The following is a 56,690-nucleotide window of genomic DNA, read 5'->3' as shown; positions in this document are numbered from 1 at the left end:
CCACGACGACCATTATCGAACAATGCATCAACAGATTCCTGCAGCATGCGCTTTTCGTTCCGGATAATGATATCCGGCGCACGCAGCTCAATCAGACGCTTCAAACGGTTGTTACGGTTGATCACGCGGCGGTACAGATCGTTCAGATCCGACGTCGCGAAACGGCCACCGTCCAACGGTACGAGAGGACGAAGATCAGGCGGGATCACCGGAACGACCGTCATGATCATCCACTCAGGCTTGTTGCCTGAATCCATGAAGGCTTCAATGACCTTCAGGCGCTTTGCCAGTTTCTTAGGTTTCAGTTCTGTGGTCGCTTCAGCGATCTCAACGCGCAGCTGTTCGCTGATGCGTTCAAGGTCGAGGCTCATCAGAATTTCGCGAATAGCCTCAGCACCGATCATGCCGGTGAAGGAATCTTCGCCATATTCGTCCTGAGCAGCAACATAGTCTTCTTCAGACAAAAGCTGATGTAGCTTGAGCGGCGTCAGGCCAGGCTCAAGAACAACGTAGTTCTCAAAATACAGAACCCGCTCAAGATCCTTGAGCGTCATGTCAAGCAGAAGGCCAATACGCGATGGCAGGGACTTCAGGAACCAGATATGCGCAACAGGCGCAGCCAGTTCGATGTGGCCCATACGTTCGCGGCGAACCCGTGACAAGGTGACTTCAACGCCACACTTTTCGCAGATAACGCCTTTGTACTTCATGCGCTTGTACTTGCCGCAAAGACATTCATAGTCCTTGATCGGGCCAAAAATACGTGCGCAGAACAAACCGTCACGCTCAGGCTTGAACGTACGATAATTGATCGTTTCCGGCTTTTTGATTTCGCCGAAAGACCAAGACATGATCTTCTCCGGGCTCGCAAGCGAGATCCGGATGTTGTCGAAGGTCTGTGTCGGAGCCTGTTGATTAAACAGGTTCATGACCTCATGATTCATGGTCTAACTCCTTCGATGCACGGAGGGGGAGCGGGCCCGTCGGCCCCCTCCCCGTATCCTGCATATCAATCCCAAATTCGGTCTTTTTCATGCCCTTGAGGTTATTCGGCAGCATCGGCTACCACTTCGCCTTCAATTTGGGGCTGGTCGTTGCGTTGAAGTTCAACGTTCAGACCGAGGGACCGCATTTCTTTAACAAGCACGTTGAAGCTTTCCGGAATGCCGGCTTCGAATGTGTCATCACCGCGAACGATGGCCTCATAGACCTTTGTACGACCGGCAACATCATCCGATTTCACCGTCAGCATTTCCTGCAGCGTATAAGCTGCACCATATGCTTCCAGTGCCCAGACCTCCATCTCTCCAAAGCGCTGACCACCAAACTGCGCTTTACCACCCAGCGGCTGCTGCGTAACAAGTGAGTACGGGCCAATCGAACGAGCGTGGATCTTGTCATCAACCAAGTGATGCAGTTTGAGCATATAGATATAGCCCACTGTCACCTGACGATCGAATTCCTCACCCGTTCTGCCATCGTAGAGTGTCGACTGTCCGCTTGGCTTCAAGCCGCCAACTTTCAAGGCATCAACAACATCAGGCTCACGTGCACCATCGAAGACCGGAGTCGCGATGGAAACACCCTTGCGCAGCTGTTCCGCAAGGCGGACGACACCTTCGTCGTCGTAATCCTTGACGTTGTCGCCCTTCATGTTGTCACCGTAGATCTCGATGACCTTGCCACGAAGCTGATCGATCTCGCCGGACTTGCGATACTGGTCGTAGAGCTCCCCGATCCGCTTACCCATACCGGAACAAGCCCAGCCAAGGTGCGTTTCAAGGATCTGACCAACGTTCATGCGTGACGGCACCCCAAGTGGGTTCAGCACGATGTCGACATGTGTTCCATCTTCAAGGAACGGCATATCTTCACAAGGATTGATCTTGGAAACCACACCCTTGTTACCATGACGTCCGGCCATTTTGTCGCCCGGCTGAAGCTTACGCTTCACAGCAACAAAGACCTTGACCATTTTCATGACGCCCGGTGGAAGTTCATCGCCACGCTGCAACTTCTCGACCTTGTCGATAAACCGCTGCTCAAGAAGCTTCCGGCTGTCATCATACTGACCGCGCAGAGCTTCGATTTCGCTCATGAACTTCTCATCGTCGACGGCAAACTGCCACCACTGCGAGCGTGGGTATTCATTCAGGACATCGCCGTCGAGCGGGCTGTCCTTCTTGTAACCCTTGGGACCACCAACCGCTATTCTGCCCAGCAGCATCTCGGCCAGACGGCCATAGACGTTACGATCCAGAATAGCCTGTTCATCGTCGCGATCCTTCGCGAGGCGTTCGATTTCCTCACGCTCAATCGCCATGGCGCGTTCGTCTTTTTCAACGCCGTGGCGGTTGAAGACACGAACTTCCACAACAGTTCCGCCAACACCTGGCGGCAAGCGCAAGGATGTATCGCGAACGTCAGAGGCTTTTTCACCAAAAATTGCACGGAGGAGCTTTTCCTCAGGCGTCATTGGGCTTTCACCCTTTGGCGTGATTTTGCCGACGAGGATGTCACCTGGTGTCAGTTCAGCACCAATGTAGACAATACCCGCTTCATCAAGGTTCTTAAGAGCCTCTTCCGATACGTTCGGAATATCACGGGTGATTTCTTCTGGCCCAAGCTTCGTATCACGCGCCATCACTTCGAATTCCTCGAGGTGAATGGAGGTGAAGACATCGTCAGAAACGATTCGCTCGGACAAGAGGATCGAATCCTCAAAATTATAGCCATTCCAGGGCATGAACGCGACAAGCACGTTCCGTCCAAGAGCCAGATCCCCCAGATCGGTCGAAGGACCATCGGCGATGATGTCGCCCTTCTGGATGATGTCGCCAATACGAACCAACGGACGCTGGTTGATACAGGTGTTCTGGTTCGAACGCTGGAACTTCATCAGACGATAGATGTCGACGCCGGACTTGCCCGGATCAAGATCTTCCGTTGCACGGATAACGATACGTGTCGCATCAACCTGATCGACCACACCGGTCCGGCGGGCACCAATGGCAGCACCGGAATCACGAGCCACTATGGCTTCCATGCCAGTTCCAACGAATGGTGCTTCAGCACGTACCAGAGGCACGGCCTGACGCATCATGTTGGAACCCATCAATGCGCGGTTCGCATCATCGTTTTCAAGGAACGGGATCAGGGAAGCAGCAACAGAAACCAGTTGCTTCGGCGACACGTCCATCAAGTCAACGCGTTCAGACGGGACCATCATGTTTTCGCCAGCGTGGCGACATGTGATTAGTTCAGTCGTGAACTTGCCGTCTGCATTATACTCCGCATTGGACTGAGCCACATAGTGCTTGGCTTCTTCCATAGCGGACAGATAGACGACTTCGTCCGTAACTGTCGCGTCTTTGACCTTACGATATGGGCTTTCAATGAAGCCGTATTTGTTCACACGGGCGAATGTCGCCAGCGAGTTGATCAGGCCAATGTTCGGGCCTTCCGGAGTTTCAATCGGACAGATACGTCCGTAATGCGTTGGATGAACGTCACGGACTTCAAAGCCTGCACGTTCACGGGTCAGACCACCTGGGCCCAACGCGGAAAGACGACGCTTATGAGTGACTTCAGACAGCGGGTTCGTCTGATCCATAAACTGTGACAGCTGCGATGATCCGAAGAACTCGCGAACAGCAGCAGCTGCCGGCTTGGCATTGATCAGATCCTGCGGCATCACCGTATCGATCTCAACAGAGCTCATACGCTCCTTGATCGCACGTTCCATGCGCAAAAGACCGACACGATACTGGTTTTCCATCAGCTCACCAACGGAACGAACGCGGCGGTTACCAAGGTTATCAATATCATCGATCTCACCCTTGCCATCACGCAGTTCCAGAAGAACCTTGATCACGGACAAGATGTCGTCTTTGCGCATGACACGAACAGTGTCTTCGCACTCGAGGTCGAGACGCATGTTCATCTTAACGCGGCCAACCGCAGACAGATCATAGCGCTCTTCATCGAAGAACAGCGAATTGAACATCGCTTCGGCAGTATCGATGGTGGGCGGCTCACCTGGGCGCATGACACGGTAGATGTCGAACAATGCGTCTTCACGCGACTCGTTCTTGTCCACGGCCAGAGTGTTCCGGATATAAGGCCCCGTGTTGACATAATCGATGTCAAGGATGGGCAGATCGCCATGCCCAGCTTCGATCAGGTCTTCAAGAACCTTGCCGGTGATTTCACTGCCGGCTTCTGCGTAGATCTCACCAGAAGTGAGATCAACAATGTCTTCAGCCAGATAATGGCCGTGTAGATCTTCGTCGCTGACGCGCAGGGCAACAACACCCTTTTCGGCCAACTGCTTGATCGTACGAGCTGTCACTTTCTGACCGGTTTCAACAACAACGTCACCGCTGTCAGCATCCACGAGATCATAAGCCGCTTTTGTGCCCTTCAAGCGAGCACCGTCAAACGGCATACGCCATGTACCATCCTTCGCACGCGTATATTCAATGCGATTGTAGAACGTGTTCAAAATGGTTTCGCCGTCGAGACCAAGGGCCATCAGTAGAGACGTTACCGGAATTTTACGGCGTCTATCGATACGTGCGTGGACAATGTCCTTGGCATCGAATTCAATGTCGAGCCATGACCCACGGTAAGGGATCACACGCGCTGCGAACAGAAGCTTGCCCGAAGAATGGGTCTTGCCTTTGTCGTGATCGAAGAACACGCCCGGAGAACGGTGCATCTGCGAGACGATAACGCGCTCGGTGCCATTGACAACAAAGGTGCCATTCAACGTCATGAACGGCATATCGCCCATGTAGACGTCCTGCTCCTTGATGTCCTTTACGGACTTCGCGCCGGTGTCTTCATCGACATCGAACACGATCAGGCGCAGTGTTACCTTCAAGGGTGATGAGAATGTCATGCCGCGTTGACGGCACTCATCTACATCATACTTGGGTTGCTCGAATTCATAGGAAACGAACTCAAGAAGAGACGTTCCTGCAAAATCGGAAATCGGAAAAACGGATTGGAAGACAGCTTCAAGGCCATCTACCTTGCGGCCACCGCCTGGCATCTCATCAACTTGCAAAAACTGGTCATAAGACGCTTTCTGCACTTCGATCAGATTAGGCATAGCCGCGACATCGCGGATCGATCCGTAATATTTCCGGACCTTCTTGCGACCGTTGAACGTTTGGGTCATTGTCGCTCCTCGTATCGGCCGGGTAACGGCTGGCCGAAACGCCCCTTATCAATCGGGCCAAGGCCCAGGCGCTTCGGAAAACCGTCCCCCTAGTGGGACAGGTGCCCCGGAAACGGGAAAACCCGCCGGGGCAAGAATGCGGCCCCGGAAACCCGGGACCGCAAGGGTTTTAAAACCCGATTACTTAAGCTCTACAGAAGCACCAGCTTCTTCAAGCTTCTTCTTCAGTTCTTCAGCTTCGTCCTTGGCAGCACCTTCCTTGACAGCCTTAGGAGCGGACTCAACGAGTTCCTTTGCTTCCTTGAGGCCAAGACCAGTGATGGCACGGACTTCCTTGATGACGTTGATTTTCTTGTCGCCAGCAGACGTCAGAACAACATCAAATTCAGTCTTTTCTTCAGCAGCAGCTTCGCCAGCGCCGCCAGCAGCAGCAACAGCTACAGGTGCAGCAGCAGAAACGCCCCACTTTTCTTCAAGAAGCTTGCTGAGTTCAGCAGCTTCCATAACAGTCAATGCGGACAGGTCTTCTACGATCTTATCGAGATCAGCCATTTTCTATATACCTTAAGTGTTCGAACCAGTGATTGGTTACAGACAGTGTGTATGGGCGCCTTATGCGGCCTCGTCCTTCTTGGCGTACGCGCCGAAGACGCGGGCAAGCTGCCCGGCCGGTGCGTTTACAACCTGTGCGATACGGCTCGCTGGAGTTTGGATCATGCCAACCAGCTTTCCGCGTAGCTCATCGAGCGACGGCAGTGCAGCCAGTGCTTTGACCCCATCCGGGTTCAGGTTGGTGGAACCAAGAGCACCACCAAGGATAACGAGCTTGTCGTTTGCCTTGGCAAAGTCTGCGACTGCTTTCGGGGCTGCGACTGGATCATCCGAATAGGCGATCAAAGTCGGACCCGTGAACAAATCGCTGACGTGCTCTAGTTCCGTGCCTTGAAGGGCAAGTTTCACAAGGCGGTTCTTTGCCACTTTGACAGAGCCACCGGCTTCACGAACTGACGAACGAAGTGCCGTCATTTCTGCAACCGAAAGACCTGCATAGTGCGCGACAACGACGACGCCGGTGTCACCCAGCTCGCTGTTGAGAGCTGTCACGAAATCGTGCTTTTCCGCTCTTTCCACTTGCCATCTCCATTAGGTGGCGTTTCCGCCACCGGTTTGCCTTTGCCGTTGCTGTCGGTTCCCGAACCCGGGAACGTCCACAAACGACGCTCAGGGGTCCTGTCCCCTCGCTCACGCGGGCAGCGCGGCAAGGCTCGGTTCGAACCATTCCTCCCTATTCAGGGACAATCGGTTCTCACCCATCTATGCAGGCCCATTTGGCTTAAACCGGTTTCCCGGCACCTGCAGTCTGAGACAGGGTGGTCCGGCGGAAAACCGTCGGACCAATCCAGATGGTTACCCAACTGGAAACTTGTAGAAATCCGCGAGGCGGATTATTCGCCAGCGATAGTCGCCAGATCAACCTTGACGCCCGGACCCATCGTAGAAGACAGGGAAACGCGCTTCAGGTAAGATCCTTTGGATCCTGTTGGCTTGGCCTTCTGGATTGAATCCACAAGAGCCTTGATGTTTTCGCTTAACGCATCTGCAGTGAAGGACACTTTGCCAACGCCTGCGTGAACGATACCGGCTTTTTCAACGCGGAACTGAACAGCGCCGCCCTTGGCGTCATTCACAGCGGAGGTAACGTCAGGCGTTACTGTGCCGATCTTAGGGTTTGGCATCAGGCCACGTGGACCCAAAACCTTACCAAGACGACCGACAAGCGGCATCATGTCAGGTGTTGCGATGCAGCGATCGAATTCGATCTTGCCGGACTGAACTTCAGCAACCAGCTCTTCTGCACCAACAATGTCGGCACCAGCAGCGCGGGCTTCGTCAGCCTTGTCACCACGTGCAAAGACGGCAACCTTGACGGACTTGCCTGTGCCATTTGGCAGGATGCAAACGCCGCGAACCATCTGATCCGCATGACGGGGATCAACACCAAGGTTGATCGCAAGCTCAACGGTTTCGTCAAACTTTGCAGTGCCACGTTCCTTGATCAGGCCAAGAGCCTCACCAAGAGCATAGGCCTTATCGCGATCGATGCCCTCACGGGCGGCGCGCGTGCGCTTTCCAAGCTTAGCCATGACCTTACTCCGTAACCTCGAGGCCCATGGAACGGGCAGAGCCTTCGATCATCAGCATTGCAGCATCGATGTCGTTAGCGTTCAAATCCTTCATCTTAGCTTCGGCGATTTCGCGAACCTGAGACCGGTTGACGGATCCAACGGTAGCTTTACCTGCAGTCGGCGCTCCCTTTTTCAGGCCAGCGGCCTTCTTAAGGAAGAAGCTGACAGGAGCCGTTTTCACTTCAAACGTGAAGGACTTATCAGAGTAATACGTGATCACGGTTGGGCATGGAGCGCCCTTTTCGACATCCTGCGTCTTGGCGTTGAACGCCTTACAGAATTCCATGATATTCAAACCGCGCTGACCAAGCGCCGGCCCGATTGGGGGCGACGGGGTCGCAGATGCGGCAGGTACCTGCAGTTTCAGGTAACCAGCAATTTTCTTCGCCATTTGTCTCTCCAATAGCGTCTGTTTCGATTTCCCACCGAAACATCGAAGGAGTTGGTGGTCTGGCCATATTGGCATCCGGCGAGAACACCAGGACCTACCACCCACTTACCGCCCGCACCGACATTCCGGTCCGGACATACGAAAGCGCCGCACAATGGCGACGCCCAAACACTCAGATCAAGTCTTGTCGACCTGAGCGAATTCCAATTCGACCGGTGTAGCGCGGCCAAAGATAGACACAGCGACCTTCAAACGGGCCCGCTCATCATCAACCTCTTCCACCAGACCGGAGAAGGATGCAAACGGTCCATCTGAAACCCGAACCTGCTCACCAACTTCAAAAGTTACAGAAGATTTCGGACGATCAACACCTTCTTGAACCTGATTGATGATGCGAAGCGCTTCCTTTTCAGGAATCGGCATCGGCTTCTGATCAGATCCAAGGAACCCGGTCACTTTCGGAGTGTCCTTGATCAGGTGAAACGCCTCATTGGTCATGTCCATCTTAACAAGCACATAGCCTGGAAAGAACTTGCGCTCAGCGTCAATCTTGCGACCGCGGCGAACTTCAACGACCTTTTCCATCGGAACCAGGATTTCCTCGAACAGATCGGTCAACCCTTTCTGTTCGGCCTTCTCGCGAATGGAATCGGCGACCTTCTTCTCAAAATTCGAATAGGCGTGCACAATGTACCAGCGCTTGGCCATAGTCCTCAGATCCGCTTCTATTTTTTCTTTTATATTTCTCGAAACCGCAAAACGGAGATTAACCGCCAACCCCGAGAAGCAAACCAATTCCCCAGCCCATCAACTGATCGGCAACCAGGAAGAATATCGAAGCGACCAGCACCATGACGAATACCATGACTGTCGTGATCGCAGTTTCGCGGCGTGTCGGCCAAGTGACCTTCGACACCTCGGAGCGCACCTGCTGTACAAAAGTAAAAGGATTGCTTTTGGCCATTTCGATTCGGGTCCGTTAAATACGAGTGGGCGCGCAGAAAATTCCGCGCGCCTCACCGAGACAACTCTTTAAGCTCTCGGGAGCCAATGATCAAGAGCAAAATGGCAGGGGCAGCAGGGTTCGAACCCGCGACCTACGGTTTTGGAGACCGTCGCTCTACCAGCTGAGCTATACCCCTTCAAAAGGACCGCACGTGCGACCCTCGCTCCTGATAGCCCGTCCACTCACCTCAAGCAAGCTTCCGGACCAAAAGAATACCGGACAAATTCATTGTCCGGTATTCAAATTTTCAATTACTCGACGATGGAAGCGACGACACCGGCGCCGACGGTACGACCGCCTTCGCGAATAGCGAAGCGCAGGCCTTCTTCCATGGCGATTGGTACGATCAATTCAACGACGACCGACACATTGTCGCCCGGCATTACCATCTCGGTACCTTCCGGCAGATGAACAACACCCGTCACGTCGGTCGTGCGGAAGTAGAACTGCGGACGGTAGTTGGTGAAGAACGGCGTATGACGACCACCCTCTTCCTTGGTGAGGATATAAGCCTCAGCCGTAAACTTCGTGTGCGGGTTAACTGAACCCGGCTTACAAAGAACCTGGCCACGCTCAACATCTTCACGGGCAACACCACGGATAAGAGCACCGATGTTGTCACCTGCCTGGCCGCTGTCGAGCAGCTTGCGGAACATTTCAACACCGGTAACCGTTGTCTTGGTGGTGTCTTTCACGCCGACGATTTCGACTTCTTCACCGACCTTGACGATCCCGCGCTCAACACGGCCAGTCACAACCGTACCACGACCTGAGATCGAGAAAACATCCTCGATTGGCATCAGGAATGGCTGGTCAACCGGACGCTCTGGCGTCGGGATGTATTCATCAACCGCAGCCATAAGCTCACGGATCGCTTCACGGCCAATGGCCGGATCACGGTTTTCAACAGCTGCCAGCGCAGAACCCTTGACGATTGGAATGTCGTCGCCTGGGAACTCATAGGAAGACAGAAGTTCGCGGATTTCCATTTCGACGAGCTCAAGAAGCTCTTCATCGTCGACCTGGTCAACCTTGTTCATGAACACGACGAGCGCCGGAACACCAACCTGACGGGCAAGCAGGATATGCTCACGTGTCTGTGGCATTGGACCATCTGCAGCTGAACAGACGAGAATGCCGCCATCCATCTGCGCCGCACCAGTGATCATGTTCTTCACATAATCGGCGTGACCTGGGCAATCAACGTGAGCGTAGTGACGGTTTTCCGTCTCATACTCAACGTGAGCCGTTGAAATGGTGATGCCGCGTGCACGCTCTTCTGGTGCACCATCGATGTCAGCATATGCCTGCGCCACTGCGCCGCCGACTTCAGCAAGCGTCATTGTGATTGCAGCTGTTAGCGTGGTCTTGCCGTGATCAACATGGCCAATCGTGCCAATGTTCACATGCGGCTTATTACGCTCAAACTTTTCCTTGGCCATCGCGTTGCTCTCTGTCCATTACGCGTTCAATCGATAAAGGCTCGAGGCGAGATGAATGTCGCCGCTCCGGTCTCATGCCGCAGTCAGAGATAAACGTCTCGTATAACTGTTCGAGATTTTCCAGACGAAGGGATCTCCGCTCCGGACACTCCGATCAGCACCCAATTTGGAGCGGGTGAAGGGAATCGAACCCTCGTCGTCAGCTTGGAAGGCTGCTGCTCTACCATTGAGCTACACCCGCGAACGGCCATAAGGCGAGACATTGGTGGAGGAGGTTGGATTCGAACCAACGTAGGCTTAGCCAGCGGATTTACAGTCCGCCCCCTTTAGCCACTCGGGCACTCCTCCATCATGTCCTGCTTCACGCCGAAACGGCCAGGATGGCTTACCGAAGAGCCCGTCCGAAGGGGACGAGCAATCCCGTGGCGCGGTTTATGACGATGAGTTCGCCGAGTGTCAACGCCGTTTTCACTGTGAAAATCAGAAAACCACAATCTTTAGACAGATTAGGCAGTTAGCCGATGAACAACAGGGCTTATGAACCGCAAGAATCCGCGCTTATTACAGTTTATACCCAACCTTCAAAAAACTCGTCATAAGTTGCCTGCACTGGCTGTGGATCATTTCAGGGAGTAACATTACCCAACTTACGTACACTCAGCTACAAATCTTCAGGCCAAACCGGCTCCGCGGTATTTTCAAGAGCAACCATTCGAATGTAGCATTCAAGCTTGCCGGTTTCCCTGCTTTGGCAGTATGTGGAACCATGACCGAGAACAGCAAACGCCCCCCATTCACTGGCAAGCGCGCTCCTGCAGGACGTGGCAAGCCCCCGACCGGACGCCGCCCTGGCCTGCAACCGGATGGCCCGACCCTACTGTACGGCCTGCACACCGTTGAGGCGGCCTTCGCCAATCCGGACCGTAAGCGTATCACGCTCTATGCTACCGAGAATGCAGTAAACCGCCTCAAAGAGCGCAACGTTACCATTGATGTTCCCATTGAAGAGATGGCACCAAAAGCCCTCGACCGGATGGTCACGAAAGATTCGGTCCATCAAGGCATGATCTTGAAAGTGGATCCCCTGCCCGCTTATGGCGTTGAGGCTTTGGCCGGTGCGCGGCTGGTGCTAGCCCTTGACCAGGTCACAGACCCCCATAATGTCGGTGCGATCTTGCGTTCAGCCGTTGCTTTGGCTGCGGATGCCGTAGTGACGACAGAACGCCACGCACCCGAGGAAGGCTCCGTCTTGGCAAAATCAGCCTCCGGCGCACTCGACATGATCAAGCACGTCCGCGTGAAAAACATGGCAAGATTTATTTCGGAAATGGGCGACGAAGGATTTTTCCGGGTCGCACTCGACAGCGACGGCGAGGCCTCACTGGAAGACACTGAATTTGGCGATAAAACAGTTCTGGTGCTCGGCTCCGAAGGCAAAGGGGTGCGCCAGGGCGTCCGTAACGCGTGCGACACACTCGCCCGTCTGGACATGCCAGGGCAATTGCGGTCGCTGAATGTCTCCAATGCCGCCGTCTTGTCTCTCTATGTGGCAAGGCATAAAATGGGTCTTTAGACCGAAATATGCCCGGGACTCAAAACACTCAGATGCTCCCGGGCACTCTATTTCAAATTTTCCTAAGCAGCTTCAACCTCGGGAATACGCCCGAAGGCCAGAAGGTTTCCATGCGGATCATGGATGTAAAACTCCTTCATGTTCCAGGGTCGGACCTCAAAGGCACTGAGCCCTGCGACCTTGGCCTGACTGAACGCATCATAAAGCACATCAATCCCGCCACCACGAATATAGCAGCTTGACGCTTCGCAGAGCTCCTTACGATCCGTCGGCCAGAAATGGAGTTCTATCGTCCCTCTGCGTACGATCAGACGGGTCGGATCCTCATGAACAACCACAAAGCCCAGCTGACCTTCATAAAACGCTTTGCTCTCCGCCAGATTCAAAGATGGCAGAACCGGTATACAATCGACTTCGTCAGACAATTACGTCTCCTTTGATGCGACAAGGCTGGCCGATCTCAAGGGCGCTATGACGATCGCCCCCCCCCCCCCGAAACTAACCAACTCAAGAAACAGTTACCTTTAAAGAACCATCTCAAAGCCTTCGAACTTCGGCGGCCCCGCATAAAGGTGCTTGTTGCTGCCAGCATTCTTGTGAGCGGTTCTGAAGTGATCCGACTTGGTCCAGGCAGTAAAATCTTCCTTGCTGGCCCAAATTGTATGGGAGGCATACAGCACGATTGCAGCATCCTCATCTTCCGCGCCCTTCATCAGGTTGAAGCTTTTGAAGCCCGGCACCTTTTCAAGCTGGGAATCACGCTCTCTCCAAACTGTCTCAAAAGCCTCTTCCTGACCGACATTGACCTTGAACCTGTTCATCGCGAGAAACATCACTGGAGATCCTTTTTGTGGCGTGGATCAAATCCCACACCGAATTACTTGAAGTCTGCATTCATATTTTATCACACTTGAGAGATCAATAACGCTCAGTGCCGCATCCATCTTGTGAATAGCCAAGCCCTTGTATTTCCCGCAGCATTTCAGCCACTCTGAAGCTCGTACAAAAGACACTTGAGAGACGTTTTCCACATCCGCGATCATAAAAATCGCGTAACAAGTTGATGAAGTGAATATTTCCTCTTGCCTCTCCGGGCAAAATCGGGAAAAAGGGCTCCAGTTCGCACGTCAGACGATCCGACGAGGCGTTAGCCGGTATAGCTCAGCTGGTAGAGCACCTGATTTGTAATCAGGGGGTCACGGGTTCGAATCCTGTTGCCGGCACCACTTCACCTGGATTTATATATCAGGATGCCTGACGTTACCGTCAGAAGATTTAGTCAGAAGCTATCCCCTATATCCCACACCGTTTGATTTGATGCAAAATCAAACACGATCGACCAGATTTTCGAATCTAGACGACAGCTCGTGTTCAGCACATAAAAGCTCGGCTCAGAAACGCATCAAGATATAACTTGAGTGACACAGATAGTCAGATCGGCGTTTCTGTTTTAGCAGGCCTTATAGATTTAAGACGTTTTCTGCCGCCGATGGCTCTTTGCAATCCATATAATAGTCCCAGCAACGATCCCCCAGAGAGCACCGCTGACACCAAAAAGAGTCATGCCGCTTGCTGCAATGAGAAACGTCAGAGCGGGCGCCTCCAGCTGGTCAGTTTCCTTGAAAGCCGACGAGATCGAGCCGACCAGAGCTGGTATTAGCGCAAGACCAGCTACAGCTGTAATCAAAGCCACAGGTGCTAGGCTTGCGAGCGATGTGATGCTCGCAGCCGCAAAGGCCAGTAAAATAAAAGCCATGCCAGAAATGATCGCCGCCCAGTATCGGCCTGCCGGATCGGCCCCCGCGTCCTTGCCTGCCATCATCGCCGCCGTTATCGCGGACATGTTGACCGGGATTGCTCCGAAAGGTGCAATCAGGAGACTGACAAGTCCGGTTTTAAAGAGCAGCGGCTGGCGGTCGACAGCATAGCCATTGAGCTCAAGCACAGCAAAACCGGGAATATTCTGTCCGGCCATCGTCACAAGATAAAGCGGCAGAGCCACAGAGATGAAGGCACTCAGCGTGAAAACCGGTGATACAGGCGCAAAGTTTGGCAAAAATGCTGCCGTGGTTTGAACCTCGGTCACCGGCACATCAACAACAAAGTACAACACAACCATGAAAGCCACCACGGCAAATGGCATCGCGGCCAACCTGTTCCAGGTCAATCCAATTAGCCATGCGCTCAGAACCGGCAACACGAGAAGAGGGATAGTCCCGAGTGCAACAGCAGGCGCAAGGCACAACTTCAGAAGGACGCCTGCCAGAAGCGCGCTAGCGATCGGTTTTGGAAGAGAGGCAACGATCCGTCCAAGGGACGGAATAAATCCGGTCAGGACAATCAATCCTGCACAACAGACAAGCGCCCCGACCGCTTCACCAAAGCCCCCCGGAAGGGCTGCCGTTGAAGCAAGGAAGGCAGCGCCCGGAGTGGACCACGCGACGGCGGCAGGTGTGCGTGTAACAGCGGGGAGCCAGATGCTACAAACGCCCATTCCAATCGTTGCGAAGAACAAGCCTGTTGCCGCCTGCGCGCCAGATGCGCCCATGGCAGTCATCCCGGCCAGAACAATAGCGAAGGAAGCTGAATAGCCAACAAAGGCAGCGAGCAACCCCATATACATGGCAGAGGCAGAAATTTTGCGGAACATTGCGTAAGACACTTATGATTTCAATGTGATGATCTTTGCAGACCATCTTGAGTTTTACCATAGCGGTTATTCACCAAATCACGGCTTGTTATTAGGGTCTGAGCCCAAATAGACGGTCGCAGTATACCTGACGGCTCACTTCATCTACCCATGCCTTCTCAGCAATAGCCCCAACCTGAAAAGGCAATTGCCTAACAGCCTCTAAGCATCTCTTCTGAAATGCTCAGGAACGACCTGGCTCTTGCTGCGTCACAAGGGCGTTTGCTTCAATCTCCATGGAACATTGAAATTAAAATTTGACAAGCCGGTTCAAATGGCATTGATTGCGCAGCATCGATATTTTCTTGCTGAGTCTTTGGTTATTGCGTGATTGGCAACGCGCCTGAACGAACCTCCCTTTAAAGCATCGTTATCATCATTCGTGGCGCTTTGACGCTGCGGTCAATTGTATTGCTAAGAAAGGGTTCATCATGACCATTGGCACAGTTAAATGGTTCAACTCAACCAAAGGCTTCGGCTTCATTCAGCCTGATAATGGCGGCGATGATGCTTTCGTCCATATCTCCGCAGTAGAACGTGCAGGCATGAGCGAAATTACCGAAGGTCAAAAGATCTCCTACGAGCTTGAGCGCGATAACAAGTCTGGCAAGATGTCAGCCTGTAATCTCCAAGCCGTTTAAATTACTGGCGGCTTTCCTGTTGTCACGATTATAATCGCATTGCCGAAAGCATGAAACCAAACGGGGTCAGACAAATTGTCTGGCCTTTTTCTTACTACTTTCTTGGCCAATAGCCTGATAGATTGCTATATGCCTGAGAACGACAGTCAACGGCCTCAACAGGCCTGAATTGCCTCTGGCAAGACACTTCAACTGGAATGGACATTTGAGAAACCTCAAGAACAGCAAACACTCTGATCGTCGCAACGCCGCAGCCGAAGCAAAAGCGGATCTTCTAGCAGCCTATAAAGCAGCAAAAGAAGCTTCTGAACCTGCGCGCGCAGCCAAGCAGGCAGAGCGCCTTGCCATTGCTGAAGCCCGGGAAGCACGCCGCGCTGAACGAGCACAAGCAAAGTTAGATGAAAAAAATCGCATTGAAGCCGAAGCCGCAGCACGTAAAGCTGAGATTGAAGCCGCCGCCAGAGCCGAAATTGAAGAGCGTGAGCTGGCAAGCAAGAAACGTGTTTCACGTGTCTTGGAAGACGAAGCAGCGCGCAAGGCTGAACGTGATCGTCGTTACGCCAACCGCAAAGCCCGCCGAGCCTGAAACGGGCGGGAAACGAGTATTCAAGTCAGACTATTTTAGGCCGACTGAGCCCGTTGCATGATCAAAAGCAACGGGTAAAACATTATGATGACCGCATTGAAAAGGCCGACCAAGGGCGCCTTCTTCATCCCGCCAGCGGTAGTTACATGAACGGAAGAACCCGTTCATCACAAGAACAGTTACTTCCACTAAAATGAGCCAGCAAACAAACCCAGGCACACTGACTCTCTAAATGAGCACTGACCTGATATGGCCTGTTTAAAAGAAACTGTTCCCTGACATTCCTTCGCAATCACCAACGCTAAAAATGCACAGTTGCCAGAGAGCGCTAGTGCAAGATGGCGCTTGCCAATTGCCAGTCCATCAGACGGCTCGGAAACATCAGGTAGAGGATACCGGCAGACCGGAGAGATAATTTCTCCAATTTTCTGGGCCGCCTGCAAAGAATAAAGATGGCCCAGATGACGAGCGCTATTAATATTTTTCGATTAGCGCATTGAAAATCAACATCAAAAAGACCAACGGCTTGCCAATTTCTAGCAACTGAGCAAAAACAAAATTACATATTCTAAAAATGACTTAGCCATACAGATAATACAACTTACAATAGGGAATTTCCAGAATATAAATTCATCGAATTCAGTAAGCGGACGTTAAGGAATAAAAAATAGAACAATTACATTAACTGACGTGATCTTACATTAGGCCATTCATGAAATTCGATCGATTTAATGTGAAACTCAAAGTAAGATTTCCAATTTGGATATTTGGAATATTTACAATAGCCGTTTCAGTTTACAGCTTTAATTCGCTTCAAACTTCAATGAAAGAAGGGCACATAGAAAAGGTCCGCGCCCTCGTAGAATCCGGCAAGTCAATTGCAGAGGATAATTATGGCCTCTACAAGTCAGGAAAATTGTCGGAAAAAGCCGCACATGACAAAGCACGAGATGCCATCCGCTCCATGAAGTTCAATGGCGGCGCAAGGGTTTTTGCCTTTGATGAGAATGGCATCCGTGTGGTCAGCAATAGACTATATTTTGAAGGTACAAGTGCCTGGGAAGCGCCCCAAACCCAATCCATGATCAGGAAAGCCATAAACGGCGGCGGGGTGACGTATTACGTTGGTGCTCGGGAGTTTGAGGGAAATGTAACAAGCAACGTCCCGAAAGCTGCCTGGTCCGAGCATTTTGCGCCCTGGGGATGGATTATTGCTTCTGCTGTATATCTAGATGATGTCACGATAGCATCGTGGGATTACCTGATCGAACTCACGATGTTTCTAGGCTTGGGCGGCATGTTGGTTCTCATGATTGCCAATTCAATTACACGCAACATTACGGACCCGCTCGATGCCTTGACCGACAATATGAAGGAATTGGCCTCAGGAAACACCCAGTTGACAATTACGGGTGCTGGACGAGGCGACGAAATCGGTGAAATGGCCACCGCGATGCAGACGTTCGTTGCCAATGAAACTCAACGACTGGCTATGCACGCCCAACTGAAAAGTATGGTTTACAAGGACAGCCTGACTGGTCTTTCAAATCGTGCGTCCTTTTACCAGGCACTGCATGAAGACCTTCAAAACGATCAACCGACAAACCGAATCTATGCCTTGATGATCCTCGATCTGGATCGGTTCAAATCGATCAACGATACCCTTGGGCATTTGGCAGGGGATCACATTTTGAGAGAATTTTCAAAGCGCTTGAAAAAGGTCATCGGCAAGCATGGCAAAATAGGTAGGCTCAGTGGCGATGAGTTTTTCGTCATCCTGCCAAACATACGGAACACAGACCAAGCTGATGAAATTGCCAGTGAAATCCATGCTGAGGCTCGAAGAGCAATCTCTGTTGAAGGCACGCAAGTCAATATTACCACAAGCATCGGGCTGGCGTTTTGGCAAGACAATACCGTGTCCGATTCAAAACTATACGGAAATGCTGACATGGCGCTATACGCGGCAAAAGAAGCGGGCGGTGGCTGTTCGGCCCACTATTTGCCGGAAATGGGCGCAAAAGCCGAAAAAGTCTTTGAATTAGAAACAATGATCAAAGAGGGTTTGCTTGCAAAGCAGTTCACTGCCTATTTTCAGGCGAAAGTGGAATTGTCGACCGGCAAAATCACTGGCGCAGAAGCCTTGTGCCGCTGGATCCATCCTGAAAAAGGCATAATCAGTCCGGCAGAGTTCATACCCATCGCCGAAAAGACAGGCCATATCCTTGAAATCGGCGATATGATGATGAAGCAGGCCTGCCAGTTTGCTGTCGAGTGCAACAAAGTCTCCAAGGAGCCATTTGTTGTTGCGGTCAATGTGTCGGCAAAACAACTGGTATACGGACGTATGCTAACGACCTTGGGCAAATGTCTACAGGAAACAGGATGCCGCGCTTCGTGGCTCGAACTTGAAATCACAGAAAGCTTGCTGCTGAGTGAAACAGACGACATGGTCGAGCTGCTCGAGAGAATTGCAAATCTCGGCATTTTAATCACAATCGATGATTTCGGTACCGGCTATTCCGCGATGAGCTATCTGTCTCGCTTTCCGATCAAATGCCTCAAGATCGATCAATCTTTCATTCGGGACATGTGCTCCGATGGTCAAAAGAGGGTCTTGGTCACAGCCATTTTGGCTATGGCAAATGGCCTCGGACTTAAAACAGTCGCCGAAGGAGTGGAGGATGAGCAAGTTTCTGCAGAACTGGCTAATCTGAAATGTGATTTTGGCCAAGGCTACTTGTGGCACCGCCCTTCATGCCCTGAAGAGCTTCTTTCGCAAATCAAATTGACAGAAGCGGCCTGAAGTCGCCTTGCCATCATTCAGAATGTACACCACAACACTGTGAAGCAGTTCTACATTCTGGTTTGGGTCTCACATAGAATGCCGCCTTTTCGCATAGCCTGCCCCCGATCGCCCAGATTTCCCTTAGAGCACAGCACACCATGCCCGGAACAACCAGTCTGATGGCAGCCGGCTATCATAGAGATCGCCGTTACCTCCCCAGCCTGGACCCAGCATGCCACATCATCCGAGAAGTTTCAGACAGCTGGGTTACAGATTGCATCGTCAAGCAAGGCGGCTCCGGTGGGCCGGTTTTCATCCAGGAAAACAACGAGCTGAAAATTGCTGCCGTGGTGTCAGCAACCAATGGAACTGATAAATCCATTGCCGTGCCACGAAAGCAGTGGCAATCGCTCCTAGATAATCCGAGCTGCGGCAACTGAACCAGTTTCATCAACGAACCGGCGAATGTAATCAGAACCCGACCTCATGTTCATCCGCCGGCCTTTGATGAGACTCAAGTGTATAAAATAATTCGCCCCCTCCACGACGTAAATCAGTCTTGGCGTTAGGCCAATGACTGCTATTAACTGGTGGCGAGACAATCCAGCTGGCGGGAGATCCCTGCCGCAATGAAGAGCAGCAAGCACGATGAGCCAGCCTGAGGCAGCACTCACACGAAAAGCCATCAAAACAGACAGGCTTGCCTTTGTCGCCAGCGACACCGATGAAGCACAAGAGGCCTGCAGCCGTCTTTCAGCTCTATATGGCAACGTTGCGCCAAAGAAAGCCGATGTGATTGTTGCACTCGGTGGCGACGGCCTCATGTTGCAGACGCTCCATTCCTATATGGGCACGGGCACACCAATTTATGGCATGAACCGGGGCTCGGTCGGCTTCCTGATGAATGAATACCGGGAAGAGGACTTGCCTGCCCGACTGCTCGGGGCAGACATCACGCCGATCCACCCGTTGAATATGGAGGTGATTGATCGTGACGGCTACAGCCATGCAGCAAGGGCGATCAACGAGGTCTCTATTTGGCGGCAGACATCTCAGGCAGCCCGTTTGAGAATTTCAGTCGACAACCGCACGCGCCTTGAAGAACTGATCTGCGACGGTTGTCTGGTGGCAACACCAGCAGGCAGCACGGCTTACAATCTGTCCGCTCATGGCCCGATCCTGCCAATTTCTGCCCCCCTTCTTGCTTTGACTCCTATCAGCCCCTTTCGCCCCCGCCGCTGGCGTGGAGCTCTGTTGCCAAATAAAGCCCGTGTCGATATCGACGTTCTGGACGATAACAAGCGCCCAGTTAGCGCCTCAGCTGATCACACGGAAATACGCAATGTCGTCAAAGTCTCCATTCACGAAGACAGCAACGTTGAAGGCCTGATGATGTTTGATTCAGATCACGGATGGGATGAGCGTATTCTGGCTGAAATGTTCCGATATTGAGCTTTTCCGCTTAGCGGACATTAAAACGCAAGGGACTATTAAGTTCCTGCATCAATAGTGAATGTCGTATCCAGGGAATTATTAGATTGCTTAGACAGCCGATTTACTTACCTGCTATCCGCGCAACACGCCAAACCGGAGCACGAAACGCCAATGTCTGCCGAAACAATTGAAGACGGCGAGCAGGAGCGCATCACGCCACCGAATGATTTGCGCAAGAAAGTGCGAATCATGGGCCCGCGTGAAGCTGCGAAATTCGATCCGATAAAAGCGGCCGAAGTGGCACTGGAACGCCTGTCCAAAAACTTCGGCGGTTGGATGACCGGTGAAACGGACGATTTATCTTCCGCGTTGGGAACCATCCAAAATGAAGGCCTGTCAGCTGAAACGCTCTCCCCACTCTACCAATGTGCTCACAATATCAAAGGGCAGGCGCTAACGCTCGGATATCCGCTTGTTGGCTCTGTGTCCGCAAGCCTCTGCAACTTGATCGAAACAGTCCCAACGCCCGAAGGTCTGCCGTTGCCGCTGTTGGAGCAATATGTCGTCGCCATTCGTGCGATGGTTGCCGAGGGTGCAAAAGACGAGAACAACCAGACAGGGTTGGCTCTGCTTCAGAGCCTGAATGAAGTGACAGACGAATTTCTCAATCACTTGAAGACATAAAGCGCTTCGCGCACCACGTTCATTCTGAAATTTTAAGCTTCCAGGCACTGCGGTATGGAATCAGGCTGCACTCAGAGCTTTTTGGCAAGAGTTGCTGATGTAGGCCCGCGCCTCGAGGCGCGCCACATCAATGGCAAACCGCCGCATAAAGGCAAGAATGTCGCCATCTGATCCAAGCGCCTCATCTTGCAACTCGCTCAAAAGGCATTCGGTCAGCGCTCTCGTTTGGTCAAGCGGCAAGTCACTGGTCAGATCAGCCCCCCCCTCGCGGACAACATCAATCGCCAGCAAAAATGCCTGATGGGTTCTGATCGGCAAACCTGCCTTGCGCAAGATAGCACGCAAAGCTGACGGCCGCGCCGCGATCAACGCCCGAATGACGCGATCACAGGGCACTCCGGACAGAAGAGCCAGTGAACTGGCAAGGAAGCGAAAACGCCCACAACATACAGTTCGCAGCAGCAGTCTGGTGTTCAAAAGGCCTTCATCTCGCAGGTAGTCCGCCAAGGCATCCAGATCTGCCCCGGATGCTTGCTCCGACAGTCCTAATGCAATCTTGTCCGATGCATCTGCGAACATGTCAGGTTCGTATTCGGGTCCCTCAGAATGCGCCCCTCCGGCTCCTGCGCCGAGAGTTCGCGCATGAACCAAAAGCAAAGCATGTCGGAGTTGAATCGGTAAATCCGTGCGTTTGAGCATCGCTTCGCGCAGATCTGCAACGTGACGGAACCGCTCGGCAAGACGAATAAGACTGGTCGGCACAATCCTGGCTGACGCATTGAAGAGCAACCGGCGACAGGCAGCTTCCGATCCGACTTCCGCAACAGCTGCTGACACAGCAGCCGATAGGCTTTGGCGACCAGCCACAACCTCCTGAAGATCGTCTTGCGGGCTGACAAGAGTATCAATCAATTCCGCATCCGTGAAAATCGGCGAGGTTTCCAGAACAACACTTGCGACTTCGCTGATGTCGCTCGCAAGGCAAAGCAAAAGGTGGCGCGGCACATCCTGGCTGCGGCACAGGCTATGAGCCAATGCCAAGCGAACATCCACGCATGGATCATCAAGCAAGTAGGTCAGTGCGGCGTTCGCCCCTCTCCGGCTATCCCCATCGAGATCCGAATAAAGCCAGGCTCTCGCCAAAGCACCTGCGGCTTCAGCGCGCGGTCCATCCGGAGCCGTATCAACCCAGTTCAGGAAATCTTGAATAATCATAGCGACACACAACAACCCTAACTCTTTGATCCGATGATGGCATCAAAGGCTTAACGTTCAGTTCACCATAATTGAGGCAAAGACCAATCTCTTGGACTGGGCGTGTCAGCTCTAGCCATGAGCGCAGCAGCCAACAGTTAAGCTGGCGGTAGAAGGTCTTTCTGCTCCTCATCGACCCGGTAGCTCAGGAAGCGAGTGAGATCCAAAGGCCCCTCACCTGTCAGAGAAGCCATTTGTTGAACTGCCAATTTGGAATCATTCCCGCCAAGTGCCGAGAAGATCTGAGCTTGTTCAACCGCTGAGAATGCAGAAGCAAAACGAGAACCAAGTGATTTTTCATCAACTGAATTGTTGGTTTTGAACAGAGTTTCAAACGGATCAATCGAGTCCGTCGCTTGAAATGCGTTCAACATTCCCCGGCCGGACAAATCAGCCTCCGTCAGCCATACATCGGATAATGCTTGTGGCTTGCCATTCGGCAGAGCCGCAACTTTCGCCAAATCGCCTGCCCTCTCGGTGGCTCCAGACACATTGGCAATCATGGTTACGCCGTCGTGCTTGCTTGTAATGACATCATAGACTTCCGAAGTCGTTCGCGCTTGCCCGTCGCGATGATAGAAAATCGCTTTGTTGGCGCGCGCCTGAGATGGAAACAACTTGTCCGCCCGCATGTCAGCACTGTCTTCGGACGCCCGGATCAAACGGTTCGCGCCACTCGCTCCCAAGAAGTGAGCCATATAAAGCTCTCCTTCACTGGGCTGACGTCCAAGCTTCCCGCTGAGGTGGTTCGCATTCTTTTGGGTCAGAGCACCTGCCATAACAGACGCAATCTCAGGGTCTTTGCGCAGGTCCAGTATTTCCTGGCGCATTTGAGGATCTGCGACTCGATATTTTCCGCTTCGTGTCTTCTGAATTTGATCGGAGTAATCCTTCAGACCATGTTGAGGGCCTGCTTCCTTGACTGTCTCCAGCCAGGTTGATTCAATAAACTGAAAGAGACCTGTCGCACTAGACGTTTTGGCCTTAGCAGTTGGATCAAAAGACGATTCTCTTCCTGCCGTTTTGACCAAGTAGTCAAACGACGTGCCAGTCGACGTACTTGCTGATTGAAATGCCTGCTCGATCCGAGACGCGATCGAGGCGGTTTCGGCAATTAGCATGAACCCCACTCCTCGATAGTTATTACCAGTTCGTTAACAATCGGCCTCAGGTGGTTAACAAAACCTTAACGTCGTTGATATGTGACAGCTAGACCCGCAGAAATCTGCAAAAACAAAGGCTGGAATCACATGGATACCAGCCTCTGAGACTTGCAAATCTAAATCTTGGTGTCAGGCAGATGGGCGTGCCATCTGGAACAATTCCTCCACCACGGCATAGTCTTTATATCCAAGGCGGGCCAAAGGGCGGACTTTTGTAAGATCCAGCATTCCATCCACGACAACGCTGTCATCGATGTAAACGGACACAACTTGGCCGAAGACCACCCACGACTCAGTGTCATTTCCGTCAAGATCCTGCATCCGGATGGTCTGGAGATGCTTGCATTCCAAAGCCGTATAGGCGCTGGCAACACGTGGCACCTTAACCAACTTGGACGGTGCCATCTCAAGCCCTGCCAACTCGAATTCAGAAACACCGGCAGCCAGCGGCGCAGAAGACACGTTCATTGCCTCCTGCAAATCCTGGCTGGCCATATTGCAAACGAATTCGCCGGTGGCCGCGATATTGGCAGCAGAATCCTTGAAGCCTGACGATGCGAACATCACCATTGGAGGCGCATCGCCGATGCCATTGAAGAAACTGTAAGGTGCCAGATTGGAACGCCCCTCTTTGTCGAGGGTTGAAATCCAGCCAATTGGCCTCGGCGCAACGATTGCCTTGAAAGGGTTATACGGCAAACCGTGATCGTTTTTGGACGTTTCGTAATGCATCGATATCTCAGCTCTCGGACCAATCAGTACAGATGTCAACAAGGCTCGGGCGGGGCCGCTCGAAAGGAGCCTGTGTCGGAGTACCGATATAAATGAAACCGGCGAAACGTTCATTTTCACCGCACCCCAGATATCGGGCAGCTGCTTCATTAAAGCAATACCATTCGCTGAGCCATTGTGATGCGTAGCCAGAGGCACTGGCCGCATTTACCAGGTTCATACAGGCAGCCCCTACTGACAACTCCTGCTCCCACAGCGGAATCTTGGCATGAATGGCAGCCTTGCTGACAACCCCGACGACCAAAGGCGCGCGCAGGAAACGACCAAGCTCCTGATCCCGCCGAACATCATCCAGAGGTTCACCGCCAGCCTCGCAGATTTCCAACAGCTTCCGCCCGATCGTCTCGCCTTGTGGCTTGCGATAGAGAATAAACCGCCATGGGGCCAATTTGCCATGATCAGGAACACGGGCAGCTGCAGTGAGTATCTCTTGCACTTCGACCGTGTCTGGGCCGGGCTCAGTCATAGTCACACACGGATGTGAACGGCGAGCCAGCAGAAAATCCAAAGCCTCTTGGCGGCGGGGCGCAAATGTCGACATGTGAAAAAAGCCTGTCTTATAGAGGGGAGAGACACTTCTTCACGTAATTCATTGAACGCAGTTGTCAACTTTTCAAAAAACGTCTTGAATTTGCCGGATTTTACGGCGCAAAAGACAGGTTCAAATTTCCGTCAGTGCCGTGCTATGTAGAGCGTGTTCGTCGGCTTGGTAAATAGAGTGCTAACAGAAGGTCGCAGTAAAGCGTGAGAAGTTCGGGACATATTGTTATCCGCCTTTTTGCAATTGCGTGGCTCTGCGTCGCGCAGGCACCCTTTGTTTATGCCCAAAACCTGCAAGAGAACGCTCAGCCGGACATAGCGCAGAGTTTTCCAATGCCTCCGGCTCCAAAGCCGGACCCAAACATGCGGATCGTTGAACCTGAACAGGCCATCGAGAACCTGCTCGACCGCAAGCCCGAACCACTGTTCTCCGATACGCTGGTGCCTTACGCCCCCTCAACCCACAACCTGAGCACAACGGGTTCTGACATTGAGCAAGGCGCGTTGTACCTCATGGCGAAACTGACGCGTGACAGCGAGCCTCTCAACAGCGGATTGGTTTGGCGCATCTACAGCGAGACCACCAACGAAGAAGGCCGCCTTGAGCTCATCGCGACGGCCAAGGGCGGTGATGCAGAGTTTCGTCTGGATCCAGGCGCTTACATCATTCACACGGCCTATGGCCACGCCACCTCAACAAACCGCATTGTCATCGGTCGGGACATCAAGTCCAAGATGGTGATTCTAAATGCGGGCGGCATCAAACTCAGCGCGGCGCTTAGCGAGGACCTTCCTTTAGAAAAGGGGCCGGTCCGGTTCGATATCTACGGTATGGAATTCAACGAGCGCGGCGAACGGGAACTGGTTGCCAAAAATGTCAAATCCGGCAGTATCGTTAGACTCAACTCCGATACGTACCACGTTGTCAGCAGATATGGCGCTGTCAACGCAGTCGTTCGGGCTGACATTCAGGTGATTCCTGGAAAGCTGACTGAAGCAACTGTCTATCACAAAGCCGCTGACATCACCTTGAAGCTCGTCAACACACCAGGAGGTGAGGCAATTGCCAACACATCCTGGTCTGTGCTCAGTCCAGGCGGCGATGTTGTCGTGGAGGCCAGCGGGGCTTTTCCTGATTTTGTGCTGGCAGCTGGCGATTACGAAGTTATCGCCAGAAACAACGACAAAACGTTCCGAACTGATTTTTCAGTTGAGACTGGTCAGAACCGAGAAGTTGAAGTGATTTCAGCGGCGGCCCAGTCACCGAAAGCGAGCAACTAGCCGCAGTCTTTCAGAATCGCTCCAGAGGCCCATGCGCGATATTTTTCACGACGAGCCTCCATGACCTACAACTGACGCAGACCAAGTACCTGACTGTGAAGATAATCCGTAATTTGCTTCTGATCGCCAAGCGCGGCAAGTGTTTCATAGGCGATAGGCTCACCGATCCTTGCGGTGATGGCAGAGCCCAGGATTTTTCTGAACTCGCGCACCAGCAATGCCAGCCGCAGCGTCAGTGAATAGCGTGACACAAGATGGAACAGCCAGGAATTCTGCCCATCGAAATAGAGCGGCAAAACGGTCGCTTTTGATGAGCGGATCATCTTGGCCGTAAATGTTTTCCACGGCAATTCTTCTGCGCGTCCGAATGGTTTTGACGCAGTTGCAACGCCCCCGCCTGGAAAGACGATAATGGTCGTCCCCTCATTCAGAAGACGAAGCGCTTGCTTGCGGGTTTCCATATTGGTCTTCAAGGCCTGTTTCGTTTCTTCAAAATCAACGGGCAAGGAAAAAGGCCGAACTTCCGGAACTTTCAAAAGCTCATTGTTGATTAGAATTTTAAACGGGCGACCAAGCTGTTCTGCAAGCGCCAGAATCGCAAGGCCATCGCCAATGCCATAGGGATGATTGGCAATCAGGACCAACGGTCCATCGGGAAGAGCCTGGGGCGGCCATTCAGCACCAGTCACAGCAACATTCAAATTGATCAGTCCGAGAAGTTCGCTCCAGATATACGGCGACGTCTCAACGGTTGAGGTCCTCCATATCTCATACATGCGAAGCAGTTGACGGCGACCAGACAACCCCTCAATGGAGCGGATCACCCAACGCTTCAGCCTAGGATGATCTTCGTTGGCATAACTGAATTCCGCGTAATTCAAGGGGAACAGCCTCATTCGCAAGTGGCAAATCAATCCGCATTGATACCCCACCATTCATTGCGGGAGAATGACAGGATACAAGGTCAAAAAGAAAGGCCGCAGGTATTCCTGCGGCCTTTCCTCAAATTGAATTAACATATTGCTTCAGATCGGGAGGAACCGCTTCTTCCTTGAAAGCTGAAATAGCATCTTCCAGAGACATGGGCGTTTGGTTCTTAGAACCCAGGCGTCGGATGTTGACCGTCCGCTCTTCAGCCTCGCGCATGCCGCAAACGACAATGGCCGGAACCTTGGCAAGGGAGTGCTCACGAACCTTGTAGTTGATCTTCTCGTTGCGGAAATCAGTTACAACACTCAAACCAGCCTTTTTCAGTTCTGCAGCAACTTCCCGGCCATAATCATCCGCCTCGGTCGTGATCGTCGCGACCACCACTTGCAGCGGCGACATCCATAGCGGGAAGTGACCGGCAAAGTTCTCGATCAGAATTCCGAGGAAACGTTCCAGCGAACCACAGATCGCACGATGGATCATGACGGGCGTCTTTTTGTCTCCGGCGCTGTCAACGTAGAAAGCCCCAAAACGTTCCGGCAGATTGAAATCAACCTGAGTCGTGCCGCACTGCCATTCACGCCCGATCGCGTCTTTCAGCGTGTATTCGAACTTCGGACCGTAGAAAGCCCCTTCACCAGGTAAAATATCCGTCTTGATCCGGCCTTCAGATTGTTCTTCGATGGTCTTCAGCACCTCGGTCATCACCGCCTCAGCGTGATCCCAAAGCTCATCTGAACCCACACGCTTTTCAGGGCGGGTGGAGAGTTTCACCACCACTTCGTCAAAGCCAAAGTCTTTGTAGACTGAAAGAATCAGATCGTTAATCTTCAGGCATTCCTCAGCCATCTGCTCTTCGGTACAGAACACATGAGCATCATCCTGAGTAAAGCCGCGGACCCGCATCAGGCCGTGCATGGCACCGGAGGGCTCATAGCGATGCACCGTACCGAATTCAGCCATACGCAAGGGCAGATCGCGGTAGCTCTTGAGGCCATGCTTGAAGATCTGAACATGCCCGGGGCAGTTCATTGGCTTCAGCGCGAAAACGCGGGTGTCATCAGACTCGGTGTCGGCACACTGAACGGAGAACATGTTCTCTTTGTACCAGCCCCAGTGACCTGACGTCTCCCACAAGGAAGTATCCAGAACCTGCGGCGCGTTGACCTCCTGATAATCATCAGCAAGCCGGCGGCGCATATAGGTCAAGAGGCTCTGAAACAAGCTCCAGCCCTTGGAATGCCAGAAGACAACCCCTGGTCCCTCTTCCTGAAAATGGAACAGATCCATTTCGCGGCCAAGTTTGCGATGGTCGCGCTTTTCGGCTTCCTCCAACATGTGGAGATAGCCCTTGAGTTCTTTTTCCGACGACCAGGCGGTTCCATAGATACGGGTCAGCATTTCATTGTTGCTGTCTCCGCGCCAATAGGCACCGGCCACCTTCATCAGTTTGAAATCAGTTCCGACCTGACGCGTGTTTGCCATATGCGGGCCACGGCAAAGGTCGAGCCAATCGCCCTGCTTGTAGATTTTCAGATCCTGATTATCCGGGATCGCGTCAATCAGTTCGACCTTATAGTCTTCACCCTTGTCAGCGAAATAAGCTTTCGCCTCATCGCGCGACCAGACTTCCTTGGTGAAGATATCTCCGCGAGCAATGACTTCACGCATTTTCTTTTCGATGACAGGCAAATCTTCCGGTGTGAACGGCCAGTCGTCGCCCGCATTTGAAGCACCGTCTGGATGAACCCGTTTGAAGTCGTAGTAAAAGCCATTCTCGATGACAGGGCCAATGGTGACTTGAGTTCCCGGCCAAAGCGCCTGAACGGCCTCAGCCATCACATGGGCAGCATCATGGCGAATCAGCTCAAGCGCCCGGGGATCATCCCGCGTCACGATCTCGATTTTCGCATCTGCAGAAATCGGATCGGAAAGGTCTCTCAACTCTCCGTCCAGCGCAACAGCAACCGCCTTTTTGGCCAATGACTTTGAAATACCAGCAGCAACGCCGGCGCCGGTAATACCAGCGTCGTAATCGCGAACGGAATTGTCGGGAAAGGTCAGATTTATCATAGCATGTCTCCAGCTCACTCCTGCAGACAAAGCAGGTAAGCATTCGTTTGAATAAAGGTGGGCTCCACATAAGGGATTTCACGAAATGAGGCAACTGCAATAGCCTGAGGATTGCCCAACCCAGACCGAAGCAAGTACCAATCAAATCAGTCCAGTCGGGTCTCATCCTTGATATGAGTTCCGGTCCAGCTTCCATAGCGCCACGGCAGGTACCAGCGCCCTCTTGCAGGCAACTCCTCCGGAACAGGATCGTAGCCCGATGCCCCCCAGGGATTGCACCGTACAATCCGAGCCAGACCAATCCAGCCGCCAATCCAAAGCCCATACCGGCGAATACAATCGCCGGTATAGTCGGAACAGGTCGGTGCATAACGACAGCCACGCCCCATGAAGAGTGAAAGGGAATGTCGGTAAACCCAGATCAGACCCAAGCCGAAACGTGCAGGCAGGGACAGCCGCGATGCAAAACCGGCTGACTTGGAAGGATCACAATTCGGAATTTGGTCAAGCTTGGGATCAGAAGGCGAAGAGCACATCAGCTGTCTCCTCGAACCTAGCTTCAGGCATTTGCACCGGCATCGTCCGTCTGCGCTGCCTTGTCTTCGGTTTCGCCTGCTGATTGACTCTCAATTTGATCAAGAGCATCAACGACCGCATCAAACGTCAGCAAAGTAGAGGCGTGCCGAGCCTTGTAAGCGCGAACAGGTTCAAGAAACGTCAGTTCACTGAAGCGGCCATCCGGTGCTGGTCCATTTTCTTTCAACATAGCATGCATGGTCGTTTTCAAGGCGCGCAGTTCATCACTGGTCGCTCCGATTACATGACGTGCCATGATGGAGGCCGAGGCCTGCCCCAAAGCACAGGCTTTCACGTCATGCGCAAAGTCACTGACCTTGCCATCTTCAAGGATTATATCGACCACAACTGTGGATCCACAGAGCCGAGAATGGGCCTTCGCACTTGCCTGCGGCTCGTCCAGGCGGCCCAACCTGGGAATATTCCCTGCAAATTCAAGGATCTTTGCATTGTAGATGTCGTCGAGCATTCTCGCCTCTTCGTGATCCCGCCTGCATTGCAGGCTCGCTCTCTTTGACTATATAGATCAGGTATTGAACGAATTCTGCAAGAGCCCCTGACGTCGCAGGCTTATTTCTGCCGACTTCCGTCTCTAAAAACATGAAAATACGCTGCATTCACGAATGCGCGATGATCTGTCTGATAGACTTGCCCGTAACTCAAACGACCAATACGTAAATATGTCGAGGAACAAGTTTTAATGGCAGGCAGCCAAAACAAGGTTACGAGGGCCACAATGGACGCTGTGCTGAACACCGCAGGCAAAAAACTGAAGCGTAAGTCTCAAAACGAGCTGTCTCGCCCAAGCCGTGAACAAGCGGAAGCAGCCGTGAGGGTTTTACTGGCCTGGGCTGGAGATGATCCAGTCCGTGAAGGCTTGCTCGACACTCCAAGGCGGGTGGCCAAAGCCTATGAACAGATTTTTGGCGGTTATTTTGAAGACCCTGCTGAGCACCTCAAACGAACCTTCGATGATGTTGGCGGTTACAAAGACATCGTGATGGTACGCGCAATTCCGTTCCATTCCCATTGCGAGCACCATGTACTTCCGTTCGTTGGAATGGCGCACATCGCCTACTACCCTGCGGAAGGTGTGGTTGGTCTGTCAAAGCTTGCCCGTGTCGTCGACATTTTTGCCAAGCGCCTTCAAACGCAGGAAAACTTGACGGCTCAAATCACATCGGCCATTGACGAGCAGCTCGCTCCGCGCGGGTTGGCGGTAATGCTGGAAGCAGAGCATCAGTGCATGACCATGCGCGGTGTTCAAAAGCCAGGCGTTTCCACCATCACCACACAGTTCACCGGTCTTTTCCAGGATGAGCCAGCCGAACAGGCTAAGTTCATGACCATGGTGCGCGGCGGGGGTCTTTAGCGCCCCGCCATCTGGCAAGGGTAACAATGATGACCAGTTCCATTTTCGCCTCAGGCGGCGACAAGTCTGAAATCGAAACAGGCTTAAGCTTTCAACCAAAGTTCGACAAGGATGGCCTGATTGCCGTCGTGATAACAGACCACATCAGCGCTGAAGTGCTGATGGTCGGCTACATGAACGACGAGGCTCTCAAGCGTACCATAGATACGTGCGAGGCTTGGTACTGGAGCCGATCACGGCAAGAATACTGGAAAAAGGGTGGAACGTCCGGCCAGATACAAAAAGTCATGGAAATTCGCACAGACTGTGATCAAGACGCCATTGTCCTTAAAGTCAGTGTCGAAGGCAACGGAGCCACCTGCCACGTTGGCTATAATTCATGCTTTTTCCGAAAAGTCGTCAAGACGGAGGATGGCACCATCGCACTGACCAGCCCTGATCAGGGCCGCGTTTACGACCCCAAGGACGTCTACGGCGAAAAATAGCAGCGAACGGACGCTGCCAGGCCATCATCAGCCACCATACGAGAATTTCAAAAGCGGCCAGGCAATCAGACCCTAGCCGCTTTCTTTCCTCGTTCCAGCCTTAGGCCATAGTGATGTAACTGCGCATGTGCTCAGCTTCCTGCTCCACCTGGGCAATCCGGTATTTCACCACATCACCGATGGAAATCAGGCCATAGACCTTGCCGTCCTTGACCACCGGCACGTGACGAAAACGTCCCTGGCTCATTTTGGACATAACATCATTGATTGTATCGGCTTCGGTACAGGTGACAACTGATCGGGTCATGATATCACCAACCGGCAGGCTCAGAGATTCCGGCCCGTTGCGTCCGATCGACTTGACGATATCACGTTCTGAAATAATGCCTTCAATATGCCCGTTACCATCCGTCACGATGATGGCCCCGATACCCTTTTCGGCCAAAACTTTGCAAATATCGGAAAGCGGAGTTTGCGCCTTCTCGGAGATTATATCGTGGCCTTTTCCATTCAAAATAGAAGCTACGGTCATCTGATTTTCCTCCCATGGCGATGCAGGACAGGTCCTCTCCCATCCCCTGAAGCATCATGGCAAAAAAACCAGGCGACGCAAATAGATACTTATCGCGACGTTAACGTGTCTGACGGGGAACCGGATCCAGCAGGGGAAAAAGCACCAGCCCCATCAGAAAGCCGCCAATATGAGCTTCCCAGGCAATCGTGGCACCGCCGCCAAGCAACGATGAGCCAACAAGGCCAAACACAATATTGAAGCCAAACCAGACTGCGGTGAAGGCAACCACCTGTGTGTTAGACATTGCTTCACGCAGGCTGACAGCCGGAACACGATAGGCAGCAGCATCCTGACGCCTGAAAGCTCCAAGTGGCCCGCCCAGTTGAAATATGAAACGCAGTGCAACGGCCATGTGCCCTGATACGGCTGCAGATGCCCCGATCATCGGCGAGGCTTCGCCGAAATGAAACAACAGATGGGTCGCGGCACCTGCTACGGCGCACAGAACCGAAAGCAAGAGAAAACGCGGTGTCCCAAAACGACGCGCAACAGCACTTCCGAAGATCGCCATCCATGCCAGATTGAAACCAATGTGCATCAGGCTGCCATGAAGCAGACTGTAGGTTACAAAACTCCAAACATCAGCAGCCAGGCCGCCTGGAGCTGTTCCCAACACAGCAGGGTCATAGCGCAACGGCCAAAAGGCGAAATACAACATGATCTGGTTGCTCCAGCCGACCGGAAGCACGACCACACGCATTACATGAATAAAAATCATGGCAGCACTCAGCCAGATTATGACTGATGGCAAATTAAACGCCGGTTGGTCGGCTGGGTCTTTGGGGGCTGAAAAATGCTGGTTCATCAAAGTTCCTAGAGGTTCATCATCTGATGTACGTCGTGAGCTGGCTTTGACAAGCCTGCCCGGTAGACTCGAAGTGGGTTTTAAACTCGCCAGGCTCTCTTTTAAAATCAAAATGAAGCAAAATCGTCTGAAAGCATCGAAAAGCAGACTGCAGGAAAGACAGGGCCTATGCCTCCCTCGGGCGACAAATACTCAGGGCAACGCCCAATGCTTCCCAAACTCTGTTTTTTATATCCAGTAGAATGTCAGCCCAATGAGCGCTGATATCGATGGAAGCATGATTTCCGCCAAAACCAGTTAATATTTTCTTACCCATCCAAGGAGGCATAGGCCTGCATAAGCGCAAGGTTTGATTAACCCTAACAGTTCGTTTCGCAAAAAAATTTCCGTGCAATCAGCAGGTTGGCATGCCCTCTGCTTAGTAGAGCCCAAACCGGACAACTGAAGGACCAGTGTCCCGATTCAGGACAGGAAGAAATCTTCCAGTTCGAATTGACAAGGGCCCTCGACACAAAAGGCGTTGCGAGATGAAAAACGGCGTTACTCAGACACTTTACAATTACTGGGATGACTTGCGCGGCGCACGACCGGCTCCAAACCGCAGCGAAATTGATCCGGGAAAAATTCGCTCCCTTCTCGGGGATACGTTTATTCTGGAGAACACAGATCCCCATACCTCACGCTATCGTCTTGCAGGAACCAGGCTTTGCTCGTCCCATTGCAGGGAATTGAAGGGACGTAATTTCCTGCGTGGCTGGAACCAGAAAGATCACGAGGCAATGGCAAGCCTTCTGGCAGCGATCACCGAAGACGCTGCAGCCGCTGTGGTTGGCATTGCTGGCCATACGGAACATGATCATCAGCTGCATATGGAAATGCTTCTGCTCCCGCTTAACGTGCCAGGTGAAGGACGCACCCGTATTCTAGGCAGCTGCGCCCCAATGGATCGTCCCTATTGGGTTGGCTTGCATCCCATCATGAAACAGTCGATCACCAGCCTGCGTCTCGTATGGCCGGATGAACGCCCACATTTCATTGCAAAATCAACAGACGGACATACTTCGCGCATGAACCCGATTTTGCCGCGCTTCACGCCTGAAAGCATGGGCATGCCCGCCGGTGCAATGCCGACAATCCCGCATGGAGCGGAACGGCGTGTAGGTCACCTGACAGTTTACGAAGGCGGCAAGTCCTGATTGAAACATTTTGATCGAATTACCTATCATTAACTGTGTCTCCGCTAGACTGACCAACTTGAGATGAGGTGCGCATTGCACACGACAAGACGGATAATCAGGCATGGCTGTCGGCGCAGCGACTATAAGTGAAGAGAAACAAGAGCTTCACGCAGACGAAAAGCGTCGGCATCAACGTGTAGCGATCAACATATTGGGTCGCTTCATGCTGGAGGATAGGCAGGAGTACCCGTGCCAGGTTATCGACATGTCCCCTGGCGGGCTTGCGATGATCACACCTGTTTCGGGTAAGGTGGGCGAACGGGTCGTTGCCTATCTCGACCATATAAGTCGGGTTGAAGGTAAAATTGCCCGCCTCATTGATGGTGGCTTTGCTGTTGAACTGCGCACCACCCCGCGCAAACGCGACAAGATCGCAAATATTCTGACCTGGCTTGCAAACCGGGATGAACTCAATCTTCCCGAAGATCGTCGCCATGATCGCTTCGTGCCCAAGAATCCTGTCACCAAGATTGGCCTGCCCGATGGCTCCGAGCACGTTTGCCGCATTATGGATGTGTCCCTTTCCGGGGCAGCTTTGGCAACCGACGTCATTCCGGAAATGGGCCAGAGTATTGCCTTGGGCAAAATGCGCGCACGTGTCATACGCCAGATTGAAGGCGGTATTGCTGTCGAATTCGCTGCTATTCAGAACCGGGAATTGCTGGAGCAACACATTACGGGCTCCAACAGCACCGATTGATGATCAGATTTGGCCGTCAATGTCAGTAAACTGATTTTGAAATGGCACCTTGGATTCCCAAGAAGCTGTAATTGAACCTGCGAGCTGCTAGCCAGTTAAGTTCTCAGTTGAAAGCACCAATTCAGAACTCTGCTTGTGGATCGTCTCTATAAATTGGGCAACGCCGGTTGTTTAAGCTTAGGTCAGACTTTGAGATCATGACAAGCTTAGCTGGACAAAGCGCAACAAGCTTTCACGCCCCAGACTTTTCCAAAGTATAATTACGTCATCTCTACAGCTAAGAATCTCCCCCAATTCCAACAATCGACACTTGCGCCTGCGTGGGCCTGAAACTCCGCGCCTGGCAACCTTGAGCCGCCCCCCGTTTGCAGTCACCCAGGATCAAAGAAAAGCCCTGAATTTTCTCCGTGCGATGACAAGCACACCCCAGCGCTCAAAGAAAACGATCATGTGATGATGTTGAAGCCAACACATGTCAGAGATTTTTTCCCTGGTTCAGAACAACTGCAGGGCGTTGATGCAGCTCACTGTTCTTTTTCTGACTTTTATTGATCAAAAAAAGAGACGTCCTAAGTCGTTTTTGAAATCTGGACAGGAAACATCCGAGCTAAAACTTCTCGAAAACTCGCTCAAAAATGAAGATAAACACATTCAAAACAACCACTTAAATCAAATAATTACAATTTTAGCTAATTTTTCTTCAAAATTTACTTAAAGTAAAATAAAAATCAAATAAAGATTATATAAATTTTATCTAAAGTAATAATAGGCCAATTATCAAGCAATAAAAAGTAACATGCGAATGTGCCTCCAGCATTGGGGAGCTCATTACAATGAAATTTATCAAGACAACTCTGAACCTGACATTTACGGCTGCAATTACGTTATCGACCATGGGAGTTGCAAACGCATCCCCCGCCCGTTTCATGGACATGGGTAAATCGGTAAAAGCGCCTATCGGGCACGTTCAATTCTGCAGGGAAAACAGACAAGCTTGCGCTGGCCGTAATGACGGTCCAGTCGTTGTTAGACTGACAGAAGCGCGCTGGAATGAACTGATCAACTTGAACGCCAAGGTCAATCACCAGATCAAACCAGTGACGGATCAAAAGTTATTCGGCAAAGCCGAATACTGGACTTACCCACGTAGCGGCGCAGGCGACTGCGAAGAATACGTGCTTGAAAAGCAGCGGAAGCTCTTGGCCGCAGGATGGCCGAAAAGCGCACTTCTCATCACCGTGGCAAAAGACGTCAAGAACGAAGGTCATGCCGTTCTGACAGTCCGCACGGACCAGGGTGACATGATCCTAGACAACCAGATTGAAGCCGTTCTGCCTTGGTATTCAACTCCATACCGATACATCAAGCGCCAATCCACACTTGAGCCTGCAAAGTGGACTGGTATCTCAGACCAACGGGTCAAGACAGTCGCCAGCATCGGAAACTAAAAAGTAGAATTTGGGAATTGCCCTGTCTGGGCAAAAGGGAAGATCCGGTCGCGTCCCCACACTCCCCCAATCCCTAACGACCGGATCCAGGAAGCCGACCCGCCCCCCAGCAGGTCGGCTTCCACATTTTTTCCGTCGATAGGGACTGGGAATCTTAGAGCAGTTTCAGCCCGGATTTGAAACGCTGCCAATTGCGCACATAATTCGCAGCAGAACGTCTCAGATCTTCAGCCGACGCTTTATCAAGCTCGCGCACAACCTTGCCTGGAACGCCAACCACCAGAGAATTGTCCGGAATGACCTTCCCCTCAGGGATCAGCGCATTCGCGCCAATGATGCAATTGCGTCCAATCACAGCACCGTTGAGAACCGTAGCACCCATTCCGATCAATGAATTTTCGCCGATTTGACATCCATGCAGTATCGCCTTGTGTCCGATCGTACAATCTGCACCGATAGTCAGCGGAAAGCCCATATCGGAATGACACACGCAGCCGTCCTGAACGTTAGAGCGCGCGCCGACCAAAATCGGTTCGTTATCACCGCGTAGCAGCGCCCCAAACCAGACACTTGCATCCTCTTCCAGCCTAACCTTGCCGATCACATTCGCATCCGGAGCAATCCATGACCGGGCCTCGTCTGCATAGGTAGGTGAACTGCCATCAAGTTCATAAATCGACATTACGTCTTACCCTGTCTCAATCAGAATGTTGCGACCAGGCTCACCGCGAAATTCATAACAAAAAGCCCCGAACACAGGCTCCACATCCCTGCAATTGTTGATGATGCGACAAACCAGCCTAAAGGCCGTCTTTCGATTCGCCTGCCACGAATTGCGTGACGCATGATAATAAATGGCCCCGCCATGAGACACACGCTGACAGCGGCAATGGTTCCCAACAGACTTTCCACCGCCATATTGAACTTCGGCGGCTGACTGGTCAGAAGCTGATACAAACTACCAATTACACCTGCGGCCACAAAGCCCGCAGAACCGATATACAATGCTACGAATAGGTCGAACACCACACCATTAACCTTTCGTTAACCCTTTAAAGCAGAAGCTGCCAAAAGAAACTTGAAAGGTCAAATGCAATCGCCATGCCGTTTTTAAGAATGCATTAACCTCTGACAAACCTTGGCCCATGCGAAAAATGCACCCAATCCACCTATCCCAATCAGACACATTCGTGTCTAAACGGGACAAGTGTACGTATTGGATAGGGATTCGGGTGACTCAGATCTGTTTGCTGGAAACTTGGCGATGATTCCCATTGAGCTTCCTCGCTCGAGCGGGGTGAAACCAATTCACTTCACAATATTAGCCGCCTCCATCACTGCTTTGACTTTGGTCTACCTGATCTATCTGTCGGCCAGATGGACCGGTTATTGGCAAAACGACGTGATTTGGGTTTCAGACCCGGCAACAAACTTCGTTCAAGTCAACGGCTCAAAGTTTGCGGTGCCTGCCGGCTTGATGCGCAACCCAGCCCATGGACTGTCCCGCCTCGCCCGTCATCAAACAATGTCCTCACTTAAACTTGACGTTGCTTGGCCGGCAATGACCGGATTTAAGAGAGACGGCACGACCCCAACGCAATCGCAAAAGATCCAGATAGAGATCAGCGCATCGACGGACGGCGAAACAATGCGAGACCGATTGAAACCGGTCTATAAACGACTGGCACGTGGCCCTGAAGCTGACGGACCAGCCGGACTGAAGATACTCACTCTATCCTCACCTGTCGCCCTGAAGACCGATCAGGTGGTTTTTGAGCCAGACAGACCCAACGGCTTTATCGCTCGTTGCCTGAAGACCAAAAACCAGCAGGCGCTTTGCACACGAGAGATACGTCTCAGCGATGGTCTTCTCGTGACCTACCAGTTCGCTCAAGGGCTGCTAGCAAGTTGGGGACGGCTGGACCGGCGCGTGGATCAACTGGTCAAATCTCTGCGCCAGTAACAAGCAAAGCAGCAGAGCACCCGGATGATTACACCGGAAGAGATTTTCTCAATTTCAGTTCAACAAAAAACCCGGCACCTTGCGGTACCGGGCTTTTTAAAATTAGCAGAAATCTAATCAAAAATTGAAATCAGGCTTCTTCTTCCAGGTCAAACTCCAGAATCGCCATCTGGAAATTCCAGCTCAGATCATCGTCTTCGTCATCACGATAAATCACGCCGATGAACTCTTCGCCGATGTAGACCTCTGCGCTGTCATCCTTGCGAGGACGCGCTTTGACCTTGAGGTTTTCAAGTTCGAACTTCTTGCGAAGATATGATTCGAGCTTACGGATTTCGTCCGGGTTCACGTGTTCACTCCTGTTCAACCGTGATGGAATTGGTGATCGCGGACCCTACAGCAATGTCGCAACATGCCAACAGCTGAGGTCAGCTATCCCCGTCTTCCTCATCTCTCTTTTCTGTTCGCATCACACTATCGGCTGCAAGCAGCTGATTCATCGAACGTGCAGGCTCCGAGCATCCGGCCTTGCCAACAATCTTGGCAGGCACACCAGCAACTGTGGTGTTGGGCGGCACAGCGATCAAAACCACTGAGCCTGCCGCAATACGAGAGCAATGGCCGATTTCCAGATTTCCAAGGATCTTGGCACCAGCACCGATTAGAACCCCATTGCAGATCTTTGGATGGCGATCGCCGCATTCTTTGCCAGTGCCCCCTAGTGTGACACCCTGAAGGATCGACACATCATCTCCGATGGTTGCCGTGCCCCCAACAACCAGACCTGTACCGTGATCGATAAAGATGCCCCGTCCGACGGGAACAGCCGGATGAATGTCCACCTGAAAGACTTCAGAAGACCGGCTCTGCAGATAGAGCGCAAAATCATGTCGCCCCTGACGCCACAGCCAATTGGCCAGCCGGTGCGTCTGCAGCGCATGGAACCCCTTGAAATAAAGCACTGGCTCCAAAAGCCGGTCGCAAGCAGGGTCACGATCATAAACAGCCACAATATCGACACGGAAAATTTCGGCCAGCACAGGTTCAGATGCCAGAGCTTCAAGATAGGTCTGGCGGATCAGTGATGCAGACACCACGTCCCGGCCAAGTCGATCCCCAAGGCGATGAACAACAGCTTCCTCGAAGGTGCGGTGATTCAACACTGTTTCATAGACAAACGAAGAAAGAGCAGGCTCGGCCGCAACCATTGCCTCGGCCTCTTCGCGAAGCTGTCGCCAAACCGGATCATGCAGCGCCAGATTTGGAGTACTCTGACGCGGGATTGTGTGTGGCATGGCTTGTCTCCTTTTCAAGCCGAAAAAATTCTATGAACCCAAGATAGGGGGTAATGACGCAATTCCAAAATCAAACTTGCAGGTACGGTTTCCAAACAGCGCGGTTTTAGTCACATAATCATAAATAAAATTAGAATTACAGCCTCATACAGAGCCCGCTTTCGACACAATGACGCTTCGTGTTCGCACACAAACTCAATGGCTTTGAGCCAATGGCAATTTTTCATTGCCATCATAACCCTTCACTGTATCAATCTGCCTGCGCCATGGCCGCCTTCTTAATATGGTCGACCTACTTGTTTGAAATCATATCGGAGAAGAAACTTGGACACCTCCACAGTCGCAATCACTGGCGCCATCCGCACTGAAGTCAATGGATCGACAGGTTGGCTCATCATCGACAATGAACCAAAGCGTAACGCCGTTTCTCTGGCCATGTGGCAAGACCTGCCAGCGCGTGTCCAAGACTTGGTCAATGATGACAGGGTTCGCGTGATTGTTGTTCGAGGCGCTGGCGAGAGCAGTTTCGTGTCGGGAGCCGACATATCCGAATTTGAAGCCACACGCGCCACGGCAGCCGCAGCCAAGGCATATGATGCAATCAACGTCGCAGCGTTCAAAGCCCTCAAACACGCCGCGAAGCCAACCATTGCCATGATCCGTGGTCATTGCATTGGCGGCGGCCTCGGCATTGCGCTGGCTTGCGATATGCGCATTGCAGCTGAAGGAAACCAGTTCGGCATCCCGGCGGCAAGGCTGGGCATTGCATATCCTCTGGATGCCATGAGCGACATTGTCGAAGCTGTTGGAGCAAGTGCCGCGAAGCGACTGCTATTCACCGCCGAGCGCTTAGTCACACAAGAAGCTCTCAGCATCGGATTGATCGGAGAGCGTGTTCCAGCTGACGATTTGATGGACTGCATCACCAAGCACTGCCTCACACTCGGCAGCAATGCACCGTTGACACTGGCCGCAGCCAAATTGGCAATCAATGCGATAGCCTCAGGTGCGAACGACGATGACATGGATCGTGCATCACAAGCAGCCACCACTTGTTATGACAGCGCCGATTTTGTTGAAGGGCGGAATGCATTCCTCGATAAACGTAGGCCGACCTTCGCAGGAAAATGAAAACAAAGGCAAGTTTGCCCCTAAGCCAAGGCCTTTTCATCAAGCTTTAGCAGAAAATCCTCAACTGCCCCCGCGAAGACATCATTCCGGTCACCGGCCACCATGTGTCCTGCCCCCTGAATGTCAGCAAAATCCGAATGCGGAACAAATTCCTTGAACTCGGCAACATGCGCTTCAGATACAAGCTCTGAATTTCGCCCCTTTACAAGCAGCACAGGCAAGGTCAAATTCTGTGCAGCCGACACCAGGTCAGCTTCGACCATCACAGCTTTGACACCTTCGGTGTGCTGCTTGGTCCCGATGAATTTAGGGTCCCAATGCCAGCGATAGCGCCCGTCTTCGTGATGGCGTAAATTCTTGGACAGGCCAGACAAGTCACTCGGTCGTTTGCGATTTGGTAAATAGGAAGCAATTGCTTCGGCAGCCTCCTCAACACTGGCAAAGCCTTCCTCAAGTCGGTCACCCATAAAGCCGATGATCTTGGCGACACCGCCCGCGTCCATACGAGGCGTTACATCGACCAGAACCAGCGCGGACAGGCAGCCCGGCGTCTGGATTCCTTCGGCCAGCATCGCGGCCAGACCTCCAAGGGATGCCCCGACCAACACAGGGCGTTCGCTGGTTTCAGCAAAAATCGTATCAGAGATTGACGAAAGGTCTCGAGCAAAGTCGGAAAAGGCATAATTGCCTTCTGGCACCCATTCGCTCTCGCCATGGCCACGCTGATCAACGCAATAAACCACATGCCCAAGAGCAGCTATGCGCGTCCCAGCGGCATCCCAGGAGTGGCGGGTCTGCCCGCCCCCATGCAGCATAACAACCGGTCTTCCAGTATCCCCATAACGATCCGCGACAAGAAGATTGTCATCAGCGCCGACAAACTCCTCTCGGCGTGCAATCATTCCATCTCTCCGTTCAGAAACTCAAGAACGCCCTTCTTGAACACCTTGTCCCCGACAGCAACCATGTGATCGCGCCCTGGAATATCCAACACCCGAGCATCCTGCATCAAATCGGCAAGTTGTTCAGGCGATCCTGCAATATCGTCATTGGTCCCCACAGCGACAAGTGCCGGGCGACTAATCCGGGAAATATCTTCCTCTGAAATTTTTTGCCGGGACGAGCGCATGCAAGCCGCCAAAGACAGACGATCAGATTTTGTTTGTTCAGCAAAGGCACGAAAAGCACGGCCAGTCCGATCAGAAACATCCTGCAGACGTTCTGCTTCCAGCGCCGAGGCAATCGGCTCCGGGTCCCCAACACCAGACACCATTCCATAACCAAGACCGCCAAAGATGACCCGCTTCACCCGATCTGGATGGTTCAGAGTCAGAAAGGCGGAAATCCGCGCGCCCATGGAGTAACCCATGACATCGACTGTCTCCAGACCAAGGTGATCCAGCAAACGTCTTGCATCTTCTGCCATGATGGGTGCCCCATAAGCATCTGGATCGTAGAATTTTGAGCTTTCCCCATGCCCGCGGTTGTCCAAAGCAATCACCCGGCGACCATCCTTCACCAACAGGTCCACCCAGCCCGGATATTCCCAATTGATGGTCTTGTTGGATGCAAACCCGTGTATCAGGAGGATTGGATCCCCATCGCCTTGGTCCATATAGGCGATGTCCACTCCGTCTTGTTCAAAATTGGGCATGCTTCAATCTAACCTTTACGTAAACGGTAATTATCTCTCAATTACATTATGTCGAATGCACTGCCGTGGAAAGACCAACATTGCCGACATTTGCAACACGAACCACACAACTGTTGAACGTATGTTGCTCGTATGGCTGAATTCCCGGCGCAATTTCAGCGCCTGCGACAAAGCTGTCCGTGGATCCGCACGTCTTCCCTCTACCCAAGCGCCCGGCAAATGAGTATTGTTCGCATCAATATGAACTTTGATGGAATGGATTGACCTATGGCGGATCACATCGTCCCGCATTTCCAAAACGCAAGTGGACATGATTCGGTTGCAATTGGCGCCCGCGAATTCATGTGCATTGGTGCAAAGCCTCCGTTTGACCACCCGCATATCTTCCTCGACCTGGGGGATAGAAGTGAGATCATCTGCCCTTATTGCTCTACGCTATACAAGTATGATGAGACTTTGCAGGCAACTGAATCGTCACCATCCGACTGTGTCTGGGTTCCAGAAGCAGCCTGACCTTTCAACGCCTTTCCCGCGCACGAAACTGGCAAAACACGAAACCCAGAACTCATGAAACTTGAATATTCATGACCGGGCCAATTGTGATTATCGGCGCAGGGATTGGCGGCCTTGCCGCAGCGATTGCGCTTGCTCGCATTGGCCACAGCGTTCTTGTCTTGGAGCGCATGGCCGAAATAACGGAAGTAGGCGCAGGCCTGCAGTTATCTCCCAATGCCTGCCACTGTCTGGAACATCTTGGTCTTCTGGACACGGTAAAAAGCGTAGCCTTCGCGCCAGCATCGATCCGTATCCGCTCAGCCAGAAATGGCAAGGATCTGAACCGAATTGCGCTCGGGGAAACGATTGCCAGGCAGCATGGAGCTCCTTATCTGCTCGTGCACCGGGCAGACCTCCAGCGGGCGCTCTATGCCAAGGCCCTGTCTATGGAGGGAGTCGCGCTGCGATTTGGCGTGAATTTCAAAGATACTGTCTCCGATCAACGCGGCGACCTGACAGTTAACTGCCAGGCAGCCGATGGCTCAGGTCTGTCGTTCCCTGCAGCGGCCCTCATCGGTGCCGACGGTGTGTGGTCGAAGGTTCGTGAAACCATTCCCAACCATGAAACGGCCCGTTTTTCCGGGCGCACCGCCTATCGTGCGACACTGCCTGCAGCTCAAATTGACGCAGATCTTCTCACCGACACTCATATCTGGCTCGGTTCCAACGCCCATCTTATCCATTACCCAATCAAGAACCACAGTGAATTCAACATTGTAGCCGTGGTTTCCGAAGACTGGAATGAAGAGACTTGGTCCGCAGCAGCAAGCCGTGAACAGTTGCTTCAACGGTTCTCAAAATGGTCACCGTCCGCAAAGCGCATTCTGGAGCAACCGAAAAATTGGCTCAAATGGGCCCTCTGCGGCGTACCAGCAGCCGGACCGTGGGTTTCCGGTAAAACCGCCCTTCTGGGAGATGCAGCCCATGCAATGCTGCCTTTCGCAGCCCAGGGCGCAGCTATGGCCATTGAAGACGGGCTGGAACTCGCAGCAGCCATCACACCCCAGACAAATGACATGGCAGCATCCTTGAAGACGTATGAGCAAAACCGTGTGCAAAGGGTGATCAAGGTTCAACGGACAGCTGAGAAGAACGGCCAAATCTATCATATGCAAGGGCCACTTGCCCTTGGCCGCGACACAGTACTCAAGCTGTCATCACAGCAAAGTCTGGCCGCACGTACGGACTGGATTTACAGCTGGAAACCGCCCGCCTAATCTAGGTGAAATTAAATCGCAATGCCGCAAACTGCTCCGTTCCATTTAAATGAAATGAGAAACAAGGTCACAAACCTTGAGCCTGCTCGATGCTTGGGCTAAAGGCATTCTCCTAACAAACCCTCGGGAGAACCGTCATGACAGCAAGCACGGCACAGGACGCGGTTACCGCAGGTTTCATTGTGATCGGCGACGAGATCCTATCCGGCCGAACAAAAGACACAAACACCGGTTTTCTGGCTGATTATCTGACCGCCATCGGCATAGACCTTAGCGAAGTGCGTGTTGTCCCCGATGAGACGGACCGGATCGTCGAGGCGGTCAATGCTTTGCGGGAACGTTATACCTATGTCTTCACGTCTGGCGGCATCGGCCCGACACATGACGACATCACCGCAGATAGCATTGCAGCTGCCTTTGGCGTGACCATTGATGTAGACCCCAGAGCGCGCGCCATTTTGGAAGCGCACTACCCACCCGGAGGTCTGACGGCAGCGCGTCTGCGCATGGCACGAATCCCCGCAGGCGCCGATTTGATCGACAACCCCGTCTCCAAGGCACCAGGCTTCCGGATCGGCAACGTTCATGTCATGGCCGGTGTGCCATCGATCATGCAGGCTATGGTCGATGCAATTGCTCCAACCCTAAAGACTGGCCGCAAGATGTTGTCCCGTCATGTTGATGCAGACATCCCTGAAAGCCGTCTCGCCGAACGCATCGGAGAGATCCAGGCCAAGTTTCCCGAAACCCTGATTGGTTCCTACCCCAGAACCAGCGATGGGCGTTTCACCACACAGATTGTCATCCGCGCGCGTGATGAAGACATTCTTGAACAAGCGACTGCTGCTGTTCAGGACGCAGTCTCAATCACCCTCGCCTGAGTTTCCTCTAAAGGAAAGAGTTTCAAAGGACCTCATATGGAAAACCCTGCACAAGACAAAGCGTTCCCGGTTTCATGGGATATGTTCCACCGGGACTCACGTGCCCTCGCCTGGAGACTTTCAAGCGAAGGCGCATGGAAAGCAATTGTCTGCGTCACCCGAGGTGGTCTGGTTCCTGCGGGAATTGTCGCACGTGAATTGGGTATCCGCACCATCGAGACGGTCTGTATCGCGTCCTATCATGACTATGAAAATCAGGGCAAACTGGAAGTCATCAAACCAGTCGATCCGAAAGTTGTCGATCTGGAAGGCGGCGAAGGCAGCGGCGTTCTGGTGATTGATGACTTGGTAGACACTGGCAAGACGTTGAAAGTGGTCCGGGAAATGCTGCCGAAGGCTCATTTTGCGACTGTCTATGCAAAGCCGGTTGGCGTACCGATGGTTGACACCTTCATAACCGAAGTGTCCCAGGACACATGGATCTACTTTCCATGGGATATGGGCTGGCAGTTCCAGCCGCCACTTTCCAAGGAAACCGCTGGCTAAAACGGCTAGCAACACACTTGAAGCTGTTATCACAGGCCCGCCCAATCTATGTGGCGGGCCTGATTGTTAACGGACTAAACTTGAACGTTCTAAATGCTGACAGCAATAAGTTCAGAGTCTCGTCGAGGCCTTTTCTGCCAAAACATGTGCCTGTAATTTCAAGCCACGAGCTGTAAGCGAGCGTTTAGCAAGCAGCGTTGCCTGACCCGACAGAATGACAACGGAACCGTTGATTCTTGTGCCATCGGTCTTCAACACTTTGACGAGCCTCGTCATGAGGCCAGCATTTTTCCTGGTCCAGGCCAATTGGTCATAGGCCAGCAATATCTCCACCGACCGGTTCTTCCGTTGCAAGATCGGAATCCCCTCTTCGACGGAAACACTCTCTATGTCTTTTCCCGTCTTGATCCTTCTGCGCACCAGCCCCAATTCCTCGAAAACCGCGAAGGCTTTTGATCGATCGTTTTGTTTTCCTGCATGAACCAGCAGGCTTTCAAAGCCGCTCACACTTGACGTTTCGATTAGGAAGCCGACCAGAACAGTCTTTTCAGTCGGCGTATATTGGGGGTTCATGATCAGAGCTTCGATAGCCGGCTTCGGCAAGCCTGCATCCGTTAAACGCTTGCGGTTGAGCGCCGCCATTTCCTTCGGGCTCTTGGACAGCACTGATTTAGTGAGGCTGTCCAGACTACCGATACCCGATACGATAATTCCACCGACCCCTGGAACAAAGGACAAGCCCTGGTTTACGCCAAACTTCCCGGAGGCCTGGTAGGCAGCAACCTCATCAAGTTCATTCTGAAGCGGCTTGAAATGCGAATAGGGGTCAACCTTCAGCTCATACGCTAGCTTACGCTTTATCTCTGACCTGCCGAAAAAGCTCTCGACAAAGCCGTCTTTCTCGCGTTTGGCCAGTGTTGGAGGAGGCATATCTCCCCCTGTAACAATGAAAGTTCCGGCATTGGACGCAGCCGTTTTGACCTTCGCATAGCCACTTTTAACATTGGAATATCCGGCCTTAGCGGCCTTGATTGGATGCAAGGCCACATTCGACACCCCGACGATAGGATCGACAACAGCTGACCCCGTCCCCTTCAACACCGCGTAGACCTTGTTTTCCTTTTTTAACTGTTCAACGGCCTGCAATTCAAGCAAGTGCTTTTGCAGCAAAGTTTCGCCCCGGATCTTGTATGACCCGTAGTCTGTGTTGAGTGTGTAGATAAAAAAACGATCATCAGAGGAAACCCGATCAGCAACTTGATAGCCAGCGCCCTCCTTCGTGCTGCCAAGGAGCTCAGCAGCAGTGTGGCTCGGCGCTTTTTCTACCTTGCCCCGAAGTTTTTGCCCTGCCGTTCCAGACATCTGCCCAGAAGCCTCCGCAACAGGAATGTCAAACAACTCTCCTGCGTCTTGAGCGCTCGTGCAACCGCTAAGAACCAGCAAGCCACACACCCAAAAATGCCAAGTCTCCCTGCGTGGAGCCTCCATAAACACAATCGCCATTAAACTATTTCTCCAGGATAAACATCCACTTGGAACGCCTGAAATCAGGATCAGAACCAAGGCCCAACAGAAAAGTAAACTGACAAGTAAACTACGGCTAATATATGATCACCCATAGCAATTTTGGATCTTACTGGCTGCATATCTCCAATAAGCGTTTGTCCTTGGGATTGAATGGCCACCTCATCACGGCACCAACCCACATGCATTTCAGGACCAAGCCTCAGCACCTGAAAGCTGAACTTGTTTCAAGCCGCTCTGCCATGTGACATGGATACTTCACTCCTACGTGAATTCACGATGGTTTGAGGCCATGACACGTTCTGGGCGCATTTTTCCTGCTAAGCAGCATATCAATGGCGCAAACAGCATCGCGCCAACCGCGTAAGTCATCGCAAATGGATTACATCGCTCTGCTGCCCCATTATCAAGGTCTCTTGAATGTCCCTGACCCGAAGAACTTTCTGCCTGGCCGCATCTGCCGCCGCCCTCACCGGCTGCGTCAGCAACACCCGTCCTCTCCCCAATGGCCCACAGCCCAGCGGGCAACGGATAGCGCCGGAATATCTGCAAATGTACCGGGCAATGCCGGAAGAGCGTTTTCCGATTCCCGCGGTCAACCTGAGCAAGATCGACCCGACCTACTACCGGCAATATGTCGATTATTATTCGACTGAACCTGCAGGCACGATCATCGTGGATACGCCGAACCGGTTTCTCTACCTGACCATGGAAAACGGAAAGGCAATGCGCTACGGCGTCGGGATCGGCCGGGCCGGGTTTGCCTGGGGCGGTTCCGCGCGCATCGCCTACAAAAAGGAATGGCCGACCTGGACCCCGCCAGCAGAGATGATCGACCGCCAGCCAGAACTGGAAGAATTCAGAAACGGCATGGCACCAAGTCTGACAAATCCGCTGGGAGCCCGCGCGCTTTATATCTTTGAAGGCAATCGCGACACGCTCTACCGCCTGCATGGCACCAATGAAGACTGGTCAATAGGCAAGGCCGTATCATCCGGCTGTGTCCGCCTGCTACAGCAGGACATTATTGATCTTTACAATCGCGTACCAAACAACACCCGGATCGTCGTCCTGCAGGCATAGTCTGAGACAGAGGCATGTGTTTGAACCTTACAGGCACCCCCAAAGACCCTCAAACGCGCAGAGCCACCGCCTTATCGACCTCTATGCCCTCGACTGTCACATCACAGCCGATGGCATAGACTTCAACGCCAGCAACACGTGCTGACGCAAAGGCCGCCGCATAGTTTGCATCGATATCGCTGGCAAGAGACATTTGTGTGCAATCTGGTCGTTGCACCAAAAACACCATCACAGCCCTGTGGCCTTCGGCAACCATGTCCGACAGTTCCGCCAGATGCTTGGCCCCGCGTGCAGTGACCGAATCTGGAAACTCCGCCAGCCCAGCTTCCCGCATCAGGTGCACATTCTTGACCTCGACATAGGTCTTCGCGCCATCGTCAGCTTCCAGCAGAATATCAATGCGTGAGTTCTTGCCGTATTTCACCTCCCGGCGAAGACTGGCAAAACCGGCAAGCTCGGGAATCTTGCCCGCCTGGAGCGCTTCTTCCACAAGACCGTTCGGGTGGGCCGTATTGATCCCCACCAAGGCGCCATCTGCTTCCATGACCTCCCAAGAGTACTTCAATTTCCGCTTGGGGTTATTGGAGATGGACAGCCAAACACGCGAACCTGGTTCTTTAAGTCCAAGCATGGAGCCCGGATTGGCGCAATGAGCTGTAACTTCCGAGCCATCCTCATCAAGGATTACATCGGCTAGAAAGCGCTTGTACCGCTTGACAAGGCGGCCGCTGACGAGAGGTGCTGCAAATTTCATACAGCACTTCTAATATGAGAACAAAAGAGAAACAAGATCAGAGTTAGGCCACGAGATAATCAGCGTGACCAGAAATCCGGATCCAGCAAGACCAGAACCGTGAACAGCTCCAGACGTCCCACCAGCATGGCAAAGGACAGCAACCACTTTGCGCCATCTGGCAGGGGCGCAAAATTGCCTGAGGGACCGATGATAGGCCCAAGTCCTGGACCAACATTACCGACGGAGGTCGCAGCAGCTGAAATGGCTGTGACGAGATCCAGATCGAAAAACGACAAGGCCAGGGTGATCACACCTACCGAGCCAAGATAGACAACGAGAAACGCCAGTACCGAGAACGACAGCTCAGGCGTAAGCCGCGTGCCACCATATTCTTCAGACATAACCCGGTTTGGCCGAACCATGCGGCGAAGATGAGCGCGAACCGTGCCGAAGAAAACCAGAAATCGGAAAACCTTGATACCGCCTGTCGTAGACCCTGTGCAGCCGCCGACAAATTTCAACAGGAACGCCAAACCGACAACCGGCGGGCCCCATTCGGTATAATCGCCCAGCGCATAGCCTGTTCCTGTGACGATGGACACCACGTTAAAGGTCGCGCGCAGCAGCGCTTCATCAAACGGAAAGCGCATCTTGACGCCAAGGTAGATCGTCAGCAGCAGCGAAACGAGGGCAAGAAAGCCCACCAGCGCGCGAACCTGAGGATCACGCCACAGCAGCAGTGGCTGGCCTCGCAGGGCCTGGATGAGCAGCACAAACGGCATCGCTCCGATCAGCATGAAGACAATGGCAACCCAACCGGAGGCGGGGTTTTTAAAGAAGCCGAAGGACTGATCATGGGTGGAATAGCCACCGGTCGCAATCGTCGTCAGCGCATGATTGAATGCGTCGAACAGATCAAGTCCAGTCGCAAGATACGCGACAATGCAAAGCACCGTCAGAAACACATAGGCCAATCCCAGCAGACGAATCAATTCCACCGACCGGCTGACAATCTTTTCCGAACGATCCGAGTTCTCGCTCTGAAACAACTGCATCCCACCGATTCGCAGGAAAGGCAGTAGAACAATCGCCATAACGATAATCCCGACACCACCCATCCATTGCATGATCGACCGCCACACAAGCAGGCCCGGCGGCAAACTGTCCAGCCCGGACAAAACGGTAGACCCTGTCGTGGTGAAGCCAGACACCGCCTCAAACACCGCATCGGCATATCCAATGCCCAGCCACAAAAACGGCAACGCGCCAAATGCCGGCAACGTTGCCCAGGCAAGCGTGGTCAAAACAAAGGTCTGCCGCGTATCGAGCCCCTTGGACAGTGAACCACCAAGCGCAATCGACATAAGCAAGCCGATCAGGCCCGTCAGAAGTGAGGAAAAGACAAAAGCCTGCCAATCGGCATTCTTGGCAACAACATCAACAATCGCCGGAATCAACATGGCGGTGGCAAGGCCGACATACAGGAATCCAAGAACGTTCAGGACTGGGCGGAGTGAAATCAAAGAAGATGCTTCCCGGCGGCTGTGCTGTTCCGGCGGGGCATCATTTGCCCCGCATCTTTAATTTTTGCATGTCTTAACATGCTCAAGCTTTCCCGACTTACCAGGATGCGAAGTCCCTTCCCTACACTGAAGCAAGGCTTTTGCCAATCTCCCGACAGGTTGGAACAATCAGGATATGCAGAAATAATCAGGCCCCCCAGCTCGCGCGCCCTCCCCACACCAGCGAAATGAGCACGGAAGACCAAGCAGACCATGGCTTCAAAAGGCAATTATAAGTTGAGTAAAAATTTCAAGTTTATATCTTGACTATTATATTCATATTTAAATAGTGTACCCTTGGTTAGCCAGAATTATTGGGCGGCTATATTCCAAATTCAAAATATAAAAGGGAGGTACCCGTTTATGGGGATCCTAAGTAGAAGTCTTGGCGTAATAGCCGCATCAGCAATCCTTGCGGGTATTCTTACCTCAACTGCATCGGCTGAGAAAATCCAGGTCACCGATATTGCTGGGCGGACGGTTGACGTGGAGAAAAACCCTTCGCGTATTGTACTTGGCGAGGGGCGGATGCTGTATTCCCTGGCCTTGCTTGATCGGGAAAATCCATTCAAACGCATCGTTGGCTGGAAAGATGATCTGATCAATTATGATCCGGATGCCTATCGGAAATATTTGGCTGCCTTTCCTGAAGCAGCAGACATTCCAAACCTTGGAAGCCCTTACAGCGGTGAGTACAGCATTGAAGCCCTGGTCACCTCAGATACCCAGGTCGTCTTCCTGAACCTCGGAAATCTGTTGAAGGCGCAGGAAAGCGGCGTTCTTGAAAAGCTCGAAAAAGCCGGCATTGCCGTTGTTTTCGTTGATTTCCGCCAGCGTCCAACCCTCAACACGGTACCAAGCCTGCAGATTATGGCTCGTGTACTGGATCAACGCGACAACGCAGATGAGTTCATCGACTTCTATGTCAAGAACATGAACACGATTTATGGCACGGTTGAAAAAATCAAGGATGCCGATAAGCCAGTCGTCTTCATCGAGCGGGCTGCTGGCTATAACCCGGCAAAGTGCTGCAGCACATTCGGCAGCGCCAACCTTGGTCGCCTTGTTGATTTGTCCGGCGGCATCAACTGGGGAACCCGCAAGTTCCCAGGCTTCGCCGGAGCAGTAAACCCGGAAGCCCTGTTCGTTGATGATCCCGACGTCATCATCGGCACCGGTGCAAACTGGTCTGAAGCGCAGCCGGATACAGCAGCAGTTCTGCTTGGCTATGAGGCTACTGAGGAAGGCGTTCAGGAACGTTTGGCAGCTTTGGCCGCGCGTCGCGGCTGGGGCGAATTGTCCGCAGTCAAAAACGGACGTTTCCATACAGTCTACCACCAGTTCTACAACAGCCCATACCATTTCGTAGCCATGCAGGCCTTCGCAAAATGGGCCAACCCGGAGCAGTTCGAAGACCTGGACCCTGAAGCCACCTTCAAGGAGTTGCACGATCGCTTCCTGCCGATTGATTACAGCGGCGTCTTCTGGGCCACCTTGAAGCAGTAAAATCAGTTCAGCCTCGCAACACCGGTTGCGGGGCTGTCCCGTCCTCAAATCATGAAAATTCAAGATGACCACGATGTCCGCGCCTGAGGGCGAAATTTCCGTTTACAGCAGCCTTATCGGGCGACGCATCATGATCCTGTGCGCAGCCTGCCTCCTGTTGGCGGCCAGTTTTATCTTCGACATCTCGAATGGGCCGGGCAATTTCCCAATGTCCAAGGTCGTCGAAGTCCTCTGGGACAAAGCCTCCCATGGCGTCCGCATGGAAGTCATCATTTGGGACTTCCGTCTGCCCATTGCGCTCACCGCGGTGCTGGTTGGTGCCATGTTGGCGGTCGCTGGCGCGCAAATGCAAACAATCTTGAACAACCCGCTGGCAGAACCCTTCACGCTTGGCATCTCGACCGCAGCCAGTTTCGGCGCGGCCTTGGCCATTGTACTGGGCTGGAGCCTGATCCCCGGCGTGGGTCATCTGATTGTCACGATCAACGCGTTTTTATTCGCGTTCGGCACCTGCGCATTCATTTTGCTAGCGACACGGCTGAAGGGCGTCAGCAGTGAAACCATCATCCTGTTCGGCATTGCGATCTTCTTTGTCTTCAACGCGGCCTTGGCCATGATGCAATACAGAGCCTCCGAGGATCAATTGTCCCGCATCGTCTTCTGGATGATGGGATCGTTGACCCGTGCCTCATGGGAAAAAATCGGACTGGGCACCGCGCTTCTTGCCGTTGTCATCCCCATCTGCCTGATGAGAAGCTGGCAATTGACCGCCCTTCGAATGGGTGAGGAAACAGCCCGCAGCATGGGCGTTGATGTCAATCGCCTGCGCGCCGAAATGCTTTTGATCATCTCTCTTCTGGCCGCAACAGCAGTCGCCTTCGTCGGCACGGTTGGCTTTGTCGGCCTGGTCGGCCCGCATATTGCTCGCATGATCGTCGGCGAGGACCAGCGCTTCTTCCTGCCGCTGTCGGCCCTGATCGGCGCATTGATGATGTCCCTGACATCCATTCTGTCCAAGATGATCACACCAGGCGTGCTCTATCCCATTGGCATCATCACCGCCTTGATCGGGGTTCCGGTCTTTATCTCAGTCATTTTATCCACTCGCAGGGATCGCCTGTCATGACACTCGAAGTCGGCAATCTATCCGCCGGATACGGCCGGAAAATGATCCTCAAAGATCTGAACATCCCTGTCATCAAGCCCGGCCAGCTGGTCGGCATCATCGGTCCGAACGCAGCTGGAAAATCTACCCTGTTCAAAAGCCTCACAGGTCTTGTGAAACTCAGGTCCGGCGCGATCACCCTCAACGGCACTGATCTTGCGGCACAGGGCAGAGGCCAGAAGGCACGGCGCGTGGCTTATATGCCGCAAACCTATTCCTGCAATGCGCTTCTGTCTGTCTTTGAAAGCGTTCTGTTGGCCTTGAAGCAGACATCTGGCTGGCGAGTGAAGGCCGACAATCTCACCCGCGTAGAAACCATCTTGCGTGAGCTTGGCCTGTCGCATTTGTCCTCACGCGGCCTTTCAGAACTGTCCGGGGGACAGTCGCAAATGGTCGCAGTTGCCAGAACAATGGTGCGCAATCCGGAGCTTGTCCTTCTTGACGAGCCGACCAGCGCCCTTGATCTGCATCATCAGCTGTCCATCATGACGTCGGTCAAGAAAGCTGTCACATCCCGCGAAATCATCGCGATGGTGGCCTTGCACGATCTGAATCTGGCTGCTGAATTCTGCGACCGCTTGCTGCTTATTCGCAATGGTGAAATCCTGGCTGACGGAGCGCCGAATGTCGTCCTGGCCATGCCGGAAATCAAGGAAACCTACCGGGTTGAAACCAGCATTGAGGAAACCAGACGCGGCTCGCTATATGTTGATGCCCACCTGAGTGCTTGATCAATGTCCCAATCCAATTACAGCCTACGCGATGACATCAAGGACTATTGGTCCTTCCGGTCAGAAACCTTCGACCTGCAGCCCGGTCATGAGATATTCTCTGAACGGGAGCGACACGCCTGGCATGAGTTGATTACAGATCAGCTTGGCCCTGCGAATGGCCGTGCCACGCTCGATCTGGCCTGCGGCACCGCCGTTGTCTCCCATCTCATGTATGATTTGGGTTTCAGGGTCACCGGGCTGGACTGGTCCGACGCCATGCTGGACAAGGCCCGGGCAAAATCCAGAACGAGAGGCAGCAACATCCGGTTTCTGCGAGGCGATGCGGAAGCAACCAGAGAGCCGGAGGCCAGCTATGACGTCATTGTCATGCGGCACCTCGTCTGGACGTTGGTTGATCCGCCGGCAGCGATTGCCCATTGGCTGTCACTCTTGAAACCCGGCGGTGTCATTCTGATCGTTGATGGCGACTTCGTCACAAAAACTCGGATTCAGCGCCTGATCACCTGGGTGCAGCGGCGCATTCTGCCCAAAGGCGCGGAGCCGATTGCGCCAGCAACGGGCCAATGGCATGAGAGAATTCTAAGCCAGGTTTATTTCAACAAGGGCGCACGCTCTGAAGAGGTGGCAGGGCTGCTGGAGAGTGCCGGTTTTGTCGACGTCACGGTTCAAAGTGATTTGCGCAGCATTTGGCGATCACAGGCCAATGCCCTTGGCCCTCTCAAAGCACTGCAACGCCGCAGTCAACACAGATACGCCATCCGGGCCCATAAGGACCCGGTTAGCTGAAACAGAAACAAAGTTTGAAGAGAAATTTGGTGCGGACGGCGGGACTTGAACCCGCAATCCCTGAGGCGGCAGATTTTAAGTCTGCTGTGTATACCAGTTCCACCACGCCCGCGCTGCTCAATGCCTAGCCTCTGGCCTTAAAATTCGCAAGCCGCCCCTCGTCTTTTTACAAGCCTTTTGAAACACCTCTAGCAATCAGCCGCACAAGACGATATTTGATCAGGTAGCAAATGAACGGCTTCAACGTTTGACGGCTAGCAACAGCTCTGCCACGTCACGGTGTTGCCCAGACGAAGAGCAACGACACTTTATGGTCTCTTATATCGACGCAGCAGACGCCCCATTGAAGAACACCGGCCAGGTCCGCCTCTACGGACCTGAGGATTTCGCAGGCATGAAGAAGGCAGGTCAACTGACCGCCACTTGCCTCGATCAGCTGGTGGATATCGTCAAGCCGGGTGTCACCACACAAGCGATTGATGATTTTGTCTTTGCGTATGGCGAAGCCCATGGCGCCCTGCCCGCAACCCTGAATTATCGCGGCTACACCAAGTCGTCCTGCACATCAATTAATCACGTCGTGTGTCACGGTATCCCCAACGACAAGCCTCTGCGTGAAGGCGACATCGTCAATATTGATGTCACTTACATCCTTGATGGCTGGCATGGTGATTCGAGCCGGATGTATCCCGTTGGCGAGATCAACCGAAAAGCAGAACGCCTGCTTGAGGTCACTTACGAGTCTCTCATGCTCGGCATTCAAGCTGCCAAGCCTGGCAACACCACAGGTGATATAGGTGCTGCCATCCAGACCTTCGTCGAGGGGCACCGCTATTCTGTTGTCCGTGATTTCTGCGGCCACGGTGTAGGCAAGCTGTTCCACGACACACCAAACATTCTCCATTATGGACAACCGAGCGAAGGCATCGAGCTGAAACCCGGCATGATCTTTACAATTGAGCCAATGGTGAACACCGGCCGGCCTCAAGTGAAAGTGCTCAGTGACGGCTGGACCGCTGTCACCCGAGACCGGTCGCTGTCGGCCCAATACGAACATTCCATTGGCATCACAGCCGATGGATGCGAGAATTTCACCCTCTCGCCAGCAGGTTTGCACAAGCCTGGATTATCCGGTGACTAGGCAATGATTTCAGGGAACGCGGAGAACAGCGTGAATGGCCGACAGGCAAGGTGGGTTTGAAGACAAGGCGGTCAAATCGGACCACGAAGGCCACCGCGACAGATTACGCCGACGGTTTCGTGAGCATGGCGAAGCTGGCTTTGCAGACTATGAATTGCTCGAAATACTCCTTTTTTCCGCCCTGCCCCGCCGCGACACCAAGCCAATTGCAAAAGCCCTGATCAAGCGCTTCGGTTCGTTTTCAGGCGTTCTTTCCGCGCCCCGCGCCAGACTGAAAGAAATCAGCGGCGTTGGCGATACGACAATTGACACCTTGAAAGTCGCCCAGGCCGCCGCAAAGCGATTTGCCCGCGGTGAAGTGGATGATCGGAAGCCGCTGTCTTCCTGGTCCAAGGTGATTGACTATATCCGCACAGCGATGGCTTTTTCAGACGTCGAAGAATTCAGAATCCTGTTTCTGGACAAGCGCAACGGTTTGATTGCCGATGAGGTCCAGCAGACTGGAACCGTTGATCACACACCCGTCTACCCACGAGAAATCATAAGACGCGCACTGGAACTCTCTGCCACGGCCGTGATCCTGGTTCACAACCACCCATCTGGTGATCCGACCCCTTCAAATGCGGACATTCAAATGACCCGGCAAATAGTTGAGATTGCCAAGCCGCTGGGTGTTGAAGTCCATGATCACATAATCGTGGGACGTGAGGGGCAAGTCAGTTTCCGGGGCCTACAGCTTCTGTGAACCGTGTCTGCACTGAAACAGTCAAAATTCCAAATCAAACGGAATAGAAAACCAAAAATCCAGCGTATTTTATGAAAATTACATGCCGATATTATTATTAACCATAAATATCCGGCATTCATTAAGGGCTTTCGTGTTTATGTCCTCGACGTAAATGTGGGGACATTGAATGGCAACGGTAACTGAAAGATCTGGCGGGCGGATAGCAAATGCAATCATCATTCCGATGATAGCTGTTGTTGTTCTGGCTGTAGCTTGTGTCTTCGGCTTGATGATCTGGTCGTCACATTTGTCCGATGAGAGCGCTGAAACCAGCCAGCGCAGCTTGTTAAAGGGCGCCATTGATCTAAAACTGGACCAAATGGCTCGACAGCAAGTCGGCACGGTCTCTTGGGACAAGGCCTATTTCAAAGCCTCCGAAACCCCTCTGGATCAAGCCTGGTTGAAGAATAATATCGGCCAGTGGCTGGACGAAACCTATGGTTTCTGCAAAACGGTTCTCATCACGAGTGATTTGAAAACGCCTTTCCAATTCAGTTCCACAGGCGAAGGCGATTGGGTCACTCCAGAGCTGATGGAACAGCTCAATGGCGCCGTTGCGAAAACGCGTGCACGGGCCATCATCTCATT

The 56,690-nt window shown here is 52.7% G+C and carries 59 protein-coding genes and 5 tRNA genes (2 of these 64 running past the window's edge); 29 read left to right on the top strand and 35 right to left on the bottom strand.

Features of this window, described 5'->3' with window-relative positions; all coding sequences use genetic code 11:
• The 12 genes from rpoC to V6575_RS15830 all read right to left on the bottom strand — a co-directional run.
• Positions 1–944, bottom strand: the start of a protein-coding gene (rpoC, locus tag V6575_RS15885; RefSeq protein ID WP_340275690.1) for a DNA-directed RNA polymerase subunit beta'. It extends 3,256 nt beyond the left edge of the window; only the first 944 of its 4,200 coding nucleotides appear in the window; the start codon lies at positions 942–944; its stop codon lies off the left edge, out of view.
• Positions 945–1,045: 101 nt separating this feature from the next.
• Positions 1,046–5,185, bottom strand: a complete 4,140-nt coding sequence (rpoB, locus tag V6575_RS15880; protein ID WP_340275689.1) for a DNA-directed RNA polymerase subunit beta — start codon at positions 5,183–5,185, stop codon at positions 1,046–1,048.
• A gap of 180 nt (positions 5,186–5,365) precedes the next feature.
• Complete coding sequence (gene rplL / locus V6575_RS15875; RefSeq protein WP_340275688.1) at positions 5,366–5,737, bottom strand: 50S ribosomal protein L7/L12; 372 nt, start codon at positions 5,735–5,737, stop codon at positions 5,366–5,368.
• Positions 5,738–5,797: 60 nt separating this feature from the next.
• Positions 5,798–6,316 carry a 50S ribosomal protein L10 gene (gene rplJ, locus V6575_RS15870; RefSeq protein WP_340275687.1) on the bottom strand — a complete coding sequence of 173 codons (519 nt, stop codon included), beginning with the start codon at positions 6,314–6,316 and terminating at the stop codon, positions 5,798–5,800.
• 314 nt (positions 6,317–6,630) lie between these two features.
• Entirely contained in the window at positions 6,631–7,329 is a 699-nt protein-coding gene (rplA, locus tag V6575_RS15865) for a 50S ribosomal protein L1 (protein WP_340275686.1), read from the bottom strand.
• 4 nt (positions 7,330–7,333) lie between these two features.
• Positions 7,334–7,762 (bottom strand): 50S ribosomal protein L11, encoded by a 429-nt coding sequence (gene rplK / locus V6575_RS15860; protein WP_340275685.1) that lies wholly within the window; start codon positions 7,760–7,762, stop codon positions 7,334–7,336.
• Between the two features lie 177 nt (positions 7,763–7,939).
• Complete coding sequence (gene nusG / locus V6575_RS15855) at positions 7,940–8,470, bottom strand: transcription termination/antitermination protein NusG (protein ID WP_340275683.1); 531 nt, start codon at positions 8,468–8,470, stop codon at positions 7,940–7,942.
• Between the two features lie 58 nt (positions 8,471–8,528).
• Positions 8,529–8,726, bottom strand: a complete 198-nt coding sequence (secE, locus tag V6575_RS15850) for a preprotein translocase subunit SecE (protein ID WP_340275682.1) — start codon at positions 8,724–8,726, stop codon at positions 8,529–8,531.
• A 102-nt stretch (positions 8,727–8,828) separates the two neighbouring features.
• Positions 8,829–8,904, bottom strand: a tRNA-Trp gene (locus V6575_RS15845).
• Between the two features lie 115 nt (positions 8,905–9,019).
• Positions 9,020–10,210 carry an elongation factor Tu gene (gene tuf / locus V6575_RS15840; protein WP_340275681.1) on the bottom strand — a complete coding sequence of 397 codons (1,191 nt, stop codon included), beginning with the start codon at positions 10,208–10,210 and terminating at the stop codon, positions 9,020–9,022.
• 167 nt (positions 10,211–10,377) lie between these two features.
• A tRNA-Gly gene (locus V6575_RS15835) sits at positions 10,378–10,451 on the bottom strand.
• Between the two features lie 22 nt (positions 10,452–10,473).
• A tRNA-Tyr gene (locus V6575_RS15830) sits at positions 10,474–10,558 on the bottom strand.
• 418 nt (positions 10,559–10,976) lie between these two features.
• On the opposite strand from V6575_RS15830, the gene V6575_RS15825 reads away from it, so the two are divergent.
• On the top strand, positions 10,977–11,783 hold the full coding sequence (locus V6575_RS15825) for a TrmH family RNA methyltransferase (protein ID WP_340275680.1): 807 nt from the start codon (positions 10,977–10,979) through the stop codon (positions 11,781–11,783).
• Positions 11,784–11,845: 62 nt separating this feature from the next.
• Here the strand turns inward: V6575_RS15825 and V6575_RS15820 are convergent, their stop codons facing one another.
• Together V6575_RS15820 and hmuQ are read right to left on the bottom strand one after the other, a co-directional pair.
• Positions 11,846–12,208, bottom strand: coding sequence for a bleomycin resistance protein (locus tag V6575_RS15820; protein ID WP_340275679.1), 363 nt, complete (start codon positions 12,206–12,208; stop codon positions 11,846–11,848).
• Positions 12,209–12,307: 99 nt separating this feature from the next.
• Entirely contained in the window at positions 12,308–12,616 is a 309-nt protein-coding gene (gene hmuQ, locus V6575_RS15815) for a heme-degrading protein HmuQ (RefSeq protein ID WP_340275678.1), read from the bottom strand.
• A gap of 317 nt (positions 12,617–12,933) precedes the next feature.
• Between hmuQ and V6575_RS15810 the strand changes: the two genes are divergently transcribed.
• Positions 12,934–13,009 (top strand) — tRNA-Thr (locus V6575_RS15810).
• A gap of 242 nt (positions 13,010–13,251) precedes the next feature.
• On the opposite strand, the gene V6575_RS15805 is transcribed toward V6575_RS15810, so the two are convergent.
• Positions 13,252–14,433, bottom strand: a complete 1,182-nt coding sequence (locus V6575_RS15805; RefSeq protein ID WP_340275677.1) for a benzoate/H(+) symporter BenE family transporter — start codon at positions 14,431–14,433, stop codon at positions 13,252–13,254.
• 470 nt (positions 14,434–14,903) lie between these two features.
• Here V6575_RS15805 and V6575_RS15800 point away from each other — a divergent pair, with 470 nt between their 5' ends.
• The 6 genes from V6575_RS15800 (at position 14,904) to V6575_RS15775 (ending at position 20,605) form a co-directional block, all read left to right on the top strand.
• Positions 14,904–15,113: a cold-shock protein gene (locus tag V6575_RS15800; RefSeq protein WP_340275676.1), complete on the top strand. Its 210-nt coding sequence runs from the start codon at positions 14,904–14,906 to the stop codon at positions 15,111–15,113.
• A 205-nt stretch (positions 15,114–15,318) separates the two neighbouring features.
• On the top strand, positions 15,319–15,699 hold the full coding sequence (locus tag V6575_RS15795) for a DUF6481 family protein (RefSeq protein ID WP_340275675.1): 381 nt from the start codon (positions 15,319–15,321) through the stop codon (positions 15,697–15,699).
• Positions 15,700–16,522: 823 nt separating this feature from the next.
• Positions 16,523–18,505, top strand: a complete 1,983-nt coding sequence (locus V6575_RS15790) for an EAL domain-containing protein (RefSeq protein WP_340275674.1) — start codon at positions 16,523–16,525, stop codon at positions 18,503–18,505.
• A 140-nt stretch (positions 18,506–18,645) separates the two neighbouring features.
• Positions 18,646–18,927, top strand: coding sequence for a trypsin-like serine peptidase (locus V6575_RS15785; RefSeq protein WP_340275673.1), 282 nt, complete (start codon positions 18,646–18,648; stop codon positions 18,925–18,927).
• 208 nt (positions 18,928–19,135) lie between these two features.
• Positions 19,136–19,939: an NAD kinase gene (locus V6575_RS15780; RefSeq protein WP_340275672.1), complete on the top strand. Its 804-nt coding sequence runs from the start codon at positions 19,136–19,138 to the stop codon at positions 19,937–19,939.
• 153 nt (positions 19,940–20,092) lie between these two features.
• Positions 20,093–20,605 carry an Hpt domain-containing protein gene (locus V6575_RS15775; RefSeq protein ID WP_340275671.1) on the top strand — a complete coding sequence of 171 codons (513 nt, stop codon included), beginning with the start codon at positions 20,093–20,095 and terminating at the stop codon, positions 20,603–20,605.
• A gap of 60 nt (positions 20,606–20,665) precedes the next feature.
• Here the strand turns inward: V6575_RS15775 and V6575_RS15770 are convergent, their stop codons facing one another.
• The 4 genes from V6575_RS15770 to V6575_RS15755 all read right to left on the bottom strand — a co-directional run bounded on the left by V6575_RS15770 (position 20,666) and on the right by V6575_RS15755 (position 24,280).
• Positions 20,666–21,820, bottom strand: coding sequence for a DUF2336 domain-containing protein (locus V6575_RS15770; RefSeq protein ID WP_340275670.1), 1,155 nt, complete (start codon positions 21,818–21,820; stop codon positions 20,666–20,668).
• A 137-nt stretch (positions 21,821–21,957) separates the two neighbouring features.
• Complete coding sequence (locus V6575_RS15765; protein WP_340275669.1) at positions 21,958–22,980, bottom strand: lytic transglycosylase domain-containing protein; 1,023 nt, start codon at positions 22,978–22,980, stop codon at positions 21,958–21,960.
• A 171-nt stretch (positions 22,981–23,151) separates the two neighbouring features.
• On the bottom strand, positions 23,152–23,754 hold the full coding sequence (locus V6575_RS15760) for a flavin reductase family protein (protein ID WP_340275667.1): 603 nt from the start codon (positions 23,752–23,754) through the stop codon (positions 23,152–23,154).
• 7 nt (positions 23,755–23,761) lie between these two features.
• Complete coding sequence (locus V6575_RS15755; RefSeq protein ID WP_340275666.1) at positions 23,762–24,280, bottom strand: nitroreductase family protein; 519 nt, start codon at positions 24,278–24,280, stop codon at positions 23,762–23,764.
• Positions 24,281–24,717: 437 nt separating this feature from the next.
• Between V6575_RS15755 and V6575_RS15750 the strand changes: the two genes are divergently transcribed.
• On the top strand, positions 24,718–25,635 hold the full coding sequence (locus tag V6575_RS15750; protein ID WP_340275665.1) for a hypothetical protein: 918 nt from the start codon (positions 24,718–24,720) through the stop codon (positions 25,633–25,635).
• Between the two features lie 65 nt (positions 25,636–25,700).
• On the opposite strand, the gene V6575_RS15745 is transcribed toward V6575_RS15750, so the two are convergent.
• The 4 genes from V6575_RS15745 to V6575_RS15730 all read right to left on the bottom strand — a co-directional run bounded on the left by V6575_RS15745 (position 25,701) and on the right by V6575_RS15730 (position 29,683).
• Entirely contained in the window at positions 25,701–26,516 is an 816-nt protein-coding gene (locus tag V6575_RS15745) for a lysophospholipid acyltransferase family protein (protein WP_340275664.1), read from the bottom strand.
• 121 nt (positions 26,517–26,637) lie between these two features.
• Entirely contained in the window at positions 26,638–28,638 is a 2,001-nt protein-coding gene (gene thrS / locus V6575_RS15740) for a threonine--tRNA ligase (RefSeq protein ID WP_340275663.1), read from the bottom strand.
• Between the two features lie 146 nt (positions 28,639–28,784).
• Positions 28,785–29,174 carry a membrane protein insertion efficiency factor YidD gene (yidD, locus tag V6575_RS15735; protein WP_340275662.1) on the bottom strand — a complete coding sequence of 130 codons (390 nt, stop codon included), beginning with the start codon at positions 29,172–29,174 and terminating at the stop codon, positions 28,785–28,787.
• Positions 29,175–29,197: 23 nt separating this feature from the next.
• Positions 29,198–29,683: an iron-sulfur cluster assembly scaffold protein gene (locus tag V6575_RS15730; protein ID WP_340275661.1), complete on the bottom strand. Its 486-nt coding sequence runs from the start codon at positions 29,681–29,683 to the stop codon at positions 29,198–29,200.
• A 267-nt stretch (positions 29,684–29,950) separates the two neighbouring features.
• Here V6575_RS15730 and folE point away from each other — a divergent pair, with 267 nt between their 5' ends.
• Both folE and hisI read left to right on the top strand, forming a co-directional pair.
• Positions 29,951–30,586: a GTP cyclohydrolase I FolE gene (folE, locus tag V6575_RS15725; protein WP_340275706.1), complete on the top strand. Its 636-nt coding sequence runs from the start codon at positions 29,951–29,953 to the stop codon at positions 30,584–30,586.
• A 29-nt stretch (positions 30,587–30,615) separates the two neighbouring features.
• Positions 30,616–31,071: a phosphoribosyl-AMP cyclohydrolase gene (hisI, locus tag V6575_RS15720; protein WP_340275660.1), complete on the top strand. Its 456-nt coding sequence runs from the start codon at positions 30,616–30,618 to the stop codon at positions 31,069–31,071.
• 100 nt (positions 31,072–31,171) lie between these two features.
• Here hisI and V6575_RS15715 read toward each other — a convergent pair whose 3' ends face one another.
• Both V6575_RS15715 and V6575_RS15710 read right to left on the bottom strand, forming a co-directional pair.
• A complete protein-coding gene (locus tag V6575_RS15715) occupies positions 31,172–31,603 on the bottom strand; it encodes a CBS domain-containing protein (protein ID WP_340275659.1) in 432 nt (143 codons plus the stop codon).
• A 100-nt stretch (positions 31,604–31,703) separates the two neighbouring features.
• A complete protein-coding gene (locus V6575_RS15710; protein ID WP_340275658.1) occupies positions 31,704–32,363 on the bottom strand; it encodes a rhomboid family intramembrane serine protease in 660 nt (219 codons plus the stop codon).
• Between V6575_RS15710 and V6575_RS15705 the strand changes: the two genes are divergently transcribed.
• The 4 genes from V6575_RS15705 (at position 32,362) to V6575_RS15690 (ending at position 35,836) form a co-directional block, all read left to right on the top strand.
• Positions 32,362–32,691, top strand: a complete 330-nt coding sequence (locus V6575_RS15705) for a hypothetical protein (RefSeq protein ID WP_340275657.1) — start codon at positions 32,362–32,364, stop codon at positions 32,689–32,691. The two genes, V6575_RS15710 and V6575_RS15705, sit on opposite strands and share 2 nt — an antisense overlap.
• Positions 32,692–32,977: 286 nt before the next feature.
• Positions 32,978–33,646, top strand: coding sequence for a PAS domain-containing protein (locus V6575_RS15700; RefSeq protein WP_340275656.1), 669 nt, complete (start codon positions 32,978–32,980; stop codon positions 33,644–33,646).
• A 103-nt stretch (positions 33,647–33,749) separates the two neighbouring features.
• The gene (locus V6575_RS15695; protein WP_340275655.1) at positions 33,750–34,388 is read left to right on the top strand and encodes a PilZ domain-containing protein; all 639 of its coding nucleotides are present in this window, start codon (positions 33,750–33,752) and stop codon (positions 34,386–34,388) included.
• 833 nt (positions 34,389–35,221) lie between these two features.
• Positions 35,222–35,836, top strand: coding sequence for a transglutaminase-like cysteine peptidase (locus V6575_RS15690; protein WP_340275654.1), 615 nt, complete (start codon positions 35,222–35,224; stop codon positions 35,834–35,836).
• 154 nt (positions 35,837–35,990) lie between these two features.
• On the opposite strand, the gene V6575_RS15685 is transcribed toward V6575_RS15690, so the two are convergent.
• Both V6575_RS15685 and V6575_RS15680 read right to left on the bottom strand, forming a co-directional pair.
• Positions 35,991–36,518: a gamma carbonic anhydrase family protein gene (locus V6575_RS15685; RefSeq protein ID WP_340275653.1), complete on the bottom strand. Its 528-nt coding sequence runs from the start codon at positions 36,516–36,518 to the stop codon at positions 35,991–35,993.
• Between the two features lie 20 nt (positions 36,519–36,538).
• The gene (locus V6575_RS15680) at positions 36,539–36,865 is read right to left on the bottom strand and encodes a DUF6949 family protein (RefSeq protein WP_340275652.1); all 327 of its coding nucleotides are present in this window, start codon (positions 36,863–36,865) and stop codon (positions 36,539–36,541) included.
• A gap of 235 nt (positions 36,866–37,100) precedes the next feature.
• Between V6575_RS15680 and V6575_RS15675 the strand changes: the two genes are divergently transcribed.
• Entirely contained in the window at positions 37,101–37,799 is a 699-nt protein-coding gene (locus V6575_RS15675; RefSeq protein ID WP_340275651.1) for a hypothetical protein, read from the top strand.
• A 130-nt stretch (positions 37,800–37,929) separates the two neighbouring features.
• Here the strand turns inward: V6575_RS15675 and V6575_RS15670 are convergent, their stop codons facing one another.
• Together V6575_RS15670 and cysE are read right to left on the bottom strand one after the other, a co-directional pair.
• On the bottom strand, positions 37,930–38,148 hold the full coding sequence (locus V6575_RS15670; RefSeq protein WP_340275650.1) for a DUF3126 family protein: 219 nt from the start codon (positions 38,146–38,148) through the stop codon (positions 37,930–37,932).
• Between the two features lie 79 nt (positions 38,149–38,227).
• Complete coding sequence (gene cysE, locus V6575_RS15665; RefSeq protein WP_340275649.1) at positions 38,228–39,094, bottom strand: serine O-acetyltransferase; 867 nt, start codon at positions 39,092–39,094, stop codon at positions 38,228–38,230.
• Positions 39,095–39,418: 324 nt separating this feature from the next.
• Here cysE and V6575_RS15660 point away from each other — a divergent pair, with 324 nt between their 5' ends.
• The gene (locus V6575_RS15660) at positions 39,419–40,225 is read left to right on the top strand and encodes an enoyl-CoA hydratase (RefSeq protein WP_340275648.1); all 807 of its coding nucleotides are present in this window, start codon (positions 39,419–39,421) and stop codon (positions 40,223–40,225) included.
• Positions 40,226–40,245: 20 nt separating this feature from the next.
• Here V6575_RS15660 and V6575_RS15655 read toward each other — a convergent pair whose 3' ends face one another.
• Positions 40,246–41,127 (bottom strand): alpha/beta fold hydrolase, encoded by an 882-nt coding sequence (locus V6575_RS15655; protein ID WP_340275647.1) that lies wholly within the window; start codon positions 41,125–41,127, stop codon positions 40,246–40,248.
• Entirely contained in the window at positions 41,124–41,879 is a 756-nt protein-coding gene (locus V6575_RS15650) for an alpha/beta fold hydrolase (protein WP_340275646.1), read from the bottom strand. Before V6575_RS15650 ends, V6575_RS15655 begins: the two co-directional genes overlap by 4 nt.
• A gap of 267 nt (positions 41,880–42,146) precedes the next feature.
• On the opposite strand from V6575_RS15650, the gene V6575_RS15645 reads away from it, so the two are divergent.
• From V6575_RS15645 to gpt, 4 genes are all read left to right on the top strand, one after another.
• A complete protein-coding gene (locus V6575_RS15645; protein ID WP_340275645.1) occupies positions 42,147–42,392 on the top strand; it encodes a zinc-finger domain-containing protein in 246 nt (81 codons plus the stop codon).
• A gap of 71 nt (positions 42,393–42,463) precedes the next feature.
• Positions 42,464–43,651 carry an FAD-dependent monooxygenase gene (locus V6575_RS15640; protein ID WP_340275644.1) on the top strand — a complete coding sequence of 396 codons (1,188 nt, stop codon included), beginning with the start codon at positions 42,464–42,466 and terminating at the stop codon, positions 43,649–43,651.
• 137 nt (positions 43,652–43,788) lie between these two features.
• Positions 43,789–44,532 carry a competence/damage-inducible protein A gene (locus V6575_RS15635; RefSeq protein ID WP_340275643.1) on the top strand — a complete coding sequence of 248 codons (744 nt, stop codon included), beginning with the start codon at positions 43,789–43,791 and terminating at the stop codon, positions 44,530–44,532.
• 36 nt (positions 44,533–44,568) lie between these two features.
• Positions 44,569–45,078 (top strand): xanthine phosphoribosyltransferase, encoded by a 510-nt coding sequence (gpt, locus tag V6575_RS15630; RefSeq protein ID WP_340275642.1) that lies wholly within the window; start codon positions 44,569–44,571, stop codon positions 45,076–45,078.
• 111 nt (positions 45,079–45,189) lie between these two features.
• On the opposite strand, the gene V6575_RS15625 is transcribed toward gpt, so the two are convergent.
• Positions 45,190–46,581, bottom strand: a complete 1,392-nt coding sequence (locus tag V6575_RS15625) for a hypothetical protein (RefSeq protein ID WP_340275641.1) — start codon at positions 46,579–46,581, stop codon at positions 45,190–45,192.
• A 441-nt stretch (positions 46,582–47,022) separates the two neighbouring features.
• Here V6575_RS15625 and V6575_RS15620 point away from each other — a divergent pair, with 441 nt between their 5' ends.
• Positions 47,023–47,685, top strand: a complete 663-nt coding sequence (locus V6575_RS15620; protein WP_340275640.1) for a L,D-transpeptidase — start codon at positions 47,023–47,025, stop codon at positions 47,683–47,685.
• Between the two features lie 49 nt (positions 47,686–47,734).
• Here the strand turns inward: V6575_RS15620 and sfsA are convergent, their stop codons facing one another.
• Together sfsA and V6575_RS15610 are read right to left on the bottom strand one after the other, a co-directional pair.
• Positions 47,735–48,439, bottom strand: coding sequence for a DNA/RNA nuclease SfsA (gene sfsA / locus V6575_RS15615; protein ID WP_340275639.1), 705 nt, complete (start codon positions 48,437–48,439; stop codon positions 47,735–47,737).
• A 59-nt stretch (positions 48,440–48,498) separates the two neighbouring features.
• The gene (locus tag V6575_RS15610; protein ID WP_340275705.1) at positions 48,499–49,923 is read right to left on the bottom strand and encodes a TrkH family potassium uptake protein; all 1,425 of its coding nucleotides are present in this window, start codon (positions 49,921–49,923) and stop codon (positions 48,499–48,501) included.
• 423 nt (positions 49,924–50,346) lie between these two features.
• Here V6575_RS15610 and V6575_RS15605 point away from each other — a divergent pair, with 423 nt between their 5' ends.
• From V6575_RS15605 to V6575_RS15590, 4 genes are all read left to right on the top strand, one after another.
• A complete protein-coding gene (locus V6575_RS15605) occupies positions 50,347–51,489 on the top strand; it encodes an ABC transporter substrate-binding protein (protein ID WP_340275638.1) in 1,143 nt (380 codons plus the stop codon).
• A 64-nt stretch (positions 51,490–51,553) separates the two neighbouring features.
• On the top strand, positions 51,554–52,615 hold the full coding sequence (locus tag V6575_RS15600; RefSeq protein ID WP_340275637.1) for a FecCD family ABC transporter permease: 1,062 nt from the start codon (positions 51,554–51,556) through the stop codon (positions 52,613–52,615).
• Complete coding sequence (locus V6575_RS15595) at positions 52,612–53,385, top strand: ABC transporter ATP-binding protein (protein WP_340275634.1); 774 nt, start codon at positions 52,612–52,614, stop codon at positions 53,383–53,385. The genes V6575_RS15600 and V6575_RS15595 overlap by 4 nt, the downstream gene beginning before the upstream one ends.
• Before the next feature lie 3 nt (positions 53,386–53,388).
• Positions 53,389–54,174 (top strand): class I SAM-dependent methyltransferase, encoded by a 786-nt coding sequence (locus tag V6575_RS15590; protein WP_340275632.1) that lies wholly within the window; start codon positions 53,389–53,391, stop codon positions 54,172–54,174.
• 27 nt (positions 54,175–54,201) lie between these two features.
• Here the strand turns inward: V6575_RS15590 and V6575_RS15585 are convergent.
• Positions 54,202–54,286, bottom strand: a tRNA-Leu gene (locus tag V6575_RS15585).
• A 198-nt stretch (positions 54,287–54,484) separates the two neighbouring features.
• Here V6575_RS15585 and map point away from each other — a divergent pair.
• From map to V6575_RS15570, 3 genes are all read left to right on the top strand, one after another.
• A complete protein-coding gene (gene map / locus V6575_RS15580) occupies positions 54,485–55,315 on the top strand; it encodes a type I methionyl aminopeptidase (protein WP_340275631.1) in 831 nt (276 codons plus the stop codon).
• 34 nt (positions 55,316–55,349) lie between these two features.
• Complete coding sequence (radC, locus tag V6575_RS15575; RefSeq protein WP_340275629.1) at positions 55,350–56,060, top strand: RadC family protein; 711 nt, start codon at positions 55,350–55,352, stop codon at positions 56,058–56,060.
• A gap of 169 nt (positions 56,061–56,229) precedes the next feature.
• On the top strand, positions 56,230–56,690 hold the 5' portion of the coding sequence (locus V6575_RS15570) for a putative bifunctional diguanylate cyclase/phosphodiesterase (protein ID WP_340275628.1). It continues 1,825 nt past the right edge of the window; the window shows 461 of its 2,286 coding nt (coding positions 1–461); it begins with the start codon at positions 56,230–56,232; the stop codon falls past the right edge of the window.

The sequence above is a fragment of the Roseibium algae genome, assembly GCF_037783265.1.
Taxonomy (GTDB): Bacteria; Pseudomonadota; Alphaproteobacteria; order Rhizobiales; family Stappiaceae; genus Roseibium; species Roseibium algae.
The sequence above is the reverse complement of the archived record's forward strand: the minus strand, read 5'-3'. Positions and strand labels throughout refer to the sequence as shown.

Coding starts and splice junctions, on each gene's coding strand:
- rpoB (WP_340275689.1), bottom strand. CDS start 5,185: ATGACCCAAACGTTCAACGGTCGCAAGAAGGTCCGGAAATATTACGGA.
- rplL (WP_340275688.1), bottom strand. CDS start 5,737: ATGGCTGATCTCGATAAGATCGTAGAAGACCTGTCCGCATTGACTGTT.
- rplA (WP_340275686.1), bottom strand. CDS start 7,329: ATGGCTAAGCTTGGAAAGCGCACGCGCGCCGCCCGTGAGGGCATCGAT.
- rplK (WP_340275685.1), bottom strand. CDS start 7,762: ATGGCGAAGAAAATTGCTGGTTACCTGAAACTGCAGGTACCTGCCGCA.
- nusG (WP_340275683.1), bottom strand. CDS start 8,470: ATGGCCAAGCGCTGGTACATTGTGCACGCCTATTCGAATTTTGAGAAG.
- secE (WP_340275682.1), bottom strand. CDS start 8,726: ATGGCCAAAAGCAATCCTTTTACTTTTGTACAGCAGGTGCGCTCCGAG.
- tuf (WP_340275681.1), bottom strand. CDS start 10,210: ATGGCCAAGGAAAAGTTTGAGCGTAATAAGCCGCATGTGAACATTGGC.
- V6575_RS15825 (WP_340275680.1), top strand. CDS start 10,977: ATGACCGAGAACAGCAAACGCCCCCCATTCACTGGCAAGCGCGCTCCT.
- hmuQ (WP_340275678.1), bottom strand. CDS start 12,616: ATGTTTCTCGCGATGAACAGGTTCAAGGTCAATGTCGGTCAGGAAGAG.
- V6575_RS15805 (WP_340275677.1), bottom strand. CDS start 14,433: ATGTTCCGCAAAATTTCTGCCTCTGCCATGTATATGGGGTTGCTCGCT.
- V6575_RS15800 (WP_340275676.1), top strand. CDS start 14,904: ATGACCATTGGCACAGTTAAATGGTTCAACTCAACCAAAGGCTTCGGC.
- V6575_RS15790 (WP_340275674.1), top strand. CDS start 16,523: ATGAAAGAAGGGCACATAGAAAAGGTCCGCGCCCTCGTAGAATCCGGC.
- V6575_RS15785 (WP_340275673.1), top strand. CDS start 18,646: ATGCCCGGAACAACCAGTCTGATGGCAGCCGGCTATCATAGAGATCGC.
- V6575_RS15780 (WP_340275672.1), top strand. CDS start 19,136: ATGAGCCAGCCTGAGGCAGCACTCACACGAAAAGCCATCAAAACAGAC.
- V6575_RS15775 (WP_340275671.1), top strand. CDS start 20,093: ATGTCTGCCGAAACAATTGAAGACGGCGAGCAGGAGCGCATCACGCCA.
- V6575_RS15770 (WP_340275670.1), bottom strand. CDS start 21,820: ATGATTATTCAAGATTTCCTGAACTGGGTTGATACGGCTCCGGATGGA.
- V6575_RS15765 (WP_340275669.1), bottom strand. CDS start 22,980: ATGCTAATTGCCGAAACCGCCTCGATCGCGTCTCGGATCGAGCAGGCA.
- V6575_RS15760 (WP_340275667.1), bottom strand. CDS start 23,754: ATGCATTACGAAACGTCCAAAAACGATCACGGTTTGCCGTATAACCCT.
- V6575_RS15755 (WP_340275666.1), bottom strand. CDS start 24,280: ATGACTGAGCCCGGCCCAGACACGGTCGAAGTGCAAGAGATACTCACT.
- V6575_RS15750 (WP_340275665.1), top strand. CDS start 24,718: ATGCGGATCGTTGAACCTGAACAGGCCATCGAGAACCTGCTCGACCGC.
- thrS (WP_340275663.1), bottom strand. CDS start 28,638: ATGATAAATCTGACCTTTCCCGACAATTCCGTTCGCGATTACGACGCT.
- yidD (WP_340275662.1), bottom strand. CDS start 29,174: ATGTGCTCTTCGCCTTCTGATCCCAAGCTTGACCAAATTCCGAATTGT.
- V6575_RS15730 (WP_340275661.1), bottom strand. CDS start 29,683: ATGCTCGACGACATCTACAATGCAAAGATCCTTGAATTTGCAGGGAAT.
- folE (WP_340275706.1), top strand. CDS start 29,951: ATGGACGCTGTGCTGAACACCGCAGGCAAAAAACTGAAGCGTAAGTCT.
- hisI (WP_340275660.1), top strand. CDS start 30,616: ATGACCAGTTCCATTTTCGCCTCAGGCGGCGACAAGTCTGAAATCGAA.
- V6575_RS15715 (WP_340275659.1), bottom strand. CDS start 31,603: ATGACCGTAGCTTCTATTTTGAATGGAAAAGGCCACGATATAATCTCC.
- V6575_RS15705 (WP_340275657.1), top strand. CDS start 32,362: ATGGCAGCACTCAGCCAGATTATGACTGATGGCAAATTAAACGCCGGT.
- V6575_RS15710 (WP_340275658.1), bottom strand. CDS start 32,363: ATGATTTTTATTCATGTAATGCGTGTGGTCGTGCTTCCGGTCGGCTGG.
- V6575_RS15700 (WP_340275656.1), top strand. CDS start 32,978: ATGAAAAACGGCGTTACTCAGACACTTTACAATTACTGGGATGACTTG.
- V6575_RS15695 (WP_340275655.1), top strand. CDS start 33,750: ATGGCTGTCGGCGCAGCGACTATAAGTGAAGAGAAACAAGAGCTTCAC.
- V6575_RS15690 (WP_340275654.1), top strand. CDS start 35,222: ATGAAATTTATCAAGACAACTCTGAACCTGACATTTACGGCTGCAATT.
- V6575_RS15685 (WP_340275653.1), bottom strand. CDS start 36,518: ATGTCGATTTATGAACTTGATGGCAGTTCACCTACCTATGCAGACGAG.
- V6575_RS15675 (WP_340275651.1), top strand. CDS start 37,101: ATGATTCCCATTGAGCTTCCTCGCTCGAGCGGGGTGAAACCAATTCAC.
- cysE (WP_340275649.1), bottom strand. CDS start 39,094: ATGCCACACACAATCCCGCGTCAGAGTACTCCAAATCTGGCGCTGCAT.
- V6575_RS15655 (WP_340275647.1), bottom strand. CDS start 41,127: ATGATTGCACGCCGAGAGGAGTTTGTCGGCGCTGATGACAATCTTCTT.
- V6575_RS15650 (WP_340275646.1), bottom strand. CDS start 41,879: ATGCCCAATTTTGAACAAGACGGAGTGGACATCGCCTATATGGACCAA.
- V6575_RS15645 (WP_340275645.1), top strand. CDS start 42,147: ATGGCGGATCACATCGTCCCGCATTTCCAAAACGCAAGTGGACATGAT.
- V6575_RS15640 (WP_340275644.1), top strand. CDS start 42,464: ATGACCGGGCCAATTGTGATTATCGGCGCAGGGATTGGCGGCCTTGCC.
- V6575_RS15635 (WP_340275643.1), top strand. CDS start 43,789: ATGACAGCAAGCACGGCACAGGACGCGGTTACCGCAGGTTTCATTGTG.
- gpt (WP_340275642.1), top strand. CDS start 44,569: ATGGAAAACCCTGCACAAGACAAAGCGTTCCCGGTTTCATGGGATATG.
- V6575_RS15625 (WP_340275641.1), bottom strand. CDS start 46,581: ATGGCGATTGTGTTTATGGAGGCTCCACGCAGGGAGACTTGGCATTTT.
- V6575_RS15620 (WP_340275640.1), top strand. CDS start 47,023: ATGTCCCTGACCCGAAGAACTTTCTGCCTGGCCGCATCTGCCGCCGCC.
- sfsA (WP_340275639.1), bottom strand. CDS start 48,439: ATGAAATTTGCAGCACCTCTCGTCAGCGGCCGCCTTGTCAAGCGGTAC.
- V6575_RS15605 (WP_340275638.1), top strand. CDS start 50,347: ATGGGGATCCTAAGTAGAAGTCTTGGCGTAATAGCCGCATCAGCAATC.
- V6575_RS15600 (WP_340275637.1), top strand. CDS start 51,554: ATGACCACGATGTCCGCGCCTGAGGGCGAAATTTCCGTTTACAGCAGC.
- V6575_RS15595 (WP_340275634.1), top strand. CDS start 52,612: ATGACACTCGAAGTCGGCAATCTATCCGCCGGATACGGCCGGAAAATG.
- V6575_RS15590 (WP_340275632.1), top strand. CDS start 53,389: ATGTCCCAATCCAATTACAGCCTACGCGATGACATCAAGGACTATTGG.
- map (WP_340275631.1), top strand. CDS start 54,485: ATGGTCTCTTATATCGACGCAGCAGACGCCCCATTGAAGAACACCGGC.
- radC (WP_340275629.1), top strand. CDS start 55,350: ATGGCCGACAGGCAAGGTGGGTTTGAAGACAAGGCGGTCAAATCGGAC.